The sequence below is a fragment of the Acinetobacter sp. AKBS16 genome, assembly GCF_002899995.1.
Taxonomy (GTDB): domain Bacteria; phylum Pseudomonadota; class Gammaproteobacteria; order Pseudomonadales; family Moraxellaceae; genus Acinetobacter; species Acinetobacter baumannii.
The window spans coordinates 1-57,671 of record NZ_POYH01000010.1 but is presented as its reverse complement, the minus strand read 5'-3'; the positions used below and the strand labels follow the sequence as shown (position 1 = coordinate 57,671).

Here is a 57,671-nt window from a genome sequence, read left to right as displayed (position 1 = left end):
CGCCGTATTTTTCTTGAAGATCTTTTGAAATTTTATCTAAACGGTTGGTGTCTCGTGCCACCAAGATTAAGTGATAGCCACGTTGAGCAAATCGATCTGCATAAACAGAACCAATTCCTGACGAAGCCCCTGTAATAAGTACTTTTGATTGAACTGACATGTGATGTCTCCACGCTTTAATTTTTAGATGATGATCATAATCTAAAATATGCAGGTTTTGATGTCAATCATAATCAATGTATAATAATGACGAACAGGGTGAATAAAAGCGAGCGCACCAACATGAAAGTCAGTAAAACTCAGGTAAAAGAAAACCGAGATAAAATTGTTGAAAAGGCGACTCAACTGTTCCGTAGTAAAGGCTACGACGGGGTGGGCATTGCCGAATTAATGTCTAGCGCAGGCTTTACTCATGGTGGGTTTTATAAACATTTCAGCTCGAAAACAGACCTTGTTACTATTACTGCCAAATATGGTCTTGAGCAGGTTTTAAAAAGAATAGAAGGTTTAAACTTAACCCAATTTATTCAAATGTATGTGTCTCGTACACATCGGGACAACCGTGATCAGGGCTGTACCTTAACAGCGCTATCTTGTGATGCCGCAAGACAGCCCGACGAAGTAAAAGTCGAGTTTGAAGAGGGCATTGTGCAGCTTATTGAGTTCATTATGAATGAACGCGCAAAACAAGTTTCTTTAGAAACAGAAGAGCTGAGAAAGCAAGCTATTAATATTCTTGCTCAGTCAGTAGGGGCAATTGCATTGTCTCGTGCATGCCCAGACCAATCAAACCTTAGCGATGAAATCTTGGAGAGCTGTAGAGAGAGTCTTTTAAAATTAACCGATTAAGTTTTTTTATCATTTAAGCTGGTTTGGCTAAACTGAATTAATCTCGCTATATCGACTGTTCGCTCATAAATGAGTTCTGCTGCATGTTCGCAGGCGTGTTCTAGGGTAATGGGACCATTGGCTAGTGAGAAAGCAGCGCTTACACCGTGCTCATAAAGTGCTTGGTAGTCTTCACCTAAAGTTCCTGCAATCACAATGACCGGAACATTGTGGGCTTTGGCAATTTGGCTTACCCCAAAAACGGTTTTACCGCTTAAGGTTTGTTGGTCAAATTTACCTTCACCCGTAATCACCCAATCTGCATTAGAAATTTTATGCTCAAGCTGATTCAGTTCAGCCACAACTTTAACTCCAGCTTTAAAGTCGGCATTTAAATAACTTTTGGCGGCAAAACCCAAACCACCAGCGGCACCAGAACCCGCTTCATCTCGTTTGTCGAAACCTAAAAGTTGTGCCGTGACATCGGCAAAATGGACAAGGGCTGCATCGAGTAACTGGACTTGAGCAGGAGAAGCACCTTTTTGTGGGCCAAAAATATGTGATGCGCCGTTTGGACCACAAAGTGGATTGGTCACATCGGCAGCCAGTAAAAACCGTGTGTGCTGAATACGTGAGTCGAAATGTGTTAAATCAATTTTGGATAGGTGGCTAAGGGCAAGGCCGCCAGCGGGTAAAACGTTTTGGTTAGCATCGAGTAAAACTGCACCCAAAGCACTGAGTAAGCCTGTGCCGCCATCGTTGGTGGCGCTGCCGCCTACAGTTAAAATAATGTCTTTTGCACCCGCGTCTAAAGCTTCCAAAATGAGCTGGCCTGTGCCAAATGTTGTGCTTTGGCAGGCATCACGCTCAAACGGTGGAACTAACTGTATGCCACTCGCTTGAGCCATTTCAATCATGGCAATTTTTTGTTTTTCTAACCAACCCCATTTGGCCTGAACAAGCTGACCTAATGGTCCAACCACAGTTTTTTCACGCCATTGACCATCACAGACTTCTAACACAGCTTCAATGGTTCCTTCACCGCCATCTGCCATGGGGCACAAAATCGTTTCTGCATGAGGAAATACTGCTTGCCATCCTTGGGCAATGGCTTGAGCTACCTTTAAAGCCGATAAGCTATCTTTAAATGAATCAGGGGCGATCACAACCTTCATAAATGCTCTAATGCAGATAAATTTTTAATTGTTTTATACTGCTTAATGCGAAAAAAACATAGATAAAGTCGTGTAAGTGTCAATTTTAAAAAGCTTTCAGTCGGTTAAAAATGAAACCCAATAATGTTTTTATCTGTAAAAGATAGAATTAATATCTATTTAAATCATTGTTTTGTATGTTTTTATGCAAATAACGTGGTTGGCTTGAATTATTGTAATTGTAAAGAATATGGCACATATTATAAGAACGGTTGAGCCGGCTTTTAGCATAGTGGCAATAATATAAAAAGTGGACTCTACTCATCGGTAAACAGCGGGTAGCTTTGATAAAACCATAATTAAATTGTGATTTCACTGAGCCTGTTGAGTGTAAAAAAGATAAGAGGATGAAAAAGTGGATAATTCAGAAGAACAAAAGCACATACAGGAAAATAACGGTTTTGCGCGAATTGAGCCATATACTCATCCTGCTGGCGGGTGGGGCGCACTGCTCAGTGTTGCTCGAAACTTAAAGCGACAAGATATTTTAGGTAAAGGTTCAATTACCTTACTCAACATTAACCAGCCTACAGGTTTTGACTGTCCCGGCTGTGCATGGCCAGAAAAGAAAGATGCTCACGCATTTAACTTCTGTGAAAATGGTGCAAAGGCGGTTGCCTTTGAAGCGACTAGTAAAACCGTCACTCCTGAATATTTTGCAGGTCATACCGTTAGTTGGTTATCAGAACAAAGTGACTTTTTTCTAGAAGACCTAGGTCGCTTAACAGACCCAGTTCGTTATGATGCTGCAACCGATAAATATGTGCCTATTTCATGGGACGATGCCTTTAAGCTCATCGCTCAACATTTGCATGCGCTAGACCATCCAGACCAAGCGGCATTTTATACCTCTGGCCGTGCCAGTAACGAAGCAGCATTTTTATATCAATTGTTTGTGAGAAGCTTTGGTACAAATAACTTTCCAGATTGCTCGAACATGTGCCATGAAACCACAAGTGTTGGTTTGCTCGACTCGATTGGTTTAGGAAAGGGTACAGTCACCCTAGAAGATTTTGATTTAGCCGACGCCATTTTTAGTTTTGGGCACAACCCGGGCACCAACCATCCACGTATGTTAGGTACTTTGCGTGAAGTGTCTAAACGCGGCGGTAACATTATTGCGATTAACCCAATTAAAGAGCGAGGTCTCGAACGTTTCCAAGACCCGCAAGCACCGCTTGAAATGATGACCAATGGCAGTACGCCAATTAGTCGCTATTATTTCCAGCCTAAAATTGGCGGCGACTATGCACTGATGTTGGGTATTTTAAAGCACTTACATGAGTGGGATAAAAAGGCCCTTGCCTCAGGTAAACCAAGCGTTTTTGACCGAAACTTTATTGCAGTCAATACCGTTGGTTTCGACGAAATGATTGCTGAGGTCGAAAGAACGGAGTGGGCAGATCTTTATAAGCACTCAGGTCTGTCACCTGAACATTTAGAAAAACTGGCTAAACTCTTTTTAGAGTCAGAGCGTTCAATTTTCTGTTGGGGTATGGGGATTACCCAGCATCGTCACGGAACTGCTAACGTACATATGCTGGCAAATTTATTGTTGGCGCGTGGTCAAATTGGTAGACCGGGTGCAGGGCTTTGTCCGGTTCGCGGGCACAGTAACGTGCAAGGCGACCGCACTATGGGCATTAATGAACTCCCAAGCCCGAAACTTCTCGACAATATTGACCGTGTGTTTGGTATTAAATCACCAAGAAAAAATGGATATGGTGTGGTTGAAACCATTAAAGCCATGGCCGAAGGTGATATCAGAGTCTTTATTGGTTTGGGCGGAAACTTTGCCGTTGCAACACCTGACACCGCTTATACACAAGAAGCGCTTAGAAAATGTAATTTAACCGTACATGTGGCAACCAAGTTAAATCGTAGCCACTTGGTGTGTGGTAAAGATGCGCTTATTTTGCCATGTTTAGGCCGTACCGAAATTGATGAGCAGCTTCATGGCCCACAAGCTATTACAGTTGAAGACTCAATGAGTAATGTCCACTTGTCGGCAGGGCGTAATACTCCAATTTCTAAAAATATTTTGTCTGAACCCGATATTGTGGCAAGAATGGCTGAGGCCGTGCTGCCAGAGAGTCAGATTAAATGGAAATGGTACATTGAAAGCTATGACCGCATTCGTGACTCAATTGCCGATGTGTTTGATGAATTCCATGATTTTAATTTACGCGTTTATAAACCCGGCGGTTTCCATTTAGAACATCCAGCTAATCAGCACATCTGGAATACAAAGAGTGGTAAAGCGCAATTTCTAATTACGCCACTTGAAGAAGTCTATGCGGATAAAGAAAATCAGTACGCTGCCGCATATACCGAAAGTAAGGTTTATACCTTAATGACCACCCGATCTCACGACCAATACAACACCACTTTATATGGTCTGGATGACCGTTACCGTGGGGTTTTTGGTCAGCGCCGTGTGTTGTTTATGAACCAAGCCGATATTGATGAAGCGGGCTTTGAAGCAAATCAGTGGGTTGATATTGAAAGTGTTTTCTCGGATGGTGTGAAGCGCATTGTGCACAGCTTCCGTATTGTGCCGTACAACATTCCACGAGGCAGCTTAGCGGCTTACTATCCGGAAACCAATCCTTTGGTGGCCTTAAGCAGTCATGATAAATATGCCAAGATTCCGGCTTCTAAAAGTGTTCCTGTGATTTTACATCCCGGAAATGCGCCAGAGCATTTTAACTTGGCAACAGCCGTTGACCCTGAAGATGCCAATAAGAAAGTTAGCAGTCTTTAAGTGAATCTGATTTTTTAAAATGAAATTTAAGCAAAAGGCGCTCTAAACAAGCGCCATTTTGAAGTAAAGGAAATAATTTTGACACCACATGCTTATGGGGTTGAAACATTGCCAGTACAGCGGTTTAACAAAACCGAATCTGAAAATGTCTTAGATCATATTGTGCAAGAGTACCCAATTGCCTTGGTATATAACGGTATTTCGCATGCGGTGATGATGGCGACACCGACCGATGTCGATTTATTTGCTAAAGGTTTTAGTCTTTCGGAAGGAATTTTAACTGGCTTAAAAGAGCTCTATGCCCTTGATGTGCATCAAAATGAATTAGGCATTACGGTGGAAATGACCATTTCATCGAGAGCGTTCGCTGCCTTAAAGGAACACCGCCGTATGATGGTCGGTCGTACAGGGTGCGGTTTATGTGGAATTGAAAGCTTAGAGCAGTTTCAGTTAGACGTGCCAAAAATTACAACGCATGCATCAAAAATATGGCTTGAGCAAATTCCGAGTGCTATTTCCCATTTAAAAACTCAACAAGAAATTACTGCTTTAACGGGTGGGGCGCATGCTGCAGCGTGGGTAGTTGACGGTCAAATCGTGGCTTTATTTGAAGATGTTGGCCGCCATAACGCCTTAGACAAATTGCTCGGTTATTTAGCGCAAGAAAACTGCGACACCAGTTTGGGTTTTGTGGTGATGACCAGTCGGGCAAGTTATGAACTGATACGAAAATGTGCTCAGCTCAATATTGGCTTGCTTGCTTCAATTTCAGCGCCTACCAGTATGGCTATTCAGTTAGCCAAGCAATCGGGCCTCACTTTGGCAAGCTTTTGCAGGGGCGATGGATTTGTTTTATATACGGAAATATAAAATATATCTTTTAATGTGAAGGAATTAGGGCTGGGTTCATTCGATATTCCTTTCACTTTTAAGCTAAGGTTAGTTTTTATAGATTATTATAAAATTCTAAAGGTTCAGAGTCTGTCCAAATGTCTTGGGTACAATCAATAAAAGAATGGGCAAAACGTCTAAAAAAACAAATTATTATGCTTTGGTTTGCCTCAAGGCATCCTCAAATGCCGTGGTTACCCAAAATTATTGCTGTGGTGGCGGTGGCTTATGCGTTTAGTCCAATCGACTTAATTCCAGACTTTATTCCTATTTTAGGCTTTATTGATGATGCGGTTATTTTACCCATACTGATTTGGTTAGCAGTTCGTTTTACGCCTCAACAAGTCATTTTCGATGCTGAACAACAAGCTAAAGAATGGCTAGATGAACATGAAAAGCGGCCAAAAAACTATTTGGTTGCCGTACTTATTATTTTAATTTGGCTCACACTTGCTGTGATGGCTTACTTTTATTTTGGCGGTGGTTTGTAAGTGAACTGAGTCTTGAAACCCTGTACTAATTTAATACCCTTAACATTGTACTTTGCCACAACTCAAAGGATAATAACGTTTTTATAAGCTATGGGTTGCAGACCATGAAAATCGTCGCAGATGAAAATTTGGCGTTTACCGATTACTTTTTTTCAGAGTTTGGCGATATTCAACATAAAGCAGGGCGCACCTTAACGCATACAGACGTACAAGATGCTGAAGCTTTATTGGTCCGTTCAGTCACCGCAGTAAATGAAAGTTTAATTCAAAATACCGCCCTAAAATATGTGGGTAGTGCCACAATCGGGACTGATCATTTAGATATTCAAGCTTTAGAAAAGCATGGCATTACATGGGCCAATGCCGCAGGTTGTAATGCACAGGCGGTTGCTGAATATGTGATTACAGCTTTACTGCATTTAGATGCTAGCCTTTTAGAACAACAAGAAAAATTTACGCTAGGCATTGTGGGTCTTGGCAATGTCGGTAAGCGCTTGGCTTATATGGCTCAGTTGCTTGGTTGGAAAGTGATTGGCTTCGACCCCTTTGTACAGTTAGATTCAATTGAAAATGTAAGCTTTCAAGCCTTGTTGCAACAAGCCAATGCAGTTTCAATTCACGTGCCGCTGACCAAAAAAGGCGAACATGCGACGTATCATCTGTTTGACGAAAAAGCTTTTGCAGCGCTTCAACCTGACACAATTTTGATTAATAGTGCACGCGGCCCGGTCGTAAAAGAAGCCGCTTTAATTGAAGATATTCAACGTACCCAGCGTAAAGTGGTGCTCGATGTATTTGAGCATGAGCCAGTGATATCTGAAGAGCTTTTAAATATGTTGGCTTTGGCGACACCGCATATTGCGGGTTATAGCTTGGAAGGAAAAGCGCGTGGTACGCAAATGATTTATGAAGCGTTTGGTCAAAAATTTGGATATGACATTAATAAGCGTTTCGAAACCCAGTTGCCTGCATGTGAAGACTATTTTTCAGGACATGATTTAAAAGCAGTGCTAAAGCAAAAAATATCTCAAATTTATGATATTGCTCAAGATGATGCCAACATCCGTGCCTGTGTTAAAGAGGGCAAGGTAGAGCAAAAAGCATTTGATTTATTACGTAAGAATTATCCGCTGCGCCGTGAATGGGCAGCTCACGGGGGACCACAGGCATGAGTTTAAGTTATCAACCTACTTGTTCAATTGATGCTTTAAAGGCTCGTGCCAAGCTTTATACTCAAATCCGTCAGTTTTTTGCAGAACGTGGTGTCATGGAAGTTGAAACACCCGTGGTTTCACAAGCAGGTGTGACTGACGTACATTTAGCCTCGGTTCAGGCTTTACGTCATATCAATGGCAAATTGCAGACTCAGTATTTACAGACTTCGCCTGAATTTGCCATGAAACGTCTACTGGCAAGTGGCAGCGGACCGATTTATCAAATCTGTAAGGTTTTCCGAGACGATGAGCACGGGCGCAAACACAACAGTGAATTTACCATGCTTGAATGGTACCGTCCGGGTCTGGACTTAAAAGCGTTAATGTATGAAACAGCTGATTTATTACAAACCTGTTTGCAGCATCGTTTTGGCGAAGTTCGTCCATTTATTTTGAGCTATAAGCATGCCTTTCAGGACCGTTTAGATATTAACCCGTTGCAAGCAACTTTGAAGCAACTTAAAGACACAGCAAATCGTGTTGGGTTAAATCTCGACTTGGGCGATGACCGTTTAGCTTATATGGATTTGTTGTTTTCTCATTTTGTTGAACCAAGTTTAGGGTTTGATGCACCTGTCTTTTTAACTGACTTTCCTCCAGAAATGGCATCTTTGGCAAAAGTGAAATTAGATGAAGATGGGGAAGAGGTTGCAGCGCGTTTTGAGGTTTATATCGAAGGCTTAGAGCTAGCCAATGCTTACGATGAATTGCTCGATTCAGACGTGTTACGTTCTCGCTTTGAAGCAGATAATGCAGAGCGAGCTAAACAAGGACTTCATATCATGCCATTAGATGAGCACTTGTTAGCAGCATTGCCTCATATGCCTGAATGTTCAGGGATCGCTTTGGGAATTGATCGATTACTCATGGTTGCAACCGATCAACTTAAAATTGAAAAAGTCATTGCTTTTCCAGCCGAAATTGCCTGAAAACAACGAAATAAAAAAGCCACAATAATGTGGCTTTTTTATTTAGAACTTATTTAAGTTAGGCTTGTTGAATACCTGCAACAACCCAATCTTGCTGTGAACCAACAGGTTTTACAAAGTGCCAGATTTCAGTAAATGGCTGTGGCAAGCTGTTTAAATCTTCACTTACTGTACCTGTGAAACGTACGCTCACAATGTATTGACCATTTTCAGTCGCACTGTCTACAACCATTGCATTTAAGTTACTAAACTCAGCAACGTCCTGATCTTGGTTCTCCATGATGTCGTTATACATAGAGTTGTAAAGTTCAGGGGTTAAGTAACGACGAATTTCTTCAATGTTACTTGCACTATTGATTGATTGAATGTGGTTAAAACGCTGACGGGCAACGCGTAAGAAAGAAGCAGGCTCACTACCATCTGGTAATTGGTTACCGCTATTCGTCGTTGCGCTACCAAAAGGAGCTTGAGTTGCTGCACCGCCACCTACAGATTGACCAAAGATATTGGTATTGTCACCTGTATTGGTTGGAGCTGCCGAGCGGCCAAATGGGTTTTGACCGCCATTATTTGGTGCATAAGGATTATTAGCTGCTAATTTTTTTTTTGATCCCAATTTACGGAATACAAAGAAAGCTACAGCGGCTGCAAGTAAGACCCAAAGCCAGCCAGGGATACCACCTTTTTTCTCTTCTTGGGCTTGAACAGCTTGTTCATTACCCGGTTGAGTTACTTGGTGTTCAGCTGATGTTGATTTGTCATCTGCTAAAGCATTTGCTGCAACAGCACCTACGGCAGCACCAGCCACACCAGCGGCAACCATTGAACCAACACCCGGACCAGATCTCTGAGGTGCTGTAGCAGGTTGTTGAACTGGAGTCACTTGACGAGGTTGTTGATAAGACTGGCTTGAAGTAGTAGAACGTGCCATACCGTGGCTTTTACCACCACCTGCACGTTTAGCTTCAGCAAGCGGAGAAATTGCTAAAGCAGCCATTAAAATACCGGTAATCAAGCCACGCTGGTGTACTTCCATAGGAAATTCCTGTTTAAAGTTAATTTGTAATAGTATTTATGCAGGTATTTACTCTAAATTTCAACCTTAAAAGTATGTTTTTTTATGTCAATTCATCACTAAGTTGCATCGCCTCAGTCAAGGCTTCATGCAGGCGGGCAACTGCAATCACTTGTACGCCCGGAATTGCTTTTTGCGGGGCGTTACCTCTTGGTAAGATGACGTATTTAAAGCCATGTTTTGCTGCTTCTTTTAAACGTTCCTGACCATTAGGTACAGGTCGGATTTCACCTGAAAGACCAACTTCACCAAAAACTGCAAGCTGCTGAGGTAAGGCTTTTGTTCGTAAACTCGAAGCACATGCAAGTAAAACAGCCAAGTCCGAACCTGTTTCGGTAATTTTTAAACCACCTACAATATTGACATACACGTCTTGTCCAGTGGTTTGTACACCACCATGACGATGCATAACAGCAAGCAGCATGTTTAAACGGTTTTGTTCAAGACCAAGTGCAACACGTCTTGGTTGTCCTTGAGCATCATCGACTAAAGCCTGAACTTCAACTAAAAGCGGGCGAGTTCCTTCACGGCTGATCATGACAATTGAACCGGGAATGGCTTCGTCATAACGACTTAAAAAGATAGCAGAAGGGTTAGCCACTTCACGTAAGCCTTTATCGGTCATGCCAAATACGCCAAGCTCATTGACTGCACCAAAACGGTTTTTCACTGCACGAATCATTCGATAACGTGAGTCTGATTGGCCTTCAAAGTAAAGTACGCAGTCCACCATGTGTTCTAAAACACGAGGACCTGCCAATGCACCTTCTTTGGTCACGTGACCAACAATAAATAGCGCCGTGCCACTATTTTTTGCATAACGGGTTAATAACGCAGCAGATTCACGAATTTGTGAAACCCCCCCTGGCGCAGATTGAAGCGTTTCTGTGTAAAGCGTTTGGATAGAGTCCAAAATTGCGACAACAGGACGTTCTTGTTCTAAAACTTCACAAATGCGTTCGACACAAGTTTCAGCCATGACTTTTAACTGGTCTGTTGGTAGGTCAAGGCGTTGGGCACGTAAGGCAACCTGTGACAGCGATTCCTCACCCGTAATATAAAGCGCAGAACTTTTTGCACTTGCCATGTGAGTTGCTGTTTGTAAAAGAATGGTCGATTTACCAATACCCGGGTCACCACCAATGAGTACTACAGAACCTGTCACCAAGCCACCGCCAAGTACGCGGTCAAATTCGCTAATACCTGTTGGTAAACGGGTTTCATGAGAAACAGAGACTTTATTAAGCGTTGTAATATTGGCGACTTGACCCGCATAACCCCCAACTTTAGGACGTGCACGATGAGCAGTAGTGGGTTCTAGTTTGACTTCATTAAGACAATTCCATTCACCACACTCTGAACATTGACCTGCCCATTTTAGATGATCGGCACCACATTGCTCGCAACGGTAAACGGTTTTGACTTTGCTCATATTCGACTTCAGTGAGATAACTTCATAATCATTAAAAGCAGAGTATAGCAAAAAGCCCAATAGAGAACTTAATCGATATGGAATACATTTTGCTTAAGCTTCGGTGAGCAAAATTAAAGAGTAAATGTCATGTTTTAAAAATAGAGAGATAACGTAGTAGTCAGTCAAATTTCGAGAAAGTATTAGAAGCTCGAGAGGGAATTGGTAGTTAAAAAGTTGATCAATTGATATGGCTTTTTAATTTAAAAATCAAAGTGGTTCAAGTCTTAATTTTAGACTGAAAAGTGCGTTGTATTGCTAGGTTCTTGTGCGTATTATCGGATTTAATTGTATGTATCTTGAAATTATCAGCAATACAGACAAAAATTGGTTAGCTGAAAAGTTGTCAAAAAAATATACATTTAAAAGATACCTGCAAATGGTGCGATATCGTCTTTTTGATTTGATTTTAGCTAACGGACTAAAAAAATTACTGGAGTGTATTCATAAAATGTCGAATCAAAATCTGAGCGACCCTCATGAACAAGGTGAGCTCCATCGTAGTCTCTCTAATCGGCATTTACAGCTGATCGCGATTGGTGGTGCCATCGGTACCGGATTATTTATGGGTTCAGGTAAAACAATTAGTCTTGCCGGACCTTCTATCTTATTTATTTATATGATTATTGGTTTGATGGTGTTTTTTGTCATGCGTGCGCTTGGCGAACTTCTTCTGTCAAATTTAACCTATAAATCATTTATTGATTTTTCTACCGATTTAATTGGCCCATGGGCTGGTTACTTCGTGGGTTGGACCTACTGGTTGTGTTGGATCACGATTGGTATCGCCGATCTGTCTGCAATTATTTATTACTTACAGTTCTTCAATAATGGCTTACCTTTCTCGCCTGTTGAAGGCGCAATGATTAGTGTTGCCGCGATTGTGTTCATTATGGGATTGAACTTATTAACAGTTCGATTGTTTGGTGAATTAGAGTTCTGGTTTGCACTTATTAAAATCCTTGCGATTATTATTTTAATTGCAGTGGGTCTGTGGATGATCTTTACAGGCTTTACGTCTACTACAGGTGAAGTCGCTTCATTTACTCATCTTTGGGCAAATGGCGGTTTCTTCCCAACAGGTGTGCATGGCTTCTTGGCTGGTTTCCAGATTGCAATTTTTGCTTTCGTGGGTGTTGAACTTGTGGGAACAACAGCCGCGGAAACTAAAGACCCTGAGCGTAATTTGCCTAAAGCGATTAACTCAATTCCAATCCGTATCATTATTTTCTATGTATTGGCGCTACTCATTGTAATGTCAGTAACACCATGGAACAGAATTGATCCGGCGATCAGTCCATTTGTAAACCTGTTTAGTCAAGCAGGGGTAGCGGCAGCCGCGATTTTGATGAACTTGGTGGTATTGTCATCAGTCATGTCATCCATGAACAGTGGTGTATTCTCAACAAGTCGTATGTTGTTTGGTTTATCTCGTGAAGATCAGGGGCCAAAAGCTTTTGGTAAGCTGAACAGACGTGCAGTACCGGCAAATGCATTGTATTTCTCTGCTGCATGTTTATTGTTAGGTGCAGCATTACAGTATTTTGTACCAAATACAGTTGAAGCATTTACGCTTGCAACAACACTTTCAACGATTCTCTTCATCTGCGTGTGGTTGCTTATTATCTGGAGTTACATCCGTTATTACACCACGCGTCCTGAACTGCATGCCAAATCAACATTTAAATTGCCGGGTGGCTTATTTACATGTTGGATCACGATTATTTTCTTTATTGGTATGATTTACGTATTGTCTTTAGAGCCAGACACTTTTAAAGCGCTTAAAGTCAGCCCAATTTGGTTTGTTATTTTGATCATTGGTTATTTCTTCTTCTATAAACCACGTCATAAAAAATAATTAAATTTATTTGGTTATGATCAAACGCTGGCTGAAAAGCTGGCGTTTTTTATGCATATTGTTTTTCTATTCAAGTTTACTCTTTAGCCGCTTGCCTGATCACGGTATACTGCATCGAATTGTTTAAATCAGGTGCTCAGATGCGTCGTGTCATTTGCCTCATCAGTTTATTGAGCAGCAGTATTTTGCTTAGCGCTTGCGGTCAGTCAGGAGCATTGCAGCTACCTTCTGATCCAAATTATGACAAACGTGCAAAATACTTACTCTATCGTAATAAAGAACAGAAACAAGATGAACAGGCTGAACAGTCAGTCGAATCATCAGCCGCTCAACCACAAACTACATCACCTTAAGCTTTGAAATAAGGACACCTTCATGAGTTTCACCCGCATTAATGGAGTATTGCATGCAGAGCAATGTTCTCTAGAGCAGCTTGCGCAGCAATTTGGCACACCGTTATATGTTTATTCAAAAGCAGCTTTTGAAAAACATTATTTAGATATGGATCGTGCCTTTGACTTTATTGATCATCAAATCTGTTTTGCGGTGAAGTCGAACTCCAATATAGCTGTTCTTAATGTCTTGGCAAAACTTGGTGCGGGTTTTGACATTGTGTCTGGTGGTGAGCTAGCACGTGTTTTAAAAGCAGGTGGCGATGCTTCTAAAATTGTTTTTTCAGGTTTAGGTAAAACTGAAGCTGATATTGAAACGTCATTAAATGTAGGGATTGCCTGTTTTAATGTCGAGTCTTATGCAGAGTTGGACCGTATTCAAAAAGTAGCAGCTCGCCTAGGCAAAAAAGCGCCTATTTCTTTACGTGTAAATCCTGATGTCGATGCAAAAACGCATCCTTATATTTCAACAGGATTAAAAGAAAATAAATTTGGTATTCCAAGTGATGCAGTTTATGAAACTTATCAATATGCTGCATCTTTACCTAACCTTGAAATCGTAGGTATTGATTGTCACATTGGTTCACAGCTCACTGAAACTAAACCATTTGTTGATGCTTTAGACCGTGTCATTGTGATGATTGATGAGTTGAAAAAACTAGGTATTAGTCTGAAACATATTGATATTGGTGGTGGTTTAGGGGTTTGTTATAAAGATGAAACACCGCCAAGTGTTGAAGAATATGCAAACTCTATGAAGCCGGCTTTAGAAAGATTAGGCTTGAAAGTTTATATGGAGCCGGGTCGTAGCATCAGTGCAAATGCAGGTGTACTTTTAACCAAAGTTGATTTGCTTAAACCAACGACGCATCGTAACTTTGCGATTATTGATGCAGCAATGAATGATTTAATTCGTCCTGCTTTATATGAAGCTTGGATGGATATTCAACCTGTTGTACCACGTACAGATACCGAAGAAAAAACTTGGGATTTAGTTGGTGCAATTTGTGAGACAGGTGATTTCATTGGTAAAGACCGCTCACTCGCATTACAAGAAAATGACTTGTTGACTGTACTGGGTGCCGGGGCTTATGGTTTTGTCATGAGCTCAAATTACAACACGCGTGGCCGTGCAGCAGAAGTCATGGTATCAGGTGAAAAAAGCTATTTAATTCGTGAACGTGAAACGGTTGAGTCGCTTTGGGAAAAAGAACGTTTATTGCCTGAGGAGTAAATGAGATGTTATTAGAATTTACCAAAATGCATGGTTTAGGCAATGATTTCATGGTGGTTGATCTAATTAGCCAAAGAGCTTATTTAGATACTGCAACAATTCAACGTTTGGCAGACCGACACTTTGGTGTGGGGTTTGATCAGCTTTTAATTGTTGAACCACCAGATGTACCCGAAGCTGATTTTAAATACCGTATTTTCAATGCAGATGGTTCTGAGGTTGAGCAATGTGGTAATGGTGTGCGTTGTTTTGCCCGTTTTGTCCACGAACGTCATTTAACTAATAAAACCAACATTACCGTACAAACCAAAGCGGGTATTGTAAAGCCAGAGCTTGGGCAAAATGGTTGGGTGCGTGTAAATATGGGTTACCCAAAGTTTCTGCCAAATGAAATTCCATTTGTTGCCGAAGAGCCAGAAGCTTTATATACCCTTGAGCTGGCAAATGACCAAAACATTAGTATTGATGTTGTGAACATGGGTAACCCACACGCGGTCACTATAGTTCCAGATGTACTAACTGCTGATGTAGCTGGTATTGGTCCGCAAGTTGAATCACATAAACGTTTCCCTGAGCGCGTTAATGCTGGTTTCATGCAAGTGATTGATAACAAACATGTTCGCTTACGTGTATTTGAACGTGGTGTGGGTGAAACACTAGCGTGTGGTACAGGAGCATGTGCCGCTGCGGTAAGTGGCATGCGCCGTGGTCTACTTGCGAACTCTGTAGAAGTTGAACTTGCTGGTGGTAAGCTACAAATTGAATGGCAAGAAGGCGATGTGGTCTGGATGACTGGTCCAACAACTCATGTATATGATGGACGTTTGGATTTACGTTATTTCCAAGGTTAATCGCATGGCCTAAATAGAAGCCTCTTTTCATCTGTAAAGTGATAAAAGAGGCTTTCTTTTATATGTACAATATTTTTTGATTTTATTACCTTTTACTCAACGCCAATTTCAAAGCGAATAGAACAAAAATACTGCCCGTAATTCGGTCCATATATTTTACAAACTTGGGTTGCTTTAGATAGCGCGAAAGTGGCTGCATAGCCAGAATTAATAGACTTGACCATAACACGCCAATCACCACATGAATCATTACTAGCCCCATTACCCAAGTAACAGCCGATGCTTGCGCTGGAATGAACTGGGGAAGAAATGAAATATAAAAAATACCAACTTTTGGATTGAGTAAGTTGCCAAAGAAACCTTTAATAAACCAATTCTCTGAAGTAGAGCGATTTGAATTACTTTCTTGTATATCTGCGAGCTGACTACGAGGTTTTAAAATCATATTTAAACCCAGCCATGCTAAATAAGCGGCGCCCATCCATTTCAATATATTGAATGCTAAGTCGGATGCCATCAGTAGGGCACCTAGACCGCATGCCACGACAATTCCCCAAGCAATGCAGCCAAGACTAATTCCTATAGCTGCTTGAAACGCTTTAGATTTTCCTTCAAGTGTTGCAGTACGAATAATTAAAGTTGTATCTAAACCAGGGGTAAGGGTAAGTAAAGTAATTGCAATTAAATAAGGAATGAGTATGGCGGTCATGGTGTAAGGTCCAACGGATACTTAGTATAAATTGTAATATATAAGTTAGATTCATTATGCTGTGCGATATCAAATTTTCCTGATTAAATAGTTTTTGGTACACTCAAAAAAATGGGCAAATAAATGGAGAGCAATTTGGATTTTGCATTACAACTGCTCTCAATGTGGTTAAAAGAAAGAAAAATTCAAAACCAGTCTGAGCATACAATTACCGCTTATGAGCGAGATGTTAAAAGCTTCCTTGAGTTTTGTGAGCTTAAAAAAGTTGATTTAAGAAATGTTGAAGCTTCAGATTTACGTGAATATTTGGCTCAACGTGTTGAGCAAGATCAGTTAAGTTCAAGTAGCATGCAACGTCATCTTACTTCTATTCGTCAGTTTATGAAGTGGGCTGAACAGGGCAAATACCTAGAAATTAATCCTACTGACGATTTTAAATTGAAACGTCAGCCTAGACCTTTACCGGGCATGATTGACATAGAAACGGTTAATCAAATTTTAGATCAACCCATGCCTGAAAAACCAATTGATCAGCAGCTTTGGTTAAGAGATAAAGCCATGTTAGAACTACTGTACTCAAGTGGTTTACGGCTCGCTGAACTGCAAGGCTTAACGATTAAAGATATTGATTTTAATCGTCAACTCGTTCGTATTACAGGTAAAGGTAATAAAACCCGTATTGTACCGTTTGGGAAAAAGGCAAAAGAAAGCTTATTGAATTGGCTAAAAATTTATAACATCTGGAAAGGCCATTTTGACCAAAATGCTTCCGTTTTCATTTCACAGCGAGGCAGTGCATTAACTCCTAGGCAAATTGAAAAGCGTGTAAAACTTCAGGCACAAAGAGCGGGTGTAAATGTCGACTTACACCCACATTTACTTCGACATTGTTTTGCTAGCCATATGTTATCAAGTAGTGGTGATTTACGCTCAGTTCAAGAAATGTTAGGTCATAGCAATTTATCGACTACTCAAATTTATACACATATTGATTTTGATCATTTGGCCCAAGTGTACGATCAGGCCCATCCACGAGCCACCAAGCATTAAGCCGCTTTAGCTGGGTTAAAAAAGAAGAATGTAGAGATCATTTGTATTTTTTTACAAATTTGTTTAAAGGAAATCGATGAAATTACCCAATTGACCATTTTGATCTTTGCACATTTTGTCGGCATATATAGTCTAAAAACTATAAATTTTGATTCATTTTTGAGAGTCTTATCCTTCTGACTAATAAGGTAAATAAGATAAAAAGATAATAAAAATCAATGTATAAAATAGACTTTAAAAAGAATAAAATAGGAGTTAGATATGTATAAAAATTTTTTTATGAACTGATGATTTCATTTTTTTTGCCCCGTTCCAGAAAATTGTGACTTGACCGAAATGCCAAACACATTGCAAGATAGGGTACCTAAAAAATTTTAATCGAAGAGTTAATATACTTTTCTCAACATTTACTTTTGCTAGAACAGCCGAGGATTACATGAAGGCTCTTGTTGCTGTAAAACGTGTGGTTGATGCCAACGTTAAAGTTCGTGTTAAGCCGGACAATAGTGGGGTTGACCTTACCAACGTTAAAATGTCAATTAACCCATTTTGTGAAATCGCAGTGGAAGAAGCGGTTCGCTTAAAAGAAAAAGGAACAGTATCAGAAATCGTTGTTGTTTCTATTGGTCCTAAAGAAGCTCAAGAACAAATCCGTTCTGCAATGGCTTTGGGTGCAGACCGCGGTATTTTAGTTGAAACTACTGACGAAATTGGCGCTCTAGAAGTTGCTAAAATCTTAAAAGGTGTTGTTGACGCTGAAAAACCAGAACTTATCCTTCTTGGCAAACAAGCAATTGATGATGACTCTAACCAAGTAGGTCAAATGCTTGGTGCATTATTAGGCGCTGGTCAAGGTACGTTTGCTTCTGAAGTGAAAGTGGATGGCGGTAAAGTACAAGTGACTCGTGAAATCGACGGTGGTTTACAAACTGTTGAACTTGCACTTCCTGCAATCATTACAACTGACTTGCGTTTAAACGAGCCACGTTATGCTGCATTGCCTAACATCATGAAAGCTCGTAAAAAACCGCTTGATACTAAATCTCCTGCTGATTACGGTGTTACAGCTGGTACTAAGCTTAAAACGATTAAAGTTGAAGCGCCTGCAGAACGTAAAGCTGGTGTACAAGTGAAATCTGTAGATGAGCTTGTTGAAAAATTGAAAAATGAAGCGAAAGTGATCTAATACGGAAGGATAAAATCATGAGTATTTTAGTTATCGCTGATCACAACAACCAGACACTTAACGGTGCTACTTTAAACGTTGTTGCTGCAGCTCAAAAAATCGGTGGTGATATTACTGTATTAGTTGCTGGTTCAGGCGCTCAAGCAGTTGCTGACGCTGCTGCTAAAGTTGCTGGTGTGAGCAAAGTATTACTTGCTGACAACGCTGCTTATGCAAACCAATTAGCTGAAAACGTAGCTGGCTTAGTTGCTGACTTGGCTAAAGGTTACAAATACGTTTTAGCTGCTTCTACTACAACTGGTAAGAACATTCTTCCACGCGTTGCTGCGCTTCTTGATGTAAGCATGATCACAGACATTATTTCTGTTGAATCGGCTAACACATTCAAGCGTCCAATCTACGCTGGTAACGCAATTGCAACTGTTCAATCTGACGAAGCAATCATTGTTGGTACTGTTCGTGGTACGGCATTTGATCCAGTTGCTGCGGAAGGTGGTTCAGCTGCTGTTGAAACAGTTGGCGAAGTAAAAGATGCTGGTGTTTCTAAGTTTGTATCTGAAGAAATCGTTAAACTTGATCGTCCAGAATTAACAGCTGCTCGTATTGTTGTATCTGGTGGTCGTGGTGTAGGTTCTGGTGAGAACTACCACAAAGTACTTGACCCATTAGCTGACAAGCTTGGTGCAGCACAAGGTGCTTCACGTGCAGCAGTTGATGCAGGCTTCGTACCTAACGACTTCCAAGTTGGTCAAACTGGTAAAATCGTTGCACCTGAGCTTTACATTGCTGTAGGTATTTCTGGTGCGATCCAGCACTTGGCTGGTATGAAAGATTCTAAAGTTATTGTTGCTATCAACAAAGACGAAGAAGCGCCAATCAACAGCGTTGCTGACTACTGGTTAGTTGGTGATTTGAACGCTGTAGTGCCAGAGTTGGTATCTAAGCTTTAATCTTTATTGATTAAAGTTAAAAACCCCTAGTTTTGAACTAGGGGTTTTTTGTTTTACAGTCTGAAGTTAGAAGTAAAAATTAGAAAATTTATGCTTTGGATGTTTGATTTTTATAAAATAAAATTCACATAGTTTTGATTAGGCATGAAGATAATGATTGCAGCTAAAAGAGAAGAATAATATGCAATTAAATTATACAAATATCACCAGATTGGCAGTGTAGATTCCGCACATTACAGAGCGCTTTTATGCTATAGTATACAGCTATATTTTTTTCGATTTTAGTTCACTTTCCGGAACTAAATTTTTTGCAAGATCAAGACATATAAACGGATAGAAATATCTATCTGTAAGAAGGAGTATGCATGAGCGTATCGGAAATCCGACCGATTGCCATTGAGGACGAACTCAAGCATTCATATTTAGATTACGCGATGAGTGTAATTGTATCTCGTGCATTGCCGGATGTGAGAGACGGTCTTAAACCTGTTCACCGTCGTGTGCTTTATGCCATGCACGAATTGGGCAATGACTATAACAAAGCCTACAAGAAATCTGCTCGCGTTGGGGACGTAATCGGTAAATATCACCCGCATGGTGACTCAGCTGTTTATGAAACCATTGTTCGTATGGCTCAAGACTTTAGCTTACGTTATTTATTGGTTGATGGTCAGGGTAACTTCGGTTCGATCGATGGTGATAGCGCTGCGGCAATGCGTTATACCGAAGTCCGTATGACTAAGCTGGCACATGAGCTTCTTGCAGATTTAGAAAAAGACACAGTTGACTGGGAAGATAACTACGACGGTTCGGAACGTATCCCTGAAGTACTTCCGACACGTGTTCCAAACTTATTAATTAACGGTGCTGCTGGTATTGCTGTAGGTATGGCAACTAACATGGCACCACACAACATGACAGAAGTTGTGAATGCTTGTTTGGCTTATGCTGACAATCCGAATATCTCGATTGAAGGATTGATGGAATACATTACTGGTCCTGACTTCCCTACAGGCGGTATTATTTACGGTAAATCAGGTATTGTTGATGCCTACCGTACCGGTAAAGGTCGTTTACACATTCGTGGTAAATACCATTTCGAAGAAGATGAAAAGACAGGTCGTACAACCATCGTCTTTACTGAAATTCCATATCAAGTAAACAAAGCAAGAGTTATTGAACGTATTGCCGAGTTAGTAAAAGAGAAAAAGCTTGAAGGTATTTCAGAACTTCGTGATGAGTCTGATAAAGAAGGTATGCGTATTGCAATTGACTTGAAACGCGGTGAAAACGCAGAAGTCGTTGTAAATAACTTATTCTTAAATACCCAGCTTGAAAACTCATTCAGCATCAACATGGTTTGTCTAGACAATGGACAACCAAAATTGATGAATCTAAAAGATATTATTGCGGCATTTATTCGTCACCGCCAAGAAGTTGTGACACGCCGTACCATGTTCGAATTACGTAAAGCACGTGAACGTGGTCATATCTTGGAAGGCTTGACAGTTGCCTTAGCCAATATTGATGAAATTATTGAAACCATCAAAACTTCTGCAAACCCTGCTGAAGCGCGTGAGCGTTTACTTGCGGGTGAGTGGGCAGGTGGTGGCGTTGTTGCACTACTTGAAAAAGCTGGTGCAATTTCTGTTCGCCCAGATGAAATTGAAGGTGAAGATCCAAATCGTCCATTTGGTTTAAGTGATTCAATTTACCGTCTGTCACCAACACAAGTAGGCGCAATTTTAGAATTACGTTTACACCGTTTAACTGGTCTTGAACAAGACAAGTTACATGCGGAATATACTGAAATTTTAGGTCAAATTGCTGAACTTACTGCAATTTTAAATGACTTTAACTTGTTAATGGGTGTTATTCGCGAAGAGTTGGCACAAGTTTTACAACAATATGGCGATGCACGTCGTACCGAAATTGTTGAATCTCGTGTGGATTTCTGCCGTGAAGATTTAATTCCTGAAGAGCAAGTGGTATTAACGGTTTCGCAAACGGGTTATGCAAAAACTCAACCTCTTTCAGACTATCAGGCACAGCGCCGTGGTGGACGTGGTAAGTCTGCAACCTCAATGAAAGATGATGACTTTATTCAACATCTGATTGTGGCATCGAACCATGCGACCGTACTTTGCTTTACCAATGTGGGTAAAGTGTACCGTCTGAAAGTATTTGAAGTTCCTCAAGCATCACGTGGGGCAAAAGGCCGTCCAATCGTGAACTTGTTACCTCTAGATGCAACAGAAACCGTAACCGCAATCTTGCCGTTAACCGAGTTCCCGGAAAACCACTATGTGTTTATGGCGACAGCTTCTGGTACAGTTAAGCGTGTTGAGTTAGAACAATTTGCAAACATTCGTTCAAATGGTCTGCGTGCTATTGAACTTAATGAAGAAGATACCTTAATTGGTGTTGCGATTACTGATGGTAATCAGCAAATCATGTTGTTCTCTAACGAAGGTAAAGCAATTCGTTTTGCTGAAACTGACGTACGTGCAATGGGTCGTACAGCGAAAGGTGTACGTGGTATGCGTGTAAGCTTTGCAAGCAGCACCTTAAGTGAAGAAGATGCAGATGTAGAAAATGATGATTCAGATGATAATGATGACTCAGCAGATTCAAGTCTAGTAAGTCGCATCGTATCGCTTGTTGTTGTACCTGAAACAGGTGAAGTACTGTGTGCGAGTGCCAACGGTTATGGTAAACGTACTCCAGTAAATGACTTCCCGACCAAAAAACGTGGTGGTAAGGGTGTTATTGCGATCAAGACAAGTGAACGTAACGGTGAGCTAGTTGGTGCAGTTTCTATTGATGAAACCAAAGAGTTATTATTAATTTCTGATGGTGGTACGCTTGTTCGTACGCGTGCTGCAGAAGTTGCAATGACAGGCCGTAATGCTCAAGGTGTTCGTCTGATCCGTTTAAGCGAAGAAGAAACGCTTGTTGGCGTAGTTTCAATTGAAGCTGTAGAAGACGAAGAAGAACTTCTTGAAGGTGAAGTAGATACGACTGAAACTGATAGCGAAGAAGCTGTATCTAATAATGAAGATACTTCTGAAGAGTAAAACGTTTTAAAATAAAAAAGGAAGCTTCGGCTTCCTTTTTTATTTCTGGTTTATTTCGAGGGATGGAAAATAAATACATCATAGTTTCTGTAATGCAAAGTTTTTACTGACGGGTCTTTAGTTGCAAAATTATGAGGTTGACTTACCACGATCAGATCTTGTTTTTGCATTAGAGCATCTTGAAGCTGCTGTTCGCTCCACAAGTACTTTTTGAGTTGCGGTTCAAATAACAAACCATCTTTAATTTCTAAAGAGGCACTATCTGAATGCACAGTATCCCATTGGTTTACGATATAAACAGGGTGCTTAAGTTGTAAAAGGAATGGAACATCATAGAAATAATAATCGTAGAAAACGATTTTTGTAGATGGGGCAATGTACTCAGCAAAATCTGTTTGGCCTACATTGTTTTTGGTATCTAAAATACGAACAGCAAATGGGACTGCACTACATAGAACAATTAAACTTATAAAAATATAAGTCAAATAGTTCAATTTCTGTTTTTTATATAGCCCAACTAACACAAGTGGAAGCACAATTAATAAGGCACCAATGAGATAAATAAATATGGCTTGGTTTTGGAAAAAAGGCTGATGTGCACGAATAAAATGTGGTGTTGCACTAACGCCAATTCCAACAAGTACAGTAAATACAGGAATACCCCAAGTCTGCAATCTGGTTTTATTACTGCTTTCAAGAACCTTATTCATCACAAGCGAGAAGAAAATGGCAAGAGGCGGAACAGCAGGTAAAATATAGCCTGCTAGCTTAGAAGGCGGAATAGAGAAGAAAACCGTAACAGAAACAAACCACCATACAAATAGGGCAAGTAAAGAGCATGATTTGTAATCTTTAAAAATGGTTTTTATAGACGTAAATCTACTCGCAAAAAGCCATGGTAAAAAACTGACAAATAAAATCATCAGATAGAAGCACCATGGCTGTTTGTTATTAAACTCTTTTGAACTAAAACGATTAAATTGTTGATCAATAAAAAAATAGTGTAAAAATTGAGGATATTTACTTTGTACTAAGTAGAGCCACGGACTAACGATGAGTAAAAATAACAAGATAGCCAATGGATTAAGAAGAGAAGGTATTTTCTTCCATTGCTTGGTGTAAATTAACCACGGTAAAAGAATCATCCCGGGAATTAAAATCCCAATTAAACCTTTGCTTAAGAAGGCTGCTGCACCAGCGATATAACCTAAAAATAAAATAGATTTCCGTGCAGAAATGGTGAAGTCCACAAAACATAAAACACTAATGGTGATCCAAGAGGCGAGCAGTAAATCATGGTTAATGTATTGGCTACTACCAAAAAAAAGCAGGTTAGTAGCTAAAATAATAACGGTAAGTTGTGCAACGCTTTCTGAAATATGCTTTTTTACGAATAAAAATAGACCGATTAGCATGAGTGTAGCGGCTAAAACGGGTACTAAACGTAACACCCATACATGCACGCCAAAAAGCTCCATAAACATAGAACTTAACCAATGTAGTAAAGGAGGCTTATGCATGAAAGGCAAACCATCGATTCGTGGAGTTAACCAGTCTCCAGATTCGAACATAGTACGGCTAATATCTCCGTAGCGACCTTCGTCTGGTACAGATAAAGGTCTAATCCAAGACAAAACAAATAGCCAAATTGGTAAGAATATTAATAAAAATTTGGAACTACGAAGCCATTGCTGCATACATAATCCTTAATGTTGGAATGCAAAAAAACGGTTAAGTAAAAAAGTCACCATAGATGTCAGAACAATTGCAGTACACACTAAGGTTGAAACAGGTACGTTAAAATAGAGGTTTGAAAGTAAAAGAAAACTTTCATTAAATAAAAAACCTAAGCCCGCAACCAACGTGAATTTCGGGAGAGTCTGCCGATGCGTAAGATGTTGCGCTTTAAACGTAAAAACGCGGTGCCCAAAATAGCTCACCCAATAGGCGAGTAGAAAAGCGCATAAATTGGCATATTGCAGTGCAACATGTTTCTTAAATAGAAGCATGGCTACACTATAATGAGTAAGTGCTGCTGCGGTCCCTGTAGTAGTAAACCGTGCAAGCTGAAGAATATGAGTAAACATTAGAAACTAGAGAACGTATTTTCTTGGTGGGTGATTGAATGTTCCTGCTTAGTACGAGAATGTTCGGTAGAAATAATATATTTTGGGCGGTTTTTAACTTCAGCATAAATGCGGCCAATGTATTCACCTAAAATTCCAATGAATAATAATTGAATGCCACCTAATAGCGTCATACCTGCCGCAAGTGTTGCCCAGCCCGGAATGGAAATTCCCTCAATCAAAGTTTTAATGATAATCCACACTCCGTAGCTCATCGCACCTAAGGCCAGAATTGCACCTAAGTAAATACATACGCGTAAAGGTAAATCAGAAAAACCCGTTAAACCTGACATGGCCAAGTTAAAAAGAGATTTTAAGTTGAAGCTAGAACGGCCATGTTGACGTTCTTGCTCAGAAAAATTAATGCCTATACTTTTAAAGCCAACCCAAGCATATAGACCTTTCATATAACGATTTTTTTCTGGTAACTGTTTGATTGCTTCAACAACTTTTGCATCGAGTAGCCGGAAGTCTCCAGCACTTTCTGGAATATCAATAGGTGAACTTAAGTTTAAAATACGGTAATAAGCTTGGGTTAAAACACGTTTAAGCCATGATTCGGTTGTACGATTACGAATACCATAGACCATGTCATAACCATTTTTCCAAAGATTAATCATGGTTGGAATTGCTTCAAATGGATGTTGAAAATCAGCATCAATCAGTAGAGCAACTTCACCAGTCACATGGTCTAAACCAGCACTTAAAGCTGCTTCTTTGCCAAAGTTCCGTGAAAGCTCCAGCACAACTAAAGGATAATCCTCAATCATTGTTTGTAAAATTGGAATGGTATCGTCTTTACTTCCATCATCTACCACAATAATTTCATAGCTAAGATTTTGCTGTTTTAGACTATTTGCCAAAGCAGGAATAAATGTTTTTAAATTTTCTGCTTCGTTGTAGGCTGGAACAACGCAGGATAAAAAGGGTTTTATATTCATTGCATTGCCCCTAGTCTGGTGAGCTGGATACCGTATTGTTGACAATCAAGTTGGAACTGAGCCGAACTGAAGTATTGATATTCTTGAATTCGGGCGTGTTGAATTGGATCTTGATCATTTGATTGTGCAAGTGCTGGATGGCACATAATCAGTAAATGGTCTTTTGCATTCGCAAGCCAATATTGATTGAGTTGGCCATAATTGGTCAGTTTGAAATCATAGATGCCAGCAAATTGGCCATTTTGATTAAAGTGATATGTCTGGCAAGCTTTTGCCAAAGAGTTAGAACCTAATGCTGAGAGCATACGAGTTTTAAAACGGTAATGAGGGGGATTGATCGGCTGTTGTAAATTTCGAATCCAACCCGTAAATTTTTTCTCTTTTAGTAATTGCAGCAAAATATCACGTATAAATGGAAATTGATGAATATGTTGATGACCATCTATAAAGTCAGGTTGTTTTCCTAATACTGAAACAAATAAGTCCCATTGCTCCTCAATACATTGAGTGATTAATTCGCGATTAAGACTTGCAAACCATGCTCGGACTATAAGCATAGGTAAGGGAAAAACCAGATTACCCGAAGCGAAAGCATAAGTAAGATTTAAATGTAAACCGATATCAACTTGATCACTAAACGGTTTTAATTTAGCAGCAGCAGTTTCCCATAAATCAGATTGGGTCATACATGAGGTGGCTTGAAGCGCACCTTGTTCAATAAGTTGAATAATTGCGTCAGATATCTCTGCATTCATTGCAAAGTCATCTGCGCAATAGCACACCTTTGCCATATTTAAATTCCACTATAGGGCAGGGTTACAGAATTATTCTGCTTAGCTGCTGAAAAACTATACGTTTTTAATATGGAGAAATTTCCTTAATTCCAACTTAAAGTTTTCTTAAGGTTTTATGACAATTGATGTAAATTAATTTATTGAATTTATTTAATTTTTTATAAAATTTAAGTCAATTTTTTTAAGAAATAAGCTTTAACTATAAGATTTTATAGTAAATAAAAATATAATTTGTACACTTTGATTAGCCTATAAATAAGTTTATTTAGATACTTTTAAACGTGAATAGGCAGTAATTAAAAATATAACCCCAATAGTCGCAAGAAAAATTAATTTCGGGGCCACGACATTTAAAGGAACGCCCATTTGATTAAGTTGTACAAACATCTGTACGGCGTATGTAGAGGGTAAACACCAAGCAAACCATTGCAACCATTCAGGCATGGCTTGATGAGGCCAGGCGGCACCAGTTAATAAGAAAAGAGGAACTGAGCTAAATACAATAATATGTCCGGCACGTTCCGGTATATCTAAAAGTGAGCCAATCAGCATACCTAAACCAATTACACAGCTAATAAAAATAGGAACAGCGACTAGCAAACCGACAAAGTTTCCACCGTGTGGATAGTCATTGAACCACAAGGTAAAACCAAAAAGATAAAAACTTCCTAAACAACCAATTGTAAAGATACTGGCAAAAATTCCTGCAAAACGAATAGGGGTAATTTTTTCATGTTGTTCGCGGTAACTTGCAACCAGCATGGCCAGACCTAACACAATTGTTTGGTGAATAATAAGTGATGCAACTGCAGGAAAAATATAACTACCGTAGCCTGAAAGCGTATTAAATAAAGGCATTTGGTGAATAGAAAGAGCAGGCTGGAAGTGTGTACGTTGTCCAAACCTTTCAATATATTCCTTTAAGGTTGCTTCAATAGAGGTGGCAAGACCTAACCCAATTTCTTTAGTTTTTAAAAAGTTGGTTGTGCTTAAGTATAAGCCGATTCCGCCAGTTTCTCCGCGGCGTAAGCTCTGCGTTAAATTGCTTGGTAAAAGTAAAATACCATCGGCTTTTTGTTCGCGAACCATTTGTTCAGCTTCAAGAAAATTAGCAGTGACATCAACAATTTTAACGTGAGGGCTATTGGCTGTTTGACCAATGACTTGAGAAGTTAAAAGACTTTGTTCTTCATCAACAATGACAATTGGAATTGATTCTGCGCGCTCAGCTTTATAGGCGGTCGGATAAAAAAAGCTATAAAGAATGACGGATAAAATAAGTGTTGTGAAAACTGAACTGTTACTCACAATATCTTTAAATGTTTGAAAGTAAGCCTTTAAAAATTCCTTCATGGTGTTGCTCCTTGAACCAGTTTTTTAAGCAGCAAACAACTTAAAAAGAAATAAATAAGGCAGTAGCCAATAAGTATTAAGAAAGGAGACATCGAAATGAAAAGTGGACTTCCAATCACCCATTGTTCGGTCTGGAGCTTTGCATAAGGGGTGTACGGAATAATCAGTGACCAAAATTTAGTGAAAATCGGTGCATTATTTAATGGTAGAGTAACGCCTGCAAAACTTAAAGAAGATCCGCCATATACTGCAATAAAACCAAAAGTTTTACTTAAATTTTTGGTCGCGAGAATGACGGTACTACTAATTAAAGCATAAGAAAAATAAAGCAAGAACTGAGCAGCTAATAAGAAACTTAGTGAACCTGCTACAAACCAGCCTCGAATTTCAACCAGCCAAAACATCCATAACCAAGTCCAGAAACAGAAAATAAAGCTATACAGCAAATTTTTAGCCAATAAGCCTTGAATAAAACTCTCTCGGTTCACCCACTGTGTTAGTGTGCCGCGTTTAATTTCTTGTCCAATGGCAAATGCCACACAGCAACATAGTAATAAATGTAATACGGCTGGAACCATGAAGGGTTCTAAATAGAACTCATAGCTCATGCTTGGATTATAAAGCGTTGAAATTTTGACGTGTGCTGTAGGTACATCTAAATAGGGAATATTATTTGCAAGATAATTCTGGCCAGCATAGTCTGCTAAAGCATTGAGAGTGCTGACTAACATCGCCGAGGAAATCGTGTTCCCGACACTAAAAAAAGATTGGTTAAAAGCAATACTGATTTGAGCATCTTGAGCTTTCACAAAACGTTTTTCGGCACCATCCGGAATAAAAACATAACCCCATATTTTGGTTTCATTGAGTAATCTCTCGGCTTCACTTGAGCTTGTAGTAATTGTTTTTACATCGACTGTATGATTTAGCGAAAGATACTTTCCAATATTACGGCTCAGTTCACTCTGGTCTTGATCAATAATGGCAATGGGTAAATGTTCAGCTTTACCTGCATAAAACATGCTGCTAAACAAAAAAATGATAAAAGCAGGGATGAGTGTCACCATACACAAATCCCATTTATTGCTTTTTAAATAGTTTAGTTCACGTAATATGCTGGCAAACATGTTTTATTTTTCTTCTTTAATTTTAAATAGAACACTCATGCCCACTTTTAAGTCTTTGACAGGACGCTCAGGCACCAAATGTAATTTAAAACTACGAATGTCATAACCACCGGTCTGACGTGTGGTTTTAATGGTGGCAAATTCGCCTTCGGCATCAATATTTTTCACTTTAAACATCACACTTTGATTCAGCGCAGGAATAAAACCTTCCAGTGTTTTGTTTTTATAAACAGAAGCGTATTGGTTTTCACCGACATTTAAACTAACCCACAAATCATCATCTTCTAAAATGCTGACAACAGGTACACCCATAGCAACGAGTTCAGAAGGTTTGCCATAAGTTTTTGAAACTGTACCTGAAATAGGAGCGAGTAAACGAGTTTCTGCCTCAAGTGCTTGAGCTTCACTTACCGCGGCTTTTGCAATCTCAACTTGTGCATCCGCTGTAGATTTCTGCTGACTGGTACTTCCGCGCTTTGCTCGAGCATATTGTTGATAAGCTGCTTCACTTAACTCTTGAGCAGAAGTCTGTGCGGCTAACATCTCATCTCGTCTTTGACGAGAAATAACACCTTGTCTATATAAATTTTCTCCACGTTGATAAGTGGTTTTAGCAAGGTTTGCCTGTGCTTTCATACTCTGCCAATTGGCATAAAGAGTATCAATATTTTCCTGTTGAGAGCCTCGGTCTACCGTAGATTGAAATGCCAAAGCTGATTGTAGGGTGGCTAAAGCTTGTTGTTTTTTAGCTTCTATTTCAGGGCTGACTAAACGAACAAGGGGCTGACCTTTGGAAATTTTCTGGCCCTCTTGCACATAAATTTCTTCAATACGGCTCGGAACCTTAGTACTGACATGAACTGTTTCAGCCTCAACTCGGCCTTGTAATTCAATAGGCTTAGGTTGATAGCTTTTCCACAAACCAAAAATGATTAATCCTAATAGAGCAATAACCACGACCGCAATAATTAGTTTAATTTTCGAATTTTTAGGAGGTTGAGAATCACTTTTACTCGTTTTTACTTCTTGAGTATTGTCGGTTTGAGTATTTTGCTGATTTTGGTGAGTTTCTGCCGTACCCGCAACAGGAGAATTTTGTTCTGAATGAGCTGAGTCTTGATTCATGTTATGCCCCCATTAGCGAATATAGTCAGTGTGTGGTTGAGTCACATAAGCTTTAAACTGGTCCATAGAACCATGGCTTTGCAACAGAGTTGCGAGCGACATGACATATTTATAAGCATTTAAAGCCATTTCTGTTTTTAAAGCACTTAATGCATTTTGTGCATCGATCACTTGAGTCGCTGTACCCATGCCTTCTCGGAAAGAAAGTTCCTGAATACGTAGGTTTTCTTGAGCTGCGCTGATATTCCTTTGTAATAGCGTATGACTTTGCTGTGCTGAATTGAGCTCGTTATAAGACTTATTCAATAATGCTTCAATCTCTTGTTTAGTTCGTTCAGTCATGAGTTCTGAAGCATAACGTTTTAACTCGGCAGCATGAATATTCTTATTTTTATCTACGCCAGAAAAAAGATTGTATTTTGCCATAACACCTACAATCCAGTTTTCATTTTCATCGAGTGAATACTCACCAAAAGCGAAAAGACTCGGTTTTTTTGCTGCTTGTTGAGCCTGAATATTTGCATTTGCCAATTGAGTGTCTAACTGCATTTTTTGCACAAGGCTAGATTTTTGAGAGTAACTGCTTAAAAGAGATTCTAACGATTGGCTACGAACAGTATTTACAAAAAGAGGAGTACTTAAATCAGCATTATTTTGCTGGTGCAAAAGATTGTTTAAATTAAATTGGCTAGCATTCAGATTTGCCTGCGCATTTTGTAGAGTTCGTTCGGCATTGTTACGAGCAACTTCAAACTGCATACGTTGCCCTTTACTAATAAAACCTTGCTGTTCGAGCTTTAACGCATTGCTGTAATGTTTTTGCATTGCATTAAAGTTAAATAGACTACTTGCAACCAGTTGTTGTTGTAATTGCACATTAAAATAACTTTGTACGACTTCGAAGCGCTGGATATCTTGTTGTTGTTGGCTTGAAAGCTCGGAGCGTTGAGCCTGAATGTTAGCTATTTTTTTTGCACTAGTCGTTAAGCCCCCTGTGTAGAGCGGCATCACCACTGAAATAGATGGTCGGACTACTTGGTCTTCTACAGTCAAATTAGCGTAGTCAGGAAAACGATTTATACCGTCATGTATGATTTGGTTTGAGCCTTCCTGAACTTGACCTAAAACATCTGATGGAATGACATTGTTCCACTGGGATAATTTATCATTGAGTCCTTGGCTTAAATCATTTTCAAGTTTTTGTTTAAAAGAGCCTAAGGGTACATCTGTTTCGCTATGAAAAGCATATGCTCTCACATTTAAATCAACTCTGGGGAGTCCTAAACCTTTTACCGCTTCGGCTTCTAACTGAGAGGCTTGTTGTAATGCTTGGTTGGCTTGAGTGCTGTATGAGCTTTTTAAAGCCTGTTGTTCTGCTTCAGCATAACTTAAACTTTGCGCATAAATAGGCGTTGCAATTAATACTCCCAATACCAACGCAAGGTAATTGGGTTTAAACAAAAAAGGACGTTTAGACTGTCGATATTGATGTGTTGGCATTTTATATAACAATTTTTGATCATCCCTTATAGTTTAAATTTCTTGTTATTAAATTCAATTATCATATTGTTTATTATACAATTGTATAAAAGCACAAAATGATTTTGAGTTTATTTTTGCTTGATGGAAAATCATACAGCAAGTTTTTATATGTTCATCACAGTATGGGAAACTATATTCACAAGTCAAGTTGAACTTTATTTAATAAAACTTATAAAAAAATAAGTGAAAGCAATGAAATAAATAAAATAGTTATTGAAAAAATAGGCATAAACACGCCCTAGCATTGAAATATTTACTAGAGAAGCTGCTGCAACCTTAAGCAATCTGTGGTTAAATGCCTTTTTTTATTGTGTTTCACTTTTACAAGGGAAAAATCATGCGCGCGTACAATTTCTGTGCTGGTCCTGCTGCATTACCTACTGCCGTTTTAGAAAAAGCTCAACAAGAATTGTTGGATTGGCAAGGTAAGGGCCTATCCATCATGGAAATGAGTCACCGTAGTGCTGACTATGTTGCTGTTGCGGAAAAAGCTGAAGCAGATTTGCGTAAGCTCATGAATATTCCTGAAAACTATAAAGTGCTATTTTTACAAGGTGGCGCGTCATTACAATTTTCAGCAATTCCTTTAAATCTGCTTGGAAAAAATAACAAAGCAGATTATATCCATACTGGCATTTGGTCTGAAAAAGCTTTAAAAGAAGCAAAACGTTATGGCGATATTAATGTTGTAGAAGCTGGTATTAAAGTAGACGGTAAGTTCGCCATTTCTGAGCAAAGCGACTGGAACTTATCTGACGATGCAGCTTATGTCCATTATGCCGATAACGAAACAATTGGCGGTTTACAGTTTGCTAGCGTTCCTGATGTTAAAGCACCACTGGTATGTGACTTCTCATCAAGCATTTTATCTGCTCCACTTGATGTTTCGAAATTTGGTCTCATCTATGCAGGTGCGCAAAAAAATATTGGTCCTGCTGGTTTAACAATTGTTATTATCCGTGATGACTTACTGGATCAAGCTAAAGCAGAAATTCCAAGCATTTTAAAATATGCTGATCAAGCCAAGAATGGCTCTATGGTAAATACACCATCGACTTATGCTTGGTACTTGTCTGGTTTAGTATTTGAATGGTTACTAGAGCAGGGTGGGGTAGATGCTATCCATAAAGTTAACCTTGAAAAAGCTCAGTTACTCTATGGTTATATCGATTCAAGCGACTTTTATAATAACCCGATTGCCATTCCAAATCGTTCAATTATGAATGTACCATTTACTTTGGCAGATGAAGCTTTAGAAAAGCAATTCTTGAAAGAAGCTGAAGCAAATCACTTATTGAACTTAGCAGGTCACCGCTCAGTAGGTGGTATGCGTGCAAGTATTTATAACGCTGTACCATTAGAAGGCGTTCAGGCGCTTATCCGCTTTATGGATGATTTTGCTAAACGTAATGGTTAAATTATAAAATGAATAAAGCCCTCAAAAAGAGGGCTTTATTTTTATATAAATGATCAATTAAAAAGGCATAAAACCAAATTGATGTATCATAATTGCGGCTAAGAACATACCCAAAACGAAAAAGCAAAACGCACCAGTATCGACCCTTATACGTGGGTTACTAGTTTGAATGAGGCTGGTGGTTTGTTCAGGTATAATCTTCATTCAATAGCCTAATTTTTAAAATATTAGTGAAATTCAATTAGTTTCACTATTTTTAGCATAAATATTCGCCTGAATCCAGATATTGCCACGAATATATTCGCCAATATTAAAGTTTTTGTACAAATCATTTTTTGTAGCAATGCGCACTAATATGGCAGGAAGGTTGTCTTCTAAAACTAAAGTGACATCATAAAGGGTATATTCTGCACCCATAAATGACATTGAAGTTTTACCGACAATATTACCTTGGAACCAAGCTTCATCTTCTTGACCAAGATTTTCTCCATATAAATATGCAACCATTTTAGAAAAATCAACCGTTACAGGTTCTTGATCTTCTTTAGTTTTTGGTTGCCATTCATTAATCAGTTCTTGTAGGTTTTCGGGTGCAATTCCATTATGTTCAGTTAAAATCGCATTTAATGCACGGTGATGTTTAATTGACGCTGGATCATCTACGACAATTGTTTCTCCCGCAGGCACTGATTCTAATTCATAGGCCCATGCATTAAATTGGACTTGATAAGTTTGGGTTTTGTCATATTGGCAACGATTAACGCTAAATAAATTATCAAATGCATAAATCGTTGTACTTTTATTTAATTTTAAACTTAATACCGCTTGAGTAGCAGAGTCACAAGTAATGATGCGCTCAATTTGGGCATTATATTGATAAGGACTATCAAAACTCGGGAAGGCAGTTTTTAAAGCGCGAGGTTTTTGATTTTCAACTGCAATAATTTGATTAATAGTGACCTTCTGACCTTGTGGGCCTTGAATGAGCCAAAAAGATTGATCCATTTCGTCTTCATTTTGGCATAAACCCATTGGCATTACAGGAGCATCAAGCGCTAGTCCAAGCCATTTTGGTACATCTGTCTCTGGACGGGAAGTCAGTAGATTCCAATGCTCTCCATGACTACCAAAATTTTGGTCGTTTACCGTAATAACTTCTGGACTGTTTTGATTTTTCATAGGTACGATTGATGTTGGGTTTATCTCACTTGATATATTAAATCGAGGGTAATTGCTATTTTTCAAGTCAACATATGTAAATTCTCTTGTAAAAGCACGTATTTAGTTATTAAAAAGTTCTCCACCTAGCAAAACATGTGCTGTTAAGAGTACATATAAATAATCATTAACGTATTGTTCAAATTAAATTTAAAAAATAAGTTTTATATTTAGCGCTATTCTCTAATAAAATGCATCTGTTAGACTTATATTTTTAGTGGAAATAGAGAATAACGTGCTGCCATTCAAGTTGTGGGTAGACGCAGATGCATTACCTAAAATTTTGCGTGAAGTCATTTTAAGAGCTTCGGATCGTTATCAATTAGAAGTGATTTTTGTAGCCAATCAAAATGTCGGTATTACCCCTTCAGTGCGTATTAAATCTCTGCAAGTTTTAAGTGGAGCCGATCAAGCCGATCAGGAAATTGTGAATCGTATGTCTGAAAATGACATTGTCATTACGCAAGATATTCCACTCGCAGCTCAAGTTATTGAGAAAGGTGGTATTGCGATTCACCCACGTGGTGAGGTGTATACCACAGCGAACGTAAAAGCACGTTTGCACTTACGTGATTTTATGGATACGTTGCGCGGCGCTGGTGTACAGACGGGTGGTCCACCACCTATTTCAGAACGTGATAAGCGCGAATTTTCTAGTGCACTCGACCAAACAATTTTAAAGCAAAAACGTAAAACTGCTTAGTGAGCCTCTTATGCCATCCCAAACCAACTTGGCTTCAACTTATGTCTTGCTTGTATTTATCTGGGCAACGACACCTTTAGCCATTGTATGGAGCGTATCTGACTTACATGTCATGTGGGCTTTACTGTTACGGTTTTATATAGCTTTGCCTCTGTCGGTTATTGTTTTACTTGTTCTAAAAACTTCTTTTCCAACTCATAAGCAAGCTTTACATAGTTATTTTGCAGGGTCTTTTAGTTTAATCGGCTCGCAAATTTTTACCTATGCTGCGACCCAATATTTAAGTTCTGGCATGATTGCCTTGATGTTTGGTCTAGCGCCCATTATGGCTGGGTTGATTGGTCGTTTTGCTTTTGGTCAGCATCTTTTTAAATTGCAGTGGCTAGGTATGGCTGTTGCTGTTTGTGGACTAGCGATCATTTGTTTAAATGGTTCAAATCAACATGTGCATCCATTTGGCATTGTCTTAATGTTGGTCAGTGTTTTTGTTTATTCATTTTCTATATTTTGGGTAAAGAAAGTGAATGCCAAAATTCAGCCAATGGCTCAAGCGACCGGTTCGATCTTGGTTTCTTCAATTTTGGCAAGCTGCCTTATTCCATTTATTTGGCAATATGCACCGACTCATTTACCACAAGCTAAATCTTTATTTGCATTAATTTATACAGTTCTGATGGCTTCACTTGTGGCTATGTTCTGTTATTTCAAACTTGTTCAGAATATAAAACCAACCACTTTATCGTTAACAACAGTCATTACACCAATGCTAGCAATGATCATTGGAGCTGTTTTAAACCATGAACAATTGTCGATTATGGTTTTTGTGGGAGCTTTCATTATCTTATTTGGTCTATTTCTATATTTTTATAAAGACATTCAAGCAAATCGTAATTTTGCTCAACATATTAAGTCTAAATAGGAGAAGATGAGGGTAATTTGTTGAGCTTATTCATTAAATTGTTCTAATTCGTAGCTAAATGCATGATCAAATTGATCTCATATCTTAAGTAGTAGAAAATAGCGCAGCAATATAATATTAGGATTGTTAAGGATAGATCAGAACTTACTGATTTTTAAGCCTTAATACAGCATCTAACGATATGGCTAAATAAGAAGTGTGAATGAACACTTCTCTTTTTCCATCAATGACCTTGGATTTAGAAGGTATGTTTAAACCAATCTCACTGTATATAGGGTTGAGATATACTCGCGCTCGACGCAGTAATCATTTTATTTCTTTTATTGCATTGGTTTCGATGGTCGGTTTGACACTTGGTGTCGCTGTACTAATTACGGTACTTTCTGTAATGAACGGTTTCGACCGCGAATTAAAAAATCGTGTTTTGGGAATGGTACCGCAAGCGACAGTTTCATCGACGCAAATCCTTACGGATTGGCCTGAACTGGTTAAACGAGTTGAAAATCATCCCCACGTGACTGGAGTTGCACCTTTTACCCAATTGCAAGGTATGTTAACTGCTCAAGGGCAAGTGGCAGGTATTATGGTGACGGGTATTGACCCTAAATATGAAAAGAATGTCTCTATCATTCAAAATCATATTGTTGCCGGTAGCCTCGACTCACTTAAAAAAGGTGAATTCGGTATCGTACTTGGTAAAGACATGGCCGATTCGCTTGGCTTACGTCTAAACGATAGCGTGACATTGGTTTTACCTGAAGCGACTCCATCTCCAGCTGGTGTTGTACCTCGTTTTAAACGCTTTAAAGTGGTGGGTATTTTCAGTGTAGGTGCTGAAGTTGACTCGATGGTTGGATACATTGCTTTATATGATGCTTCAACTTTATTGCGTTTACCTGATGGCGCTCAAGGCGTTCGTCTAAAATTAGATGACATTTTTGCCGCTCCTCAAGTTGCCGATGACATTGTGAAGAATTTGCCAAGCAATTTCTACGCAACAAACTGGACCTATACACATGGCAACTTATTTAATGCCATCCAAATGGAAAAAACATTAGTCGGTTTATTGCTTGTACTAATTATTGTAGTTGCTGCATTTAACATTGTTTCGTCTTTAGTTATGGTCGTGACTGACAAAAAATCAGACATTGCAATTTTACGTACTTTAGGTGCATCGCCATCTATGATTACTAAAATCTTTATGGTGCAAGGTACGGTTATTGGTGTGATCGGTACAGTTGCGGGTACGGTTTTAGGGGTTATTCTGGCACTTACGATCAGCGATATTATTTCTTGGTTTAATAATGTTCTCGGACTTAATCTGTTCGATGCCTATTTTGTACATTACTTACCTTCTTACTTAAGATGGCAAGACGTGACAATTATTGTGATTGTTTCTTTACTCTTAAGTTTCTTGGCAACTATTTATCCGGCGCTTCGTGCAGCCAAAGTTCAACCTGCCGAGGCATTGCGTTATGAGTAAAGTCGTTTTAGAAGCAAAAGATATTTATAAACATTTTGATGACGGTAAATCTAAGGTTGAAGTCATTAAAGGTCTCTCTTTACAAGTGGAAGCAGGGCAGTTTGTATCTATTGTCGGAGCAAGTGGTTCAGGTAAAAGTACTTTGTTGCATGTACTTGGTGGCTTAGATCAGCCGACTAAAGGACAGGTATTTTTGAATGGTCAGCGCTTTGATAATTTAGGTGAAGCGGAACGTGGCTTTCAACGTAACCAATACTTAGGTTTTGTTTACCAGTTCCACCATTTATTACCTGAATTTACTGCTCTTGAAAATGTAGCGATGCCTTTAATGCTTCGAGCAGACAGTCAATATAAGTCGGTAAAGGCACAGGCTGAATATTTGCTAGATCGAGTGGGGCTATCTCATCGTATGGACCATAAACCAGGTGAACTTTCAGGTGGTGAGCGTCAGCGTGTTGCGCTTGCTCGTGCATTAGTGACTAAGCCTGCGGTAGTACTAGCTGATGAGCCTACGGGTAACCTAGATCGTAAAACAGCAGTAGGTATTTTCGAATTGCTCACCGATCTTAAGAAAGAACTAAACATGGCAATGTTAATTGTGACCCATGATGAGCAATTAGCTCAGGCAGCAGATTCAATCTTGCATATGGAAGATGGGCTGTGGGTAAACGGTTCTTAAAAAAAATGTCATTAAATCACATTGTTAAAGCCCACTGAGTTGGGCTTTAATTTTGCCCCTAAAATGATAATGACTAGATTTTTAAATGTTTAAGATTATTCTATTGGGGTGGATTGGCGGTATTGCATTGATGGGAATAGATTTCCCTTTAATCATGCAATATGAAAAAGTGGGCGAGGCTCTACTGTTACTTGCCTTTATTTTTTATCTTTATAAACGACCAATGTTCGTTGATCGACCATTTTTAAAGGCAGTGTTTTGCTTATTATGTACAACAAGTCTTTTTATGGTTGGTTACCACTATGCTGAAAAAGCACTGATTGAACGATTAGAACAAAGAGAAACGGATACCCGAAATCTCGACATTATTGTTTATATAAACCGTTTAAGTGAAGAAAAAGATAATAAGGTTCAACAAACTGCACAAGTTCTAAATCTTTCTAAAGAACCGGTGAATTGGTTGCTATATTTAAAAAGTAATAATCAAAATTTATTAAAGAATAATCAGAATCTTGAATTAGGTCACTATTATCGAATATCTGGAAAAACAAGACCTGCGCATAGTTATGCCACCCCAGGAGCTTTTGATCAGGAAAAGTGGTTTATTCAGCGAAATATTATGTCTGGTTTTAACGTGAGATATATTGAGCCTTTAAGTCTCGATGAAATCTATCGATTGGGCTATCAGCAACATTTAAAAGAACAACAGTCTTTTTCCAATAGTTTTCGTTTAAATATAGAAAAACTTCGCTTAACTTTTAGGCAAATATTAAACAGCTCATCTTTACAGCAAAAGGGTTTAATTTTAGCTTTGCTGACAGGTGATGAAAGCCTTTTATCAGATGAAACTCAACTACAGTTCAAACAATTAGGAATTAGTCATTTATTGGCGATCTCAGGCCCACATGTGCTCATTTTTGCCATTATGTTATCTTGGGCATGTCATCAATTTATCAGTCGTTATTATCCTCAAATTTACTTATGGAAACCGAAACAGGTTTTGATGGCTGTACCATGCTGCCTTGGTGTTTTAATTTATACTGCATTTGTAGGTTTCGAAATTCCTGCACTACGAACATTCTTATCAGTCCTTATATTTATTGGATTTCTATTATTAAAACAACCTATTAAACCTTTTACATTACTCGTATATAGCGCAAGTCTACTGTTGCTAATTGACCCGTTTAGTGTGCTTTCTGCAGGTTTTTGGCTGTCTTATGGGGCATGCTTTATTTTATTAAGAATTTACCAAACTATAGCGCAGCTACCTGAGCAACATTTTTTAAGTCTGAGCTCAAAAATGATTTTTATGAGTAAGGTGTTAATTGAATCTCAAGGCAAAATATTTATTGCATTGAGTCCCTTAACCTTACTTTTCTTTCAACAAATTTCTTGGGTTGCTCCATTAACCAATATTATTGCCGTGCCTATTGTTGGTGGTGTTATTGTCCCTTTAAACATCATGGCTGCTTGCGCATGGTTTGTAATAAAACCATTTGGAAATATGCTTTTTCATTTCAATGATATGTTGCTCAGCATATTGCTGAGTTGTTTGGGCTTATTAGAAAAACTCTCTTTAACATTACAAGGTATAAGCTTGACGCCACTGTCTTTATTAGCGATTAGTTGTGCCATTATTATTTTATTTTTACCTAAAGGAATTCTGCCCAAAACTTGGGGAATATTATGTTGTTTACCCTTAGTTATTATGAACAAAACGAGTCAGCAAATTCAGCTTAATATTTTAGATGTTGGACAGGGGCAAGCCATTTTTTTACAACATTCCGAACAAAACTGGTTAATTGATACAGGCGGTTCTTACGATGAAAAAATATTTAGTATTGGACAAAATGTTGTAGTGCCTTTTCTACGTCAGCAAGGCGTAAGACAATTAGATCATGTTGTGCTATCCCATCTTGATCAAGACCATAGTGGCGCGTTTCCTCTTATTCAACAAGAGATTCCTGTAAAGCAGCTTATTTCGAATGAACAATTACCAAATGATTTAAAGCAACCATTCCAATATTGCCATCAAGGGCAACAATGGCATTATCCTGAGTTAGATATTCAAATTTTATGGCCTAAAGAAAAAGATCTGGCTTTTGTTGCTTCTAACCAGAATCAATATTCTTGTGTTGTATATCTTCAATTTAAAAAAGTTGGTGGTTACCAAAATTTTCTTATTATGGGCGATGCTGGATGGGAAGCTGAATACGAGTTATTAAAAGATTATCCTAACTTGAAGATAGATGTTTTGGTGGTAGGGCATCATGGAAGTAAGCACAGTTCGGCTTATGATTTCTTGGTGACCTTAAAACCTAAACTGGCTATTGCATCGGCAGGGTTTGATAACCGTTATGGCCATCCTAGCCAACAAGTTATAGCACGTTTAAAAGCTCTACATATTCCGCTAAAAAGTACTGTGGAACAAGGGACCTTAAGTTTCGTATTGGAAAATCACAAAATAGTTTTACATGATCGACGTTTGGATAGGCTCTGGTTGAGTAGAGGTTTTTAAAGCTTCTGCTTTGAGCCTATCTACAATTTTAAGTGCTTCTGTCGGATCGATATTATAGATATTGTCTAAAGCAGGGTTCGCTTTAAAACGTTTATAGCTCCAGTGATAATGTTCTGGATATTGATAAATGAGTTGCTCAATCGCTTGATGGATGACATACGTTCCATCGTCCGCAGTGCCTTCATAGATTTTCTCATCCATTGGCTCGATATGCATGGTAAAGCCATCGTTTTCATTACGGATCGCATAAAGAAACAGAGCTTTTGCTTTAGTTTTCTGGATGAGTTTTGCGCTTAAATTACTTGAAGCAAGTGGAACACCAAAATAGTTCACCATATCTCCACCCACATTAGGGGTATGATCCGGCAAAATTACTGTCGTTTCACCTTGCTTTAATGCTTTAAAAATTTGTCTTACACCGCTTTCATCGGTAGGGACGAGATTCGCTTGTTCACGGCTACGGGCTTCTCGCACAAAACGGTCTGCATCAGCATTTTTAACTGGTTTATATAAAATGGTCATTGATGTGAATTGAGCACACCATGCATTCATGACTTCCCACGTACCAAAATGTGGAACAATAAGAACTACACCTTTTTTTGCAGCCAATGCTTCATGAAAAAAATGTTCACCTTCAATACGGTGAATGCGTGAGATATTTTTACTATTTGATGAGCCCCAAATACTTAAAAACTCAAAATATGAAGTTAATTCGTTTCTTACAGCTTTTTCTGTAATCGCTATACGCTGCTGAGGTGTTAAATACGGAAGCGCAATTCTTAAGTTAAGCTCAATACTTTTTGATGTTCTAGTAATTTTTAGAGTATTTACAAGTCCTGCTAACAGACGAGCAAGAAAACGCCCAAATTGAATGGGTTGGCGGCTAAATGTTTTGAGTAATTGATAGTTCATGCTTTTTGAATCTGGTCTAGTCATCTATAGCAGTAAGTAAGAAACAACAAGTAAAAAAAGACAAAAATATTATAAATGAAATCATATTATTTAGACAGTTTTTATCAAATCAACGTATATAATGACATCATTTCGATTGATTTGGATTGGAATTTTATGTCCGATTGGCCACCAAAACCACAAAATGAACCTATAACCCCTAAACAGAACGGACCGGAATGGCAAATCCTTGAGAAAGCTGTACTGGCTTCTGTAGAAGAACAACGCCGTAGTCGTCGCTGGGGTATATTCTTTAAAACACTTACTTTTATTTATCTATTGTTCATTATCGTCTTAATGGGCAAAGGCTGTTCGACCACTAAAGATGGCTCTACAACAAGTAGTAGCAGTGCTCACCTTGCAGTAGTTGATATTATTGGAACTATTGATGCTTCAAGCAATCAGGCTGTGAATAGTGAAGATACAAACAAAGCGCTTAAACGTGCTTTTGAGGCATCGAATAGTAAAGCAATTGCCCTTAATATTAATTCTCCTGGCGGTTCACCTGTTCAGTCAGATGAAATCTGGCAGGAAATTCGCTATTTGAAAAAAGAGCATCCTGACAAGAAAGTCTATGCGGTAATTGGCGATATGGGCGCTTCGGGTGCTTATTATATTGCTTCTGCTGCCGATGAAATTATTGTGAATCCATCAAGTTTGGTAGGTTCAATTGGTGTCATTATGCCAAACTATGGCATTACTGGTTTAGCTCAAAAACTAGGAATTGAAGACCGAACTCTTACAGCGGGGACGAATAAAGACATTTTAAGTATGACAAAACCGATTAATCCTGTACAAAGACAACATATCCAATCTGTACTCGATAATGTTCATACTCACTTTATTAACGCAGTTAAAGAAGGACGTGGGAAACGCTTAAAAACTAATGATCCTGCTATTTTCTCTGGTCTTTTCTGGACTGGCGAGCAAGCAATTCAGTTAGGCGTAGCTGACCGTTCAGGTAACATTACAAGCTTGATGCGTGAACTGAAGCTTGATAATAAAGTTGACTACACGATTGAACGTAACCCATTACAATCCATTCTAGGGCGAATGGGATCAGAAATGGGGAAAGGTTTAAGTGAGTCGGTTGCTGAACGCTTACAAACAAGTCAGGACGCAAAACTACAATAATTTAAGCAGGATAACGGTATGTCAGTAAAACCGGTTATACACTTTGCGCATGCCAACGGCGTGCCATCTATGGTGTATCAAAAATTGTTTGATCAATTAAAAGATGAGTATGATGTAATTTATGTTCCACTCATTGGACCTGACAAACGTTATCCGATTACCAATCATTGGCCTTTTTTGGTTGATCAGGTAATTGATAGTATTGTACGTCAAGCGAAGGGGCGAAAAGTGATTGGACTGGGCCATTCACTCGGTTCAGTTTTAACTTTAATGGCTTCTTTTAGACGGCCTGAGCTGTTCTCACAAGTGATCATGTTAGATCCGCCTCTTATTTTGGGTAGATATTCTTTTGCTTTTCATATGGCAAAATTATTTAAACCCAAAATAGTTGATGATATGACACCAGCGGGTTTATCTGCACGTCGTCGCGAGCATTGGGAATCACGTGAGCAAGCAGCTGCATTGTTACGTCCAAAAGGTTTTTATAAAGACTTTGATGAAGACTGCTTTCAAGCCTACATTGACTATGCTTTGAAAGAAGACTCGGTACGTGGCGGCGTAACGTTAACTATTTCCCGTGAGGATGAAGTTGCGATTTTCCGTAAAAATCCTTCTTGGTGGTGGTTACCTATGCCAAAACCGAAAATGCCAGTACATTTAGTTGTAGGAAAAGAGAGCGCCTTTTTAAAAAGAGGTTTTCCTCAAATGGCAAAACGTAAAATGGGGATTCCATTTAGTGTTGTTGAAGGAGGGCATATGTTCCCTCTAGAGCATCCGATTGATACAGTGAATTATATTAAGGAACTTATTCACCGTAATTCACGCTAATAAAGCTTTCGCAAAAAAAAGGACATGCATGCATGTCCTTTTTTAATTGACGTTAAGCAAACTTTTACCAAGATGCAAAACGTATAGGGTGTTCAAGAATTTGATTGCGGAAATAGGCTTGTCCATTTTTCCATGTGAGCTGGCCATTACATAACCACTCTGCAACTTGAGGATAAATAAAATGCTCAAGTTTATGTACACGTTCGGCCAAGGATGCAACATTGTCATGTTCTTTTACTTCAATGGCAGATTGGGCAATTGCTTGACCAGCATCAAGTTCAGAAGTCACAAAGTGAACGGTACAGCCATGTAATCGATCCCCTGTATTTAATACACGTTGATGTGTATTAACGCCTTTATAGGCAGGTAATAATGAAGGATGGATATTAAGCATTTTACCTTGCCATTTGTCGACAAAGTTAGCAGTTAAAATACGCATAAAGCCAGCTAAAATAACCACATCAGCTTGCCATGCGATAAGTTGCTGATGCATAGCTTCATCAAAATCTTCACGACTAGGAAAGTCTTTGTGAGAAATTACGGCTGTCGCGATATTGGCATTTTGAGCACGCTCTAGGGCATAAGCATCGGCTTTATTAGACAGTACACCTACAATTTGCCCTGATAGATTTGCATCTATCAAGGCTTGTAAGTTGCTGCCGTTCCCAGAGACTAGAACAGCAATTTTCATCATTCAAAGATCACACGAATTTTTTCGTCTGCACCTTCCACTGATTCAGCATTTTCTTGGATATGTCCGATTTTCCAAGCTTTTTCACCTTGAGCATTAAGCACTTCAATTGCTTTTTCTGCATCATTTGCATCAACAGCAATGACCATACCTACACCACAGTTAAAGGTACGGTACATTTCAAAACGTTCTACATTGCCTTCGCGTTGTAAAAGTTTGAATAATTCTGGCCATTCCCAAGAAGCTTCATTAATTACAGCTTGAGCACCATTTGGTAATACACGTGGTAAGTTACCTGGTAAGCCGCCACCAGTGATGTGTGCCATCGCGTGTACATCAACTTGTTTGCAAAGTTCTAGAACTGGTTTTACATAAATACGTGTTGGCTCCATTGCTACATCTGCAAGAGGGCGACCATCAATTACTTGAGTTAAGTCTACATTCTTAACATCTAAGATTTTACGTAGTAATGAATAACCATTTGAGTGAGCACCGCTTGATGCAATACCAATAAGTACATCACCAGATTTTACTTTAGAGCCATCAATAATTTTGCTTTGCTCAACTACACCTACGGCAAAACCAGCAAGATCGTAATCTTCGCCTTCATACATGCCAGGCATTTCAGCTGTTTCACCACCTACAAGTGCGCAACCTGCAAGTTCACAACCTTTACCGATACCAGTAACTACGTTTGCAGCTACATCGACATTTAAGTGACCAGTCGCATAATAGTCGAGGAAGAATAGTGGTTCTGCACCACAAACCAAAAGATCGTTTACACACATAGCGACAAGATCTTGGCCGATTGTGTCATGACGATTAAGGTTAAGTGCTAAACGTAATTTAGTACCTACACCGTCAGTTCCAGAAACCAAAACAGGTTCTTCGTAACCTTTAGGAATTTTGCATAGTGCACCAAAGCCACCAAGTCCGCCCATTACTTCTGGACGAGTTGTACGTTTAGCGACTGACTTGATACGATCGACCAGTGCGTCGCCCGCTTCAATGTCAACACCCGCATCTTTGTAGCTTAAACCGGTATTTGGGGTAGAAGTTGAGTTGCTCATAAATGAAGTCTCCGCATTGGCGGCAGATTATAACCTGAATATACGAAACTCTTATGTTATTTATGCTCGAAAATGCTATCTTTAATAAAAATATTTTTCCATTTATAACGATTAAATCAAAAAAGGCTAGATTTTATGCAAGATCGTATACTGCGCCGTATTTTCTTACTCGCAGGTATTGTATTGCTGGTATGGGTATTATACTTGCTCAAGCCTGTGGTCATTCCATTTATTGGTGCTTTTTTCCTGGCTTATTTATTTAGTCCACTAGTCGAAGTTCTAGTAAAAATTAAGATACCTCGCTGGTTGGCAATTAGTATTGTTTTTATTGGTATAGGTGTAACTTTAACCGTTGCATTATGGTATCTGGTTCCACTGATCTGGAAACAACTTGTTTACGCTCGAGACAGTATTCCAGCGGGGATCCACTGGATTAATGCAGAGCTATTACCGTGGATTTCTTCGACATTCCATGTCCAGCAAATGGAAATTGATACCGATCAAATGTCCAAAGCTGTGATGGATTATGTTCAAACCAATTACAGTGCTGATAGTATTCAAGCAGTTTTATTAAAGCTTGCACAATCAGGACTTAATTTTATTCAAATTGGTGGAACAGTTGTTTTAATCCCAATTATTGCTTTTTACTTCTTATTAGACTGGGACCGTATGTTACAAAACTTACGTCGTCTCATTCCACGGCCATATGAGGCTACGACCTTACAAATCGTCCGTGAATGCCATAGCGTGTTAGGAGCATTTGTTAAAGGTCAGTTCCTTGTTATGCTTTTGCTCGGCGTAGTTTATGCTGTAGGCTTACAATTAATTGGACTAGAGGTCGGCCTAATTATTGGTATGGTGGCAGGTCTTGCCAGTATTATTCCTTATTTAGGATTTGCAGTCGGGATTATTGCAGCGGTTATTGCAAGTTTGTTCCAATTTGGAATGGACTGGACACACTTATTACTTGTTGGCGTAGTCTTTATGATTGGGCAGGCAGTAGAGGGCTATATTCTGCAGCCATTCCTACTCGGTGATAAAATTGGTCTTTCGCCTGTTGCAGTTGTATTTGCTGTTTTAGCTGGGGCTCAATTGGCTGGCTTTTTAGGAATGTTAATTGCATTACCTGTGGCGGCTGTCATTGTGGTGCTCTTAAAACACCTTAGAGAAAATTATGAACGGAGTTCATTCTATGCTCCATCTTCTACATTATTAATCCAAGAGGGTAATATTGAGCAACTTCATGTAGAAACTGAAAATACTAAACTTGATCTTGAAGTTAAAAAACAGCAAGATACAGATACCCCGAATCTTTCAGATCAGAAATAATTTCAAGGCCAATTCATTATATGCGTCAACTCCAGCTGGATATAGAACCTCAACTTGATGCCCGAATCAGTGATTTTTCGGGACCAGGTTGGGGGCATGTAGTGGATGCAGTGCGACAACTACATGCGGGTCTAGTAAATAGATTTTATATCTATGGTGGGGCAGGAACAGGCAAGAGTCATTTGCTTTCAGCGATTTGTGATTCTTATTTAGAGGTCGGTAAATCTGCAATTAAAGTTTCTTTGCTTGAACTTCTCGATGCTCCAATTGAGGCAATTACTTGCTTAGAGCACTATGATCTGGTGGCTTTAGATGATATTGAGTCAATTAGTGGGGTGCCTCACTGGCAAAAAGCTGTTTTTCATTTAATGAATAACCATGAAGGACAACTTGTTTTCTCTTCACGTGTTGCACCGATTGAATTAAAACTAGAGTTACCAGATTTACAATCGCGACTTACACAAGCAGTGAGTGTAAAAGTGCCGAGCGGAAGTTTATATGCTGATCGCTATGCTTTAGTCACTTCTGTAATGGCTAGACGTGGGATCCATTTTGATCAGCAGATTGTAGACTATTTACTTTTACATGGGCCTCATCAAGCTTCTGTTCTATTGCAAACCGTAGCACAATTAGAAAAACTCCTTAAAGGTGAGAAGACTAAACTTTCAAATGCAACGTTAAGACAAATCTATGCTTTAATTGATGAATATCAACAATAATAATTTTCTAGCTTCTGGACTTTTAATTTATTAGCCTAAGTAGACTTTCCTTACTATAAAAATCATGAGCTACTTATTCTTTTAACCTTGAAAAATACTTTTAAATTTTTATAAGTAAAATTTTCATATATCAATAGATCTTTAATTGTACAAATATTTAGAAAGTTCCCTATCGAAAATGACGCTATAGACCGATCAAAACATCTTGAGAAATTCTGATTCCTGTGACAAAGTACGCACAAAGGATGCGTTTGCAAAAGTGGAAACTTTGCAATATCGACAAAGAAAAATGAAAAAAATAGGTAAGGAGAAGGGTATGCTCAAACGGAGCATTGCTTTTGCATTATTGGCTGCTGCTGGGCACGCTTATTCTGCTGATATTGAAGTCACAACTACAATTGATGAAGATGTCGATAATACAGTATGCTCATTACGTGAGGCTGTAGAACTAATAAATAAGCGTAATTCAAGTGATTCTACCGTGGTTGCCTCAGTAAAAGATGGGTATCATGGCTGTGGAAATAAAGATAGTTCATCAAATATTATTTTACAGCGCGATAAAGAATATACGTTAAATAGCAGAATAACGATTACAGCACCCCTTACAATTAGTACAGCAAAAAACGATTCTACATTAGTTGATACTGATCAGCCCGGTTCTCATAATGCAACCATTAAAATGGCAGGTACAGATCAGCTATTTAAAATTGATGATGGTAGCGTTGAGAAAGCATCTTTTGCTGTGACCTTAAGTGATATTAACTTACATGGTGCAGGCGCAAGCTCTAATGTATTAACAGGCGGTTTAATTTTAAACCATGAAAAACTGACTATTCAGAACTCTCGACTGATTGGTGGATATGCGAATCAGGGTGGGGCGATTTACAACCAAGGGCTATTATCTAAAACAGGTCAAACAGCCGGTTTTGTAAGTATTATAAATAGTTTGATGCAAAATAATAAAGCAACCCAAGGTGGTGTCATTTATAGTGAGCAGCCTTTATATTTGGTGACCCAATCTGTAGTACGTGATAATGAAATCTCTTCTGCAGATGGTGCCTTGTTTTATGGTGCAACAAAGTTTGATGATGAAAGTACTGGTGGATACTTAAATGTACGTGCCATCGGCTTTAGTAATAGTACCTTTTTCCATAATAAAGTTGGTTTTATTGCAAACATTAAAGATGGGATGTTTGTTAATAATATTACAATGATTAAAAATGCGGCAGGTTTATTTCTTGATGCTCCACAAGGTAATGCTTCAGTTTCAAATAGTATATTGGTAGGAAATACTATTAATTGTCAGGCTAGTTCAACGGATAAAGCAATTATCCAAAGTAATCTGGTTATATCTGACTGTAATCGTAATGCTACATCAAAGCTTCCTAATATAATCTTTCCTGCAGATGAAAAATTAATTGCTGGCGATAGTGATGAAGGTATATGTGATGTAACTGTAAAAGATGGCTTGTTATGCCCATTTAATACACCAAAAGATAGTTTTCTTGGTTTCTTTAAGCCAAGGTTACTTGAGAGCTATAATACTTTAGCCGACTCTTTAATTATTAATAAAGGGCGTTTATATAGTGATGGTTCATCAGTTGGTTTAGCAAGTTGTGAGAGACTTGATCAACGTGGAAAAAATCGCAGTGGTTACGATGAATTATGTGATCTAGGAGCGATTGAATATATTTTAAATAATGAAATTGGTACAGTGGGGCAGGACATTAAATATGGACAAGTCGCAAGATTTAATATTTTAAACTCTTTAAGTGAAGCAGACTTGGTTACACCTGCCACGTGTAAGCGTTTATTCGGTGAACGTCCTGATGGTAAAGAATGGCAACCCGGCTGTTTGAAAATAAAACAAAGTACGGATACACCATTTTCTAAAGGCAGTGTAACTATAGATCAAAATGGAAATGTAATTTATACACCAAATGGTAATTGGCATGGTGCAGATATTTTTAGTATTCAAGTCGTTACAAGTGTATCGAGATTTAACGATGGTTCAGATTTCCAATATATATCGATTCCAGCAACTGTAGTCCAGGAACCTGTATCTGGTATTGAAGATAAATCTGTGAGTACGGGTGGTGGGGGAAGTGTCGGTGGTGGATTAATTTTAGGGTTATTTGGATTAATTGCATTACGCCGTTTCAAGTCATAATCAGGGATGAGGACTATGAAAAACTATAAAAAAGCAGTATTAGCATTAGCTGTACTAGCGGCTATGCCTCTTTTTGCCGATACAGCTAATCAAAGAATCGAAGTAACAACTTTTGCAGATGAAGATGGTGAAAACCCTAATGCTTGTTCGTTAAGGGAGGCGATAAAAGTTGCTGAAACACGAAGATCTGATTACGGATGTACAGTTTATAACACTTCTAAAAGTCAGGTCATCCAGCTAAAAGCAGGAACTTATAACTTAAATAAAGAACTAACTCCAAATGCAGATATAGCGATTTACGGATTTGGTGAAAAAGACCAAGATAAAAATTGGTCAGAGAAGAGTGTTTTAACCAATGATTATCCAGCATTACAACCGTTACAGACGAGAATTAATGCTGCTGGTAAATCACGTATCTTTAATACGGCAGTAAATAAACAACCCTTATTCCTTCAAAACATTATTTTGGAAAATGGTTCAGTACCAGATTTTGGTGGGGCTATTTATGCAGGTGGTAATGTTACCTTATTAAATAGCCAAATTTTGAATTCACAAGCATCTAAAGGCGGTGCCATTTTCCTCGGTGGCGATAATGTTAATTTATCTGCAACCCACTCTTTGATTCAAGGTAATACTGCAACAGCAGGAAGTGTACTTTCAATGAGTTGTTGGAATGGTACAGCGTATGCAAAACGGGAAGTAACATTTACCTCTTCTAGTATTATGAATAATGGTTCAAATAGTTCCAATAATACTTTTGAGTTCTGTGGAGAGCCGAAAGCAACCTTTACAATTAATACAATTGCTCGAAATATTGCAAATACAATCAATGGTAGCATTTTGAAATTTACTGGTGATGCTACTCCTAACGGGACACCTAATCCTTCGACCATACTTAGTTCTAACAGTAGTTTAACCTTAAAGAACAATACTATTATTGAAAATAATGCTTATACCACGTTTTTATATGACACATTAGGAAGTAAAGAATTAAGATTTAACTTAATTGGTTATAATTCTGGAATTTATGCGTGTCATTATTTTATAGGACCGGCCACTGATTTAAAAAATGCTGGTTTCATACTATCCTTTAATGCATTAAATTTAACGAATGATGCTGGAAAATGTGATTTGCCGGCAGAAGCTCTTACATCTACGCATCGAACGGTTGATATAGGGGGACAGGCTTTTAATTTATTGCTTGAACCTTTACATGCATCTGCCCCAGAAACTGGCTTTTTACCAATTTACTATCCAAAAAATAATCTTGGTGGTAAGAATTTAGTAGATGTAGACCCAGAAGGTAAAGATACATGTACTTCTATAGATCAACGAGGCCTATCACGACTTGCTGATAGTAAGCTCTACTATCAGCCAAATAACCGTAATAGTTGTGATATTGGTTCAATTGAACTAATGAAACTGACTGCTGGTGATATAAAAGGTTTAGGGAATACTTCCCTTACAGATCTACTTGCAAAATATCAATCTCAATATGATACGGTTCAGAAAAATATATTAAATCCAGATTATGCATATTTATTAAATGTATTAAAAATCGATTCTGCAAATTATAAAAATCTTTTTGATCAAACCAAAGCAAATGCAAAATACAGAGCTATCTATATAGATTTGAAAGCTAATGGCTTACCTTTGCCGAATGAAGATAGTAACCATTTATTAAAGTTCTTTAATACTACTGATTATAATATTAACCTTGAAGTTGTTGGCACAGGATTGATTGATGATAAAACTACAAGCATTAAAAAAGACGATGGATTATTTTGTGAATGGAACCCTGCTCTCCAACAAATAATCTTCTATCGTTCAGATGATATTATTACCCAAGCTGGTGACTACAACTATTGTAAATATACAATTAGTAGTAAGGATGGAATTACGCAAACATCTGGTTTATTAGAAGCTCGATTTGATAATATTCCACCAGTAGCTGGTGAGGGTACTGTAACTTTTAAATATTTAGCAAATGAGATCATTCCTTTAAATCTATTACAATTTGCGAATGATGAAGGGGATGGACCTACTAATACTCTTAGGACAAAATCGAATAAATCTCAATTTTGGGTAAATGATCAAGGTGTGGAGTTACCAATTTATATACCAAATAAAACTTCAACGGATGGTATTTTTAAGGTAGTTAAAGCAGATCGTGAAGGCCCATGTCCTAAAGAAGATAGTGGTAATATCTGTTATGGTGGTAATATTTATATTCAAGCTAGTAATGTATTTAATACCTTCAATGATACCTTAACTTATTATGTATATGATGCTGATGGTAAAATCTCAAATGAGGGTACTATTAAGTTGGTAAGTACAGCAACCACAACTGATGATTCACGTGGTGGTGGAGGTGGCGGAAGTATTGGAATTCTTTCTATCGTATCACTACTAAGTTTAATTGCTTATAGACGTTATCGTAAGTGATGAAAAAAATAAAAAGCCCCCACTAGGAGGCTTTTTATTTGTTAGTAACTTTTTTATTTTTAAATAGATAAATGTTAAATACGGGTTTAGTGCTCTAAATATTTATTTATATATTCTTCGCGTATAGCAGTTTTTTCATCAGCACTTGCTTTGAGCATCCGTTGACGTAAATCATTACGCTCTTGTGTACTCATTTTTTGCCAGGCTTCACGCATTTTTTGCTTTTCTGCATCTGGAAGCTGGTTAAACCAATCCATACGTTGTTGCAAGTTAGCACTTTGGTTAGATGGTAATTCCTTTAAGCTTTGATAACGTTTAATTACAGCTCGTTGCTCTTCTTCAGATAGAGCATTCCAAGTATCATCTACTTGCGTATTGGCATCTTTCGAAAAAATCCAGAAACGTTCGAAACCTGCAAAACTTGTTTGCAAGAAACTTAATGAACAAAGGATAAGTGCTAACTTTTTAGCTACCATGTTGAACTTTATCCTCACCCAACACCATGAGCATTTCTAAATCTTCTACCATTTGTGGCGATAATTTAGGATTTACAACGACTTGATTTTGTGGCTTATCAAGCATATCTACTGAATTTGGTAAAATAACAAAACCAGTAATCGCTGCTGCAAGTGCAAAACCAGTCATTTTCCAGACACTATAATAAGAGGCTGGTTTTTGTTGGATATGGTCAAGCACATGATTCATCACCACTGTTTTATTTTTATGGTGATGGGCCAAACTATCGAGTTTGGATGTCACCTTTTTAGTGAAATCATCATGATTCATTGGAACCTCCCATGGGATTTAAATGCGCTAAATACTCTCTAAGTCCCTGAATTGCTCGATGATAATGGGTTTTTACACTACCTTCGGTACAGTTCATAATTTGCGCTGTAGTATGGGTATCAAAACCTTCCCATGCACGTAACATAAAAGCTTGTTGTTGACGAACAGGTAGTTTTGCAATCGCTTCCTGAATCTCTTCTATGGTCACTGCTTGATCTAGAAAATCTGCTGGATTGATTGCTTTTTCATCGACAATATCAATGATTTCTTCATCATCATTGTCTAGACTAACTTTTTTGAAGAATGAAAATGGGTTTGCCCGACGTGCTTCTTTGCGGCGCCAATCCTGAAGTTTGTTATTTAGAATAGTATAAAATAGGGGATACCATTCTTCAGTACTTCGATCGGCGTAAGACTTGTGTAAAGCAATAAATGCTTCTTGAACCAAGTCCATAGCAATGCCTTGTTGACCTTGGGTAGCACTTTCCATCATCACTAAAGCACGACCAGTAACATCTTGCATGAAAACCTTTAGGCGTTGCTCAGCCGTGCTGGCATGAGCACTAGATGTTTCCGATCGAGACTTTTTCGGTGCTAAATCCATGGAGATGGAAAATCCTGTCATTGGACGTACCCACCTTATCTTCAATATATCTCTTATATAACGTTGAAAAGAGGTGGGAGGTTGACAACAATCGGCTATTTTTTAGTAGTGTAAATGATTTTTTTCACAAATATGAGCGATGTAAAATAAATTAACGTTTTATTGGCGTTGGCGAACCATTTCAAAAAAACAAATTGATCCTGCAATTGCTACATTTAATGACTCTTGACCACCTGGCTGCGGTATAGTCACTGATTGTGCATGTTCTAAAGCATAATCACTTGCACCTTGTCCTTCATTGCCTAAAATCCAAACACATGGTTTTGAAAGGTCTTTTGAATAAAGACTAGTCGAGCGATGAGAGCTTGTAACGAAAACAGGAATATCAAATTTAGGAAGAATATCGGTCAATTGAAAGTTTTCAAAACAAGACAGGCTAAAATGTGCCCCCATACCTGCTCTTAAAACTCGTGGAGACCAAAGTGAGGCAGAACCTTGTGTGCAAATAATCTGTTTTATATTTGCTGCTGCCGCTGAACGTAACAATGTACCTACGTTACCTGGATCTTGTACATTTTCTAGAATTAACGTATCTACGCTATAGTCAATGGTTGATGCAGTTTTCGGTAAATCGATAATACCCAAGCAAGGAAGAGTATTACCTAAAGTACTTAAGTCTTTATATAAAACTTCGCTAATAATAAAGACATGACCTTGGTGAAGTTCAATGATTTTCTTTAAATCGGGATGTTCTAAGGCTTGTTCAGTCGTAAACAATGAAAAGAGTTTTTTCTGTTGTTGTAACCAAGCTAGACAAAGGTGGGTACCTTCAAGAACTGTTTGTTGATGCTTTTTTCGGGCGCTATTGAGTTCAATTAAACCACGCAAATGTTTAATTTTTGCATTGTCTTTTGATTCTAAAAAAATAACCGCCATAAGGAAATATCCAAAAGGGCGTCATCATACTATGACGCCCTGTGTAATTTAAATTATTAATGATAGCTTGTTACGCGTTCAACTTCATTCTTAGAACCGATAATCACAGGAACACGTTGATGAAGTTCTGTAGGTTCAATCTCTAGAATGCGTACACGGCCAGTAGTTGATGCGCCGCCTGCTTGTTCAATGAGCATACTCATTGGGTTAGCTTCATACATTAAACGTAAACGACCAGCTTTTTTCGGGTCTTTTAAGTCATATGGGTAAAGGAAAATACCGCCACGGCATAAAATACGGTGAACATCACCCACCATACATGCGACCCAACGCATATTGAAGTCTTTTTCACGTACAGATGTTTTACCTGCAAGTAACTCTTCAATATATTGTTTTACTGGTTGTTCCCAATGGCGTTGGTTAGATGCATTAATAGCAAATTCTTGAGTATCTGCTGACACTTGAACATTCTCTGTAGTAAGTAAGAATGTTTGTGTTTCTGGGTCTAACGTAAAGAAAGCTACACCGTTTCCAACTGTTAAAGCCATCATAGTTGATGGGCCATATAACACATAGCCAGCAGCAACTTGTTGAGTGCCTGCCTGCATGAAATCTTGTGCTTGTGTAACCGCATTTTTGGCAGGAAGAATCGAGAAGATTGTTCCGACACACATGTTGATATCAATGTTGCTTGAACCATCTAATGGATCAAATAGAACTAAGTATTCGCCGTTTTCTTGTGCTGGTGTAAAATCATCAAGTTCTTCAGATGCAAGACCACCGACGTGAGGATGGACTTTTAAAGCATCGATTAAATAGTCATTAGAAATCACATCAAGTTTTTTCTGTGTTTCACCTTGAACATTTTCGTTACCTGCGCTACCCAAAATTCCAGCCAAGGCACCTTTTTGTAAGGCTTGATCAATGGTTTTACAAGTCGCAGCAATTGTGTCGATGACTTGAGCCAACTCAGGTGTAAGATTCCCTTTTTCTTGTTGTAAAAATTGGGACAATGTGAGGTTGGACATAAAAAAACGCTCCTGTGCGCAAGCATCAAAATGAGTCAGATAAATACGTGGCATATTCTAGATGAGAATGCCGAAAAATAAAAATTATCTTACTTTATTTGTGTTGCATTTATGCTTACAAGCCCCATTTTACGTGGTATGTTGTTTGCATAACAAAGGAATGTAGATTTAGGAGAATCGAAATGACAACTAAGAAGTTTGATGCGACCCCAACAGCAGGTGAACCAATCAATTTAGAAGAAATTTCGAAAGAAAGTGTTCAGGAAGCTTGGAAAGATTATGAGGCAAAACCTGAATATAAAGCTTTTAATAAGCATGATTTGATTGAGTCAATGCAACATTCAGAAGAAGAGCAAAACAAATCTTCTTAAAGTAAGAATGTAAAAATAAACGCCCATATTTGGGCGTTTATTTTTGGGATGTTTTATTTTAATAGAGGAGGAACCGCTTCATAGTTAATTTCAACGCGGCGGTTTTCTTTCCAAGCTGATTCATCATGGCCAGGATTAACAGGCGCTTCTTTACCATAACTTACAGCTTCAAGTTGCTGAGGATTTACACCACTGGTAATAAGATAATTCTGAACTGCTTTTGCACGACGCTCACCCAAGGCCATGTTGTATTCGCGTGTACCGCGCTCGTCTGTATGACCAGTTAATGCAACTTTTGAGTTTGCATTTGCCATGAGGAACTGAGCATGAGCCTGAAGTGTTTGGTAATCTTCAGTAGATAAATCACTACTGTCATAATCGAAGTGAACGACGCGTTTCGCTAGGGCAGCCTTGTTTGCCTCAGTTACACCTTTTGAAGAAGCACCTGCTAGATTTTGAGCATTTAATGCAGCATCTTCACTTAAGCCTGTCGTATTTACTGTGCTTGGGTTAGTTGTACCTGTAGTTGCCGTTGTTGCTGGCTTACGACTTGCACAACCTGTCATGACAAGTGCTGCACTAAGTAGAGTAAAGGCCAAATATTTAATTGATTTCATCATCATCTCCATCAATGGAATAAAAAGTTATTTAGGTGCCCAGGCTGGTTCACGTACTTCACCTTGCTCACTCGGTAAATTCATACGGAAACGACCATCAGTGGACATGATAGACAGTAAACCACGGTTCCCTTCACGAGTTGCATAAACCACCATTTGCCCATTTGGTGAGAAACTTGGTGATTCATCTAAACTGGTTGGGGTAAGAATATTGACAATGCCTGTATTAATATCTTGGATCGCAACTTTATAGTTACTACCACTTGGTCGATGCACGAGTGCAATTTTTTTACCATCTGCACTTAAAGTGCCACGAGCATTAAATGACCCTTTAAATGTTAAGCGTTTTACTGAGCCATTCCCAAAATCATAGCGATAAATTTGAGGAGAGCCTCCACGGTCAGATGTAAAAATAAAAGCTTTTCCATCTGGTGTGTAACGCGCTTCAGTATCAATTCCCGAGTCATTTGTCATGCGTTTGACTTGGCGAGTTGATAAATCCATTTGATAAATTTCAGGGTTACCATTCATCGATGCTGTAAATAGCATTGATTTGCCATCTGGTGAAAAGCTTGGTGCACCATTTAAGCCTTTAAAACTCGTAAGTACTTCACGTGTTCCAGTAGAGAGATCTTGTAAATAAATGGCTGGACGTTTAGTTTCAAAAGAAACATAAGCAATTTTTTTAGCGTCAGGAGTCCATGCCGGAGACAAAATCGGGTCACGTGAAGAGAGAACAGTTTTCGGTTGTTCACCATCTGTATCGGCGATTTGTAAGGTATAACGTTCAGCAGGAGTGGCAGGATTACGTAATACATAAGCGATACGACCACTAAAATCGCCTGGAATTCCGGTTAAGGCCTGATAAATAGCGTCACTTACCATATGTCCTGCTTGACGTATGCGTGAAGCAGGAACATTTAACAACTCATTCAGAAGATATTGCTGTTTTTGTACATCATAAAGTTGGTAATGGACTTCAAACCCGTCAGCTGTTTGCTTAATTTGTCCAGTAACAACATAAGGAATACCCGCAGCTTGCCAATCAGATGCTTGAATCTGGTTAATAGCGGCATTCGCAGGTAAATTTTTTGATGAACTTGTGAAACGTCCTGAGCGGTTCAAGTCAGTTTCAACAATAGGATAAAGTCCATTGTCGTTATTAAAAGGCACAATAGCGATTTTAGGCGCCTGATCAGGTGCTTTTGCAATCTCTAAATGTAATTGAGCAAAGGCAGCTGTTGGTGCAAGAGGACTTAATGCTGTAAGTAGCGTTAAGGCTAGAAGGTGTTTGCGGCTCGTTTTCATAGGTTTAAAGTCATTGAAGGTATTTTTGTGACTGGTGATTTTGTAGCATAGTTACATGCTTCAAACTATTTAAAGCATGTAACTCTTACAAAATTATTGTGCTCTGAAAGTAGAGGTAACGCTTCGCGCTTCTCGTCTTGCATCAGGATCCGATGGCATTGGGTAGGGAGCAGACGCCTGAATTGCAGCTTTGATACTTGCATCCAATGCATCATCTCCACTTGACCGTGTAATAACAATCGAGCTAACACTACCTGAGTCAGACAGGGTAAATCTAACGCTAACAGTTTTACCACTGCTTCCTGTAGGAACATCCCAAGCACGACGAATTTTCTGCTCAAAATCACGTTTAGCCGAAGATGCAATTTTTTTAGCTTCACCTTTTTTCTGGGCAGCTTCTTCTTGAGCTTTTTTAGCAGAGGCAGCTTTTTCTTCGGCCTCAATTTCGGCTTTACGTCTAGCATCTTCTGCTGCTTTTTGTTGTTTGGCTTTTGCATCAGCCTCAGCTTTACGTTTAGCGTCTTCTGCTGCTTTTTGCTGTTTAGCTTTCGCATC

At 38.7% G+C, this 57,671-nt stretch carries 52 protein-coding genes and 1 pseudogene (1 of these 53 running past the window's edge); 27 read left to right on the top strand and 26 right to left on the bottom strand.

What is annotated here, in order from left to right; translation table 11 throughout:
• Positions 1 to 160, bottom strand: partial view of an SDR family NAD(P)-dependent oxidoreductase gene (locus C1642_RS01610; RefSeq protein ID WP_000116132.1) — the 5' portion only. Its footprint begins 623 nt before the window's first position; 160 of the gene's 783 nt are visible here — the first part of the coding sequence; its start codon is at positions 158 to 160; its stop codon lies beyond the left edge, outside the window.
• Positions 161 to 282: 122 nt separating this feature from the next.
• Here C1642_RS01610 and C1642_RS01605 point away from each other — a divergent pair, with 122 nt between their 5' ends.
• The gene (locus C1642_RS01605; RefSeq protein WP_103235811.1) at positions 283 to 849 is read left to right on the top strand and encodes a TetR/AcrR family transcriptional regulator; all 567 of its coding nucleotides are present in this window, start codon (positions 283 to 285) and stop codon (positions 847 to 849) included.
• On the opposite strand, the gene C1642_RS01600 is transcribed toward C1642_RS01605, so the two are convergent.
• Positions 846 to 2,003 carry a glycerate kinase gene (locus tag C1642_RS01600; protein ID WP_103235810.1) on the bottom strand — a complete coding sequence of 386 codons (1,158 nt, stop codon included), beginning with the start codon at positions 2,001 to 2,003 and terminating at the stop codon, positions 846 to 848. The genes C1642_RS01605 and C1642_RS01600 overlap by 4 nt on opposite strands.
• 394 nt (positions 2,004 to 2,397) lie before the next feature.
• Between C1642_RS01600 and C1642_RS01595 the strand changes: the two genes are divergently transcribed.
• The 5 genes from C1642_RS01595 to epmA all read left to right on the top strand — a co-directional run bounded on the left by C1642_RS01595 (position 2,398) and on the right by epmA (position 8,331).
• Positions 2,398 to 4,806 (top strand): FdhF/YdeP family oxidoreductase, encoded by a 2,409-nt coding sequence (locus C1642_RS01595; protein WP_000370445.1) that lies wholly within the window; start codon positions 2,398 to 2,400, stop codon positions 4,804 to 4,806.
• A gap of 78 nt (positions 4,807 to 4,884) precedes the next feature.
• The gene (gene fdhD, locus C1642_RS01590; RefSeq protein WP_057052170.1) at positions 4,885 to 5,676 is read left to right on the top strand and encodes a formate dehydrogenase accessory sulfurtransferase FdhD; all 792 of its coding nucleotides are present in this window, start codon (positions 4,885 to 4,887) and stop codon (positions 5,674 to 5,676) included.
• Positions 5,677 to 5,795: 119 nt separating this feature from the next.
• Positions 5,796 to 6,188 (top strand): YkvA family protein, encoded by a 393-nt coding sequence (locus tag C1642_RS01585; RefSeq protein ID WP_000119198.1) that lies wholly within the window; start codon positions 5,796 to 5,798, stop codon positions 6,186 to 6,188.
• Between the two features lie 104 nt (positions 6,189 to 6,292).
• Positions 6,293 to 7,360 carry a 4-phosphoerythronate dehydrogenase gene (locus C1642_RS01580; protein ID WP_103235809.1) on the top strand — a complete coding sequence of 356 codons (1,068 nt, stop codon included), beginning with the start codon at positions 6,293 to 6,295 and terminating at the stop codon, positions 7,358 to 7,360.
• Positions 7,357 to 8,331, top strand: a complete 975-nt coding sequence (gene epmA / locus C1642_RS01575) for an EF-P lysine aminoacylase EpmA (RefSeq protein ID WP_103235808.1) — start codon at positions 7,357 to 7,359, stop codon at positions 8,329 to 8,331. Before C1642_RS01580 ends, epmA begins: the two co-directional genes overlap by 4 nt.
• Positions 8,332 to 8,389: 58 nt before the next feature.
• Here epmA and C1642_RS01570 read toward each other — a convergent pair whose 3' ends face one another.
• Both C1642_RS01570 and radA read right to left on the bottom strand, forming a co-directional pair.
• Complete coding sequence (locus C1642_RS01570; RefSeq protein WP_000451848.1) at positions 8,390 to 9,367, bottom strand: Tim44 domain-containing protein; 978 nt, start codon at positions 9,365 to 9,367, stop codon at positions 8,390 to 8,392.
• A gap of 82 nt (positions 9,368 to 9,449) precedes the next feature.
• A complete protein-coding gene (gene radA / locus C1642_RS01565) occupies positions 9,450 to 10,838 on the bottom strand; it encodes a DNA repair protein RadA (RefSeq protein ID WP_000048860.1) in 1,389 nt (462 codons plus the stop codon).
• A gap of 490 nt (positions 10,839 to 11,328) precedes the next feature.
• On the opposite strand from radA, the gene C1642_RS01560 reads away from it, so the two are divergent.
• From C1642_RS01560 to dapF, 4 genes are all read left to right on the top strand, one after another.
• On the top strand, positions 11,329 to 12,735 hold the full coding sequence (locus C1642_RS01560; protein ID WP_000070815.1) for an amino acid permease: 1,407 nt from the start codon (positions 11,329 to 11,331) through the stop codon (positions 12,733 to 12,735).
• Between the two features lie 140 nt (positions 12,736 to 12,875).
• The gene (lptM, locus tag C1642_RS01555) at positions 12,876 to 13,088 is read left to right on the top strand and encodes an LPS translocon maturation chaperone LptM (protein ID WP_103235807.1); all 213 of its coding nucleotides are present in this window, start codon (positions 12,876 to 12,878) and stop codon (positions 13,086 to 13,088) included.
• A gap of 22 nt (positions 13,089 to 13,110) precedes the next feature.
• Positions 13,111 to 14,361: a diaminopimelate decarboxylase gene (gene lysA, locus C1642_RS01550; RefSeq protein WP_031993377.1), complete on the top strand. Its 1,251-nt coding sequence runs from the start codon at positions 13,111 to 13,113 to the stop codon at positions 14,359 to 14,361.
• A gap of 5 nt (positions 14,362 to 14,366) precedes the next feature.
• On the top strand, positions 14,367 to 15,212 hold the full coding sequence (dapF, locus tag C1642_RS01545) for a diaminopimelate epimerase (protein ID WP_000923485.1): 846 nt from the start codon (positions 14,367 to 14,369) through the stop codon (positions 15,210 to 15,212).
• Positions 15,213 to 15,297: 85 nt separating this feature from the next.
• Here the strand turns inward: dapF and C1642_RS01540 are convergent, their stop codons facing one another.
• Complete coding sequence (locus C1642_RS01540; protein WP_000125201.1) at positions 15,298 to 15,921, bottom strand: LysE family translocator; 624 nt, start codon at positions 15,919 to 15,921, stop codon at positions 15,298 to 15,300.
• A gap of 162 nt (positions 15,922 to 16,083) precedes the next feature.
• Here C1642_RS01540 and xerA point away from each other — a divergent pair, with 162 nt between their 5' ends.
• The 4 genes from xerA (at position 16,084) to gyrA (ending at position 22,184) form a co-directional block, all read left to right on the top strand.
• Positions 16,084 to 16,971: a site-specific tyrosine recombinase/integron integrase gene (gene xerA, locus C1642_RS01535; protein WP_162564713.1), complete on the top strand. Its 888-nt coding sequence runs from the start codon at positions 16,084 to 16,086 to the stop codon at positions 16,969 to 16,971.
• A 436-nt stretch (positions 16,972 to 17,407) separates the two neighbouring features.
• Positions 17,408 to 18,157, top strand: coding sequence for an electron transfer flavoprotein subunit beta/FixA family protein (locus tag C1642_RS01530; RefSeq protein ID WP_000646179.1), 750 nt, complete (start codon positions 17,408 to 17,410; stop codon positions 18,155 to 18,157).
• 17 nt (positions 18,158 to 18,174) lie between these two features.
• Entirely contained in the window at positions 18,175 to 19,107 is a 933-nt protein-coding gene (locus C1642_RS01525) for an electron transfer flavoprotein subunit alpha/FixB family protein (protein ID WP_000025985.1), read from the top strand.
• Between the two features lie 365 nt (positions 19,108 to 19,472).
• Complete coding sequence (gene gyrA, locus C1642_RS01520) at positions 19,473 to 22,184, top strand: DNA gyrase subunit A (RefSeq protein WP_103235806.1); 2,712 nt, start codon at positions 19,473 to 19,475, stop codon at positions 22,182 to 22,184.
• A 50-nt stretch (positions 22,185 to 22,234) separates the two neighbouring features.
• Here gyrA and C1642_RS01515 read toward each other — a convergent pair whose 3' ends face one another.
• The 8 genes from C1642_RS01515 to C1642_RS01480 form a co-directional block, all read right to left on the bottom strand.
• Positions 22,235 to 23,881, bottom strand: a complete 1,647-nt coding sequence (locus C1642_RS01515; RefSeq protein WP_103235805.1) for an ArnT family glycosyltransferase — start codon at positions 23,879 to 23,881, stop codon at positions 22,235 to 22,237.
• A gap of 9 nt (positions 23,882 to 23,890) precedes the next feature.
• Positions 23,891 to 24,271: a GtrA family protein gene (locus C1642_RS01510; protein ID WP_000494035.1), complete on the bottom strand. Its 381-nt coding sequence runs from the start codon at positions 24,269 to 24,271 to the stop codon at positions 23,891 to 23,893.
• Complete coding sequence (locus C1642_RS01505) at positions 24,271 to 25,251, bottom strand: glycosyltransferase family 2 protein (protein WP_001022408.1); 981 nt, start codon at positions 25,249 to 25,251, stop codon at positions 24,271 to 24,273. The genes C1642_RS01510 and C1642_RS01505 overlap by 1 nt, the downstream gene beginning before the upstream one ends.
• Positions 25,248 to 26,042 (bottom strand): ChbG/HpnK family deacetylase, encoded by a 795-nt coding sequence (locus C1642_RS01500; RefSeq protein ID WP_103235804.1) that lies wholly within the window; start codon positions 26,040 to 26,042, stop codon positions 25,248 to 25,250. Before C1642_RS01500 ends, C1642_RS01505 begins: the two co-directional genes overlap by 4 nt.
• A 264-nt stretch (positions 26,043 to 26,306) precedes the next feature.
• Positions 26,307 to 27,398, bottom strand: a complete 1,092-nt coding sequence (locus C1642_RS01495; protein WP_103235803.1) for an ABC transporter permease — start codon at positions 27,396 to 27,398, stop codon at positions 26,307 to 26,309.
• Positions 27,395 to 28,525 carry an ABC transporter permease gene (locus tag C1642_RS01490; RefSeq protein ID WP_000458055.1) on the bottom strand — a complete coding sequence of 377 codons (1,131 nt, stop codon included), beginning with the start codon at positions 28,523 to 28,525 and terminating at the stop codon, positions 27,395 to 27,397. The genes C1642_RS01495 and C1642_RS01490 overlap by 4 nt, the downstream gene beginning before the upstream one ends.
• A 3-nt stretch (positions 28,526 to 28,528) precedes the next feature.
• Complete coding sequence (locus C1642_RS01485; protein WP_001070881.1) at positions 28,529 to 29,650, bottom strand: HlyD family secretion protein; 1,122 nt, start codon at positions 29,648 to 29,650, stop codon at positions 28,529 to 28,531.
• A gap of 12 nt (positions 29,651 to 29,662) precedes the next feature.
• Complete coding sequence (locus tag C1642_RS01480; protein WP_001142049.1) at positions 29,663 to 31,150, bottom strand: TolC family protein; 1,488 nt, start codon at positions 31,148 to 31,150, stop codon at positions 29,663 to 29,665.
• Positions 31,151 to 31,529: 379 nt separating this feature from the next.
• On the opposite strand from C1642_RS01480, the gene serC reads away from it, so the two are divergent.
• A complete protein-coding gene (gene serC / locus C1642_RS01475; protein WP_001203177.1) occupies positions 31,530 to 32,609 on the top strand; it encodes a 3-phosphoserine/phosphohydroxythreonine transaminase in 1,080 nt (359 codons plus the stop codon).
• 237 nt (positions 32,610 to 32,846) lie between these two features.
• Here the strand turns inward: serC and C1642_RS01470 are convergent, their stop codons facing one another.
• Entirely contained in the window at positions 32,847 to 33,788 is a 942-nt protein-coding gene (locus C1642_RS01470; RefSeq protein ID WP_000795877.1) for a hypothetical protein, read from the bottom strand.
• 256 nt (positions 33,789 to 34,044) lie between these two features.
• Between C1642_RS01470 and C1642_RS01465 the strand changes: the two genes are divergently transcribed.
• Complete coding sequence (locus tag C1642_RS01465; RefSeq protein ID WP_001985538.1) at positions 34,045 to 34,530, top strand: YaiI/YqxD family protein; 486 nt, start codon at positions 34,045 to 34,047, stop codon at positions 34,528 to 34,530.
• Positions 34,531 to 34,540: 10 nt separating this feature from the next.
• Positions 34,541 to 35,449 carry a DMT family transporter gene (locus C1642_RS01460; protein ID WP_001140078.1) on the top strand — a complete coding sequence of 303 codons (909 nt, stop codon included), beginning with the start codon at positions 34,541 to 34,543 and terminating at the stop codon, positions 35,447 to 35,449.
• Positions 35,450 to 35,478: 29 nt separating this feature from the next.
• Here the strand turns inward: C1642_RS01460 and C1642_RS20160 are convergent.
• Positions 35,479 to 35,559 (bottom strand): annotated as a pseudogene (locus C1642_RS20160) (PilZ domain-containing protein); the annotation flags it as partial.
• 137 nt (positions 35,560 to 35,696) lie between these two features.
• Between C1642_RS20160 and C1642_RS01455 the strand changes: the two are divergent.
• The 3 genes from C1642_RS01455 to C1642_RS01445 all read left to right on the top strand — a co-directional run bounded on the left by C1642_RS01455 (position 35,697) and on the right by C1642_RS01445 (position 40,129).
• Positions 35,697 to 36,932 (top strand): lipoprotein-releasing ABC transporter permease subunit, encoded by a 1,236-nt coding sequence (locus C1642_RS01455; RefSeq protein ID WP_001984636.1) that lies wholly within the window; start codon positions 35,697 to 35,699, stop codon positions 36,930 to 36,932.
• Positions 36,925 to 37,611, top strand: a complete 687-nt coding sequence (lolD, locus tag C1642_RS01450) for a lipoprotein-releasing ABC transporter ATP-binding protein LolD (RefSeq protein ID WP_000049406.1) — start codon at positions 36,925 to 36,927, stop codon at positions 37,609 to 37,611. Before C1642_RS01455 ends, lolD begins: the two co-directional genes overlap by 8 nt.
• A gap of 85 nt (positions 37,612 to 37,696) precedes the next feature.
• On the top strand, positions 37,697 to 40,129 hold the full coding sequence (locus C1642_RS01445) for a DNA internalization-related competence protein ComEC/Rec2 (protein WP_103235802.1): 2,433 nt from the start codon (positions 37,697 to 37,699) through the stop codon (positions 40,127 to 40,129).
• Here the strand turns inward: C1642_RS01445 and C1642_RS01440 are convergent.
• The gene (locus C1642_RS01440) at positions 40,082 to 41,065 is read right to left on the bottom strand and encodes a lysophospholipid acyltransferase family protein (RefSeq protein WP_025469684.1); all 984 of its coding nucleotides are present in this window, start codon (positions 41,063 to 41,065) and stop codon (positions 40,082 to 40,084) included. The two genes, C1642_RS01445 and C1642_RS01440, sit on opposite strands and share 48 nt — an antisense overlap.
• Before the next feature lie 132 nt (positions 41,066 to 41,197).
• Between C1642_RS01440 and sppA the strand changes: the two genes are divergently transcribed.
• A complete protein-coding gene (sppA, locus tag C1642_RS01435; RefSeq protein WP_103235801.1) occupies positions 41,198 to 42,214 on the top strand; it encodes a signal peptide peptidase SppA in 1,017 nt (338 codons plus the stop codon).
• 18 nt (positions 42,215 to 42,232) lie between these two features.
• Positions 42,233 to 43,042: an alpha/beta fold hydrolase gene (locus C1642_RS01430; protein ID WP_000114071.1), complete on the top strand. Its 810-nt coding sequence runs from the start codon at positions 42,233 to 42,235 to the stop codon at positions 43,040 to 43,042.
• Positions 43,043 to 43,106: 64 nt separating this feature from the next.
• On the opposite strand, the gene purN is transcribed toward C1642_RS01430, so the two are convergent.
• Both purN and purM read right to left on the bottom strand, forming a co-directional pair.
• The gene (gene purN / locus C1642_RS01425; protein WP_000975534.1) at positions 43,107 to 43,736 is read right to left on the bottom strand and encodes a phosphoribosylglycinamide formyltransferase; all 630 of its coding nucleotides are present in this window, start codon (positions 43,734 to 43,736) and stop codon (positions 43,107 to 43,109) included.
• Complete coding sequence (purM, locus tag C1642_RS01420) at positions 43,733 to 44,803, bottom strand: phosphoribosylformylglycinamidine cyclo-ligase (protein ID WP_002069155.1); 1,071 nt, start codon at positions 44,801 to 44,803, stop codon at positions 43,733 to 43,735. Before purM ends, purN begins: the two co-directional genes overlap by 4 nt.
• Before the next feature lie 135 nt (positions 44,804 to 44,938).
• Here purM and cxpE point away from each other — a divergent pair, with 135 nt between their 5' ends.
• From cxpE to C1642_RS01400, 4 genes are all read left to right on the top strand, one after another.
• Positions 44,939 to 46,132 (top strand): chloramphenicol efflux transporter CxpE, encoded by a 1,194-nt coding sequence (cxpE, locus tag C1642_RS01415; RefSeq protein ID WP_001153980.1) that lies wholly within the window; start codon positions 44,939 to 44,941, stop codon positions 46,130 to 46,132.
• 20 nt (positions 46,133 to 46,152) lie between these two features.
• On the top strand, positions 46,153 to 46,851 hold the full coding sequence (hda, locus tag C1642_RS01410; RefSeq protein ID WP_001249536.1) for a DnaA regulatory inactivator Hda: 699 nt from the start codon (positions 46,153 to 46,155) through the stop codon (positions 46,849 to 46,851).
• 316 nt (positions 46,852 to 47,167) lie between these two features.
• Positions 47,168 to 49,021, top strand: a complete 1,854-nt coding sequence (gene rbtA / locus C1642_RS01405; RefSeq protein ID WP_103235800.1) for a rhombotarget A — start codon at positions 47,168 to 47,170, stop codon at positions 49,019 to 49,021.
• Positions 49,022 to 49,036: 15 nt separating this feature from the next.
• Entirely contained in the window at positions 49,037 to 51,466 is a 2,430-nt protein-coding gene (locus tag C1642_RS01400) for a CSLREA domain-containing protein (protein WP_103235799.1), read from the top strand.
• 86 nt (positions 51,467 to 51,552) lie between these two features.
• Here the strand turns inward: C1642_RS01400 and C1642_RS01395 are convergent, their stop codons facing one another.
• From C1642_RS01395 to C1642_RS01375, 5 genes are all read right to left on the bottom strand, one after another.
• On the bottom strand, positions 51,553 to 51,942 hold the full coding sequence (locus C1642_RS01395; RefSeq protein ID WP_000225916.1) for a DUF3106 domain-containing protein: 390 nt from the start codon (positions 51,940 to 51,942) through the stop codon (positions 51,553 to 51,555).
• Positions 51,932 to 52,252, bottom strand: coding sequence for a hypothetical protein (locus tag C1642_RS01390; protein ID WP_001015075.1), 321 nt, complete (start codon positions 52,250 to 52,252; stop codon positions 51,932 to 51,934). Before C1642_RS01390 ends, C1642_RS01395 begins: the two co-directional genes overlap by 11 nt.
• Entirely contained in the window at positions 52,242 to 52,856 is a 615-nt protein-coding gene (locus C1642_RS01385; RefSeq protein ID WP_000362320.1) for an RNA polymerase sigma factor, read from the bottom strand. The genes C1642_RS01390 and C1642_RS01385 overlap by 11 nt, the downstream gene beginning before the upstream one ends.
• Positions 52,857 to 53,015: 159 nt before the next feature.
• Positions 53,016 to 53,792, bottom strand: a complete 777-nt coding sequence (locus C1642_RS01380) for a TrmH family RNA methyltransferase (RefSeq protein WP_000268350.1) — start codon at positions 53,790 to 53,792, stop codon at positions 53,016 to 53,018.
• A 56-nt stretch (positions 53,793 to 53,848) separates the two neighbouring features.
• Positions 53,849 to 54,820, bottom strand: coding sequence for a class 1 fructose-bisphosphatase (locus tag C1642_RS01375; RefSeq protein ID WP_000067971.1), 972 nt, complete (start codon positions 54,818 to 54,820; stop codon positions 53,849 to 53,851).
• 182 nt (positions 54,821 to 55,002) lie between these two features.
• Between C1642_RS01375 and C1642_RS01370 the strand changes: the two genes are divergently transcribed.
• Entirely contained in the window at positions 55,003 to 55,191 is a 189-nt protein-coding gene (locus C1642_RS01370; protein ID WP_000208542.1) for an NF038105 family protein, read from the top strand.
• A gap of 53 nt (positions 55,192 to 55,244) precedes the next feature.
• Here C1642_RS01370 and pal read toward each other — a convergent pair whose 3' ends face one another.
• From pal to C1642_RS01355, 3 genes are all read right to left on the bottom strand, one after another.
• Complete coding sequence (gene pal / locus C1642_RS01365) at positions 55,245 to 55,808, bottom strand: peptidoglycan-associated lipoprotein Pal (protein WP_103235798.1); 564 nt, start codon at positions 55,806 to 55,808, stop codon at positions 55,245 to 55,247.
• A gap of 27 nt (positions 55,809 to 55,835) precedes the next feature.
• Positions 55,836 to 57,116 (bottom strand): Tol-Pal system beta propeller repeat protein TolB, encoded by a 1,281-nt coding sequence (gene tolB, locus C1642_RS01360; RefSeq protein ID WP_000858386.1) that lies wholly within the window; start codon positions 57,114 to 57,116, stop codon positions 55,836 to 55,838.
• Between the two features lie 93 nt (positions 57,117 to 57,209).
• A partial coding sequence (locus tag C1642_RS01355; RefSeq protein WP_139303252.1) for a TonB family protein occupies positions 57,210 to 57,671 on the bottom strand: 462 nt, incomplete at its 5' end.

Coding starts and splice junctions, on each gene's coding strand:
- xerA (WP_162564713.1), top strand. CDS start 16,084: ATGTGGTTAAAAGAAAGAAAAATTCAAAACCAGTCTGAGCATACAATT.
- C1642_RS01560 (WP_000070815.1), top strand. CDS start 11,329: ATGTCGAATCAAAATCTGAGCGACCCTCATGAACAAGGTGAGCTCCAT.
- C1642_RS01480 (WP_001142049.1), bottom strand. CDS start 31,150: ATGCCAACACATCAATATCGACAGTCTAAACGTCCTTTTTTGTTTAAA.
- tolB (WP_000858386.1), bottom strand. CDS start 57,116: ATGAAAACGAGCCGCAAACACCTTCTAGCCTTAACGCTACTTACAGCA.
- C1642_RS01530 (WP_000646179.1), top strand. CDS start 17,408: ATGAAGGCTCTTGTTGCTGTAAAACGTGTGGTTGATGCCAACGTTAAA.
- C1642_RS01515 (WP_103235805.1), bottom strand. CDS start 23,881: ATGCAGCAATGGCTTCGTAGTTCCAAATTTTTATTAATATTCTTACCA.
- C1642_RS01400 (WP_103235799.1), top strand. CDS start 49,037: ATGAAAAACTATAAAAAAGCAGTATTAGCATTAGCTGTACTAGCGGCT.
- C1642_RS01600 (WP_103235810.1), bottom strand. CDS start 2,003: ATGAAGGTTGTGATCGCCCCTGATTCATTTAAAGATAGCTTATCGGCT.
- C1642_RS01510 (WP_000494035.1), bottom strand. CDS start 24,271: ATGTTTACTCATATTCTTCAGCTTGCACGGTTTACTACTACAGGGACC.
- C1642_RS01390 (WP_001015075.1), bottom strand. CDS start 52,252: ATGAATCATGATGATTTCACTAAAAAGGTGACATCCAAACTCGATAGT.
- C1642_RS01485 (WP_001070881.1), bottom strand. CDS start 29,650: ATGAATCAAGACTCAGCTCATTCAGAACAAAATTCTCCTGTTGCGGGT.
- lolD (WP_000049406.1), top strand. CDS start 36,925: ATGAGTAAAGTCGTTTTAGAAGCAAAAGATATTTATAAACATTTTGAT.
- C1642_RS01570 (WP_000451848.1), bottom strand. CDS start 9,367: ATGGAAGTACACCAGCGTGGCTTGATTACCGGTATTTTAATGGCTGCT.
- purN (WP_000975534.1), bottom strand. CDS start 43,736: ATGATGAAAATTGCTGTTCTAGTCTCTGGGAACGGCAGCAACTTACAA.
- C1642_RS01455 (WP_001984636.1), top strand. CDS start 35,697: ATGTTTAAACCAATCTCACTGTATATAGGGTTGAGATATACTCGCGCT.
- C1642_RS01430 (WP_000114071.1), top strand. CDS start 42,233: ATGTCAGTAAAACCGGTTATACACTTTGCGCATGCCAACGGCGTGCCA.
- C1642_RS01540 (WP_000125201.1), bottom strand. CDS start 15,921: ATGACCGCCATACTCATTCCTTATTTAATTGCAATTACTTTACTTACC.
- hda (WP_001249536.1), top strand. CDS start 46,153: ATGCGTCAACTCCAGCTGGATATAGAACCTCAACTTGATGCCCGAATC.
- C1642_RS01375 (WP_000067971.1), bottom strand. CDS start 54,820: ATGTCCAACCTCACATTGTCCCAATTTTTACAACAAGAAAAAGGGAAT.
- C1642_RS01580 (WP_103235809.1), top strand. CDS start 6,293: ATGAAAATCGTCGCAGATGAAAATTTGGCGTTTACCGATTACTTTTTT.
- C1642_RS01585 (WP_000119198.1), top strand. CDS start 5,796: ATGTCTTGGGTACAATCAATAAAAGAATGGGCAAAACGTCTAAAAAAA.
- cxpE (WP_001153980.1), top strand. CDS start 44,939: ATGCAAGATCGTATACTGCGCCGTATTTTCTTACTCGCAGGTATTGTA.
- rbtA (WP_103235800.1), top strand. CDS start 47,168: ATGCTCAAACGGAGCATTGCTTTTGCATTATTGGCTGCTGCTGGGCAC.
- C1642_RS01525 (WP_000025985.1), top strand. CDS start 18,175: ATGAGTATTTTAGTTATCGCTGATCACAACAACCAGACACTTAACGGT.
- C1642_RS01380 (WP_000268350.1), bottom strand. CDS start 53,792: ATGGCGGTTATTTTTTTAGAATCAAAAGACAATGCAAAAATTAAACAT.
- purM (WP_002069155.1), bottom strand. CDS start 44,803: ATGAGCAACTCAACTTCTACCCCAAATACCGGTTTAAGCTACAAAGAT.
- serC (WP_001203177.1), top strand. CDS start 31,530: ATGCGCGCGTACAATTTCTGTGCTGGTCCTGCTGCATTACCTACTGCC.
- C1642_RS01470 (WP_000795877.1), bottom strand. CDS start 33,788: ATGAAAAATCAAAACAGTCCAGAAGTTATTACGGTAAACGACCAAAAT.
- sppA (WP_103235801.1), top strand. CDS start 41,198: ATGTCCGATTGGCCACCAAAACCACAAAATGAACCTATAACCCCTAAA.
- C1642_RS01460 (WP_001140078.1), top strand. CDS start 34,541: ATGCCATCCCAAACCAACTTGGCTTCAACTTATGTCTTGCTTGTATTT.
- lysA (WP_031993377.1), top strand. CDS start 13,111: ATGAGTTTCACCCGCATTAATGGAGTATTGCATGCAGAGCAATGTTCT.
- C1642_RS01605 (WP_103235811.1), top strand. CDS start 283: ATGAAAGTCAGTAAAACTCAGGTAAAAGAAAACCGAGATAAAATTGTT.
- radA (WP_000048860.1), bottom strand. CDS start 10,838: ATGAGCAAAGTCAAAACCGTTTACCGTTGCGAGCAATGTGGTGCCGAT.
- epmA (WP_103235808.1), top strand. CDS start 7,357: ATGAGTTTAAGTTATCAACCTACTTGTTCAATTGATGCTTTAAAGGCT.
- C1642_RS01370 (WP_000208542.1), top strand. CDS start 55,003: ATGACAACTAAGAAGTTTGATGCGACCCCAACAGCAGGTGAACCAATC.
- C1642_RS01505 (WP_001022408.1), bottom strand. CDS start 25,251: ATGAATATAAAACCCTTTTTATCCTGCGTTGTTCCAGCCTACAACGAA.
- C1642_RS01385 (WP_000362320.1), bottom strand. CDS start 52,856: ATGGATTTAGCACCGAAAAAGTCTCGATCGGAAACATCTAGTGCTCAT.
- C1642_RS01490 (WP_000458055.1), bottom strand. CDS start 28,525: ATGTTTGCCAGCATATTACGTGAACTAAACTATTTAAAAAGCAATAAA.
- C1642_RS01495 (WP_103235803.1), bottom strand. CDS start 27,398: ATGAAGGAATTTTTAAAGGCTTACTTTCAAACATTTAAAGATATTGTG.
- C1642_RS01500 (WP_103235804.1), bottom strand. CDS start 26,042: ATGGCAAAGGTGTGCTATTGCGCAGATGACTTTGCAATGAATGCAGAG.
- dapF (WP_000923485.1), top strand. CDS start 14,367: ATGTTATTAGAATTTACCAAAATGCATGGTTTAGGCAATGATTTCATG.
- C1642_RS01445 (WP_103235802.1), top strand. CDS start 37,697: ATGTTTAAGATTATTCTATTGGGGTGGATTGGCGGTATTGCATTGATG.
- pal (WP_103235798.1), bottom strand. CDS start 55,808: ATGAAATCAATTAAATATTTGGCCTTTACTCTACTTAGTGCAGCACTT.
- gyrA (WP_103235806.1), top strand. CDS start 19,473: ATGAGCGTATCGGAAATCCGACCGATTGCCATTGAGGACGAACTCAAG.
- C1642_RS01440 (WP_025469684.1), bottom strand. CDS start 41,065: ATGACTAGACCAGATTCAAAAAGCATGAACTATCAATTACTCAAAACA.
- C1642_RS01395 (WP_000225916.1), bottom strand. CDS start 51,942: ATGGTAGCTAAAAAGTTAGCACTTATCCTTTGTTCATTAAGTTTCTTG.
- lptM (WP_103235807.1), top strand. CDS start 12,876: ATGCGTCGTGTCATTTGCCTCATCAGTTTATTGAGCAGCAGTATTTTG.